This is a genomic window from Vibrio sp. D3, from assembly GCF_043995865.1.
Classification (GTDB): domain Bacteria; phylum Pseudomonadota; class Gammaproteobacteria; order Enterobacterales; family Vibrionaceae; genus Vibrio; species Vibrio diabolicus.
Genome location: NZ_CP171886.1, coordinates 1,784,432 through 1,842,102, shown reverse-complemented (window position 1 = coordinate 1,842,102; position 57,671 = coordinate 1,784,432). Strand labels below are relative to the sequence as shown.

Sequence of the window (57,671 nt, the reverse complement as noted above, 5' to 3'; positions counted from 1 at the left end):
CTCAGATAGGAACTGGCTTGCGACTTCTGAGATCGAACGTCGCTCCACATCAACTTGTTGATTCAAAGTCGACATCGTATCGCCATCGATCGCCGCAGAAAGCGCGTTCATTTGCTCGGCAAGCTCTGGGTTCGCATCTAGCGTTTCTTGGCGAACCACAGGAGTGATCGCGTAATCAGGGAAGAACTGTTTGTCATCCGTTAAAACGGTAAAACCGAATGCTTTGATACGACCATCTGTTGCAAATACAAGCGCAGCATCGACTTCTTTCCCTTTCAGCGCATCATAAGTTAACCCCGTATCCATGCGTTTCACTTGGTCACGTGAAGCTTTGAATTTGTAGGTTTTCTGTAAAGGTCGGAAGCCATCTTTTCGTGCATAGAATTCCGCATTCAAAGCGATGGTCATTGGCGGGTCTTGGCGCATTTGCTCGGCGAAGTCGGATAAGGTTGAAATGCCACGTTGTTTCGCATCGTCACTGCGCATAGCGAGCGCGTAGGTGTTGTTCGCTTTTGAAGGGTTAAGCCAAACTAGGCCTTTCTTCGCATCCAGTTCCTTAACGCGTTGATACACTTGATCTGCTGGGAGCTTGTCTTTGACTTTGTTGTAAATGATCAGTGATGTGCCCGTGTATTCCCAATAAAGATCGATCTGGCCGTTTTCTTGCGCTTTTCGCAAAACCGCGCTGCCCATGCCCGAACGTTTATCAACGTCGTAGCCTTTTTTGGTTAAATATTGAGACGTAATTTCCGTTAAAAGCTGTTGTTCTGTAAAGTTTTTACCACCTACGACGATTTCCGCGGATGCGTGAAAACTTGAAAGCAGTACACCAACGGCCAGCAAGCGGCGAGTAATTTGCTTCAACATGTTTGACTCCTGTCTGTGTTCAATTTTTAGGATTGTTATTGTCTAGCTCTAATAGGGTTACAGCCTTTAGGTACAGTGACATAAGAAACGGCTCCTACCACACTGTCGATAGCGATAGCCAACATCGCTGTAGGAATAGCACCTGCCAGCATCATGATGGGTTCATCCAGATCAATACCGGTAAAAATGAGCTCCCCTAACCCACCGCCACCAATTAAGAAGGCCAGTGGAACGGTGCCCACGTTGACAGCTAACGCCGTGCGGATACCAGCAAAAATGACGAACAGCGCATTAGGAATTTCAACCTGAAACAACATTTGTAACTCGGTCATACCAATGCCTGACGCCGCTTCTTTTAAATGAGCGGGTACTTCTTTCAGTCCAATGTAGGTGTTTCTAACAATCGGCAACAACGAGGCAATCGTCAGCCCAAATACCGCAGGCACGGTGCCAATGCCAAGAAAGCTCATTGCCAGCGCGAGAATGGCTAAAGTAGGAATCGTGGTCCCCACATTCAAAATCTGCATCGCCGATTCTGCGACTTTCTGAAAACGAGGACGGCTGAGCAATACGCCGACGGGAATCGCGATTAGGATCGCCAATCCACCAGACAGCAGCACCAGTTCAATGTGCTGAACCGTCAAATAAACAATGTCTTCTTGGTAGTAAAGAAAATCATCGATCGTACCCGCGCCTTGTAAATAAATACCCAACGCAAAGACACACGCCAATAAAACGAAATAGTAGGTTTGTTTGAGCTGATTGGTCACGATGCCTCCTTAGCCTGATACAATGGCTGCGGCTGACTAGGAGAGGTATCGCGCTGATAAGTTGCGCCTAGATAATGAGTAATACCGCGCTGTGTGACTTCGCCCACTAAGCGGCCATTCTCGTCAACACACGGCATCCAAACAATGTCGTGCGTGAACATCTTCGACGCGACTTTACGCAGATCATCCGTGGTTCGGGCGATTGTTTTCAGGCCGACATAATGTTCGCCGCAGTACCCCTTCATATTGATTGCGGTAGCTTTGGGCACATAACCGATAGGTTGGTGTTGGTCATTCACTAATATCACGGCGTCGCGATACCCATACGCGTCAATTTTGGTTAGAGCATCGGCAAGCGTATCGTTAGGTTTCACGTACGCAAAAGTGGTCTGCATGACGGACTCAGCCGTCACTAAGCGTAGACGTTTAAGTGCGCGATCATCTCCGACAAAGTTTTTCACGAAATCATCTTTCGGGTGTGCGAGTAAATCGTCAGGCGTATCGTACTGAACCAGATGACCATCGCGGAAAATCGCGATTCTATCGGCCATTTTGACCGCTTCATCAATGTCATGACTGACAAACATGATGGTCTTGTTGAGCTCTTGCTGCATTTTAAGGAACTCATCCTGGATTACTTCACGGTTGATCGGGTCAATCGCACCAAAAGGTTCATCCATCAGCATGACGGGAGGATCCGCCGCTAGCGCTCGGGCAACTCCAATTCGTTGCTGCTGTCCGCCAGACAACTCATTTGGATAACGATTAAGGAAGACACTAGGATCAAGAGCCACCATCTCCAATAGCTCTTTTGCACGCGTCATGTACCTTGCCTTATCCCATCCTAATAACTTGGGAACCACCGCGATGTTTTCGCCGATCGTCATGTTGGGAAATAAGCCAATTTGCTGAATAACATAGCCAATGTTGCGGCGCAGAGTAACCGTATCCATCCCAGAAGTATCTTCACCACCAAGGTAGATCTTGCCCGATGTCGCGGGAATAATTCGGTTGACCATTTTCAGCGTGGTGGTTTTGCCACAACCGGATGGGCCAAGTAACACACATATTTCACCACTGGGAACTTCCATCTCAATGTGATCTGCGGCAGTCACCGGGCCATTAGGCGTTTCAAAAATTTTGGTTAGCTTGTCAATTTTGATCATTTGAATGTCCCTATTATTTGTCCTTTATCAAGCAGCGGTTAGGCCCGGTGGCGTTAATCTTTTTTGTAGTCGAATCAATCCGTAATCCGCGATGATAGCCAGAAGGCTGACGGCGATGGCACCAACGATCAGTTGTCGAGGATCACTTTGCGATATGCCACGGCTGATAAACACGCCCAACCCTCCTGCTCCGATATACGCGGCGATCGCCATAACGCCAATATTCATTACTACTGCCGTTCTCACACCCGCCATAATCACCGGAATCGCCAATGGAATTTCCACCATTTTCAAACGCTGAAAAGGCGTCATCCCGATGCCTCGAGCTGCCTCTCGGAGTGACGGTTCTACGTTGTGAATGGCGGTATAAGTGTTGCGAATAATAGGCAGCTGAGAATAAAGCAGTACGGTAATCACGGCGGGCACGTAGCCAATCCCATGACCAATGGTCGATAAGAGAGGAATCATCAAACCAAACAGTGCGATTGAAGGAATGGTGATAATGATGGACGCTACGTAAAGCACCACTTTCGCAACGCGCTCATTTTGTGTGATAAGAATGCCGATAGGTACGCCAGTTAGGATGGCAAGCCCAACAGCCAGAGCGACCAAAGAGATGTGCTCCATGGTAAGCGTACCTAGCAGCGCTAAGTTATCTATGGTGAAATTTAGTAAGTCCAAGTAGGTCTCCCCCAACTGTGATTCGCAACCAAGTTAACAGGAGATTAAATTACGCCACTTTTTATTAACAGTGTTGTAAAATAGCGACACGTTAAGATAGAAATACGAAATATTAAGGAGGGAAATAATTGGCTTTCTCATCACCAAAAAAAGCGCTTTATTGGCGATGAGCAGCAGTAGTAAACAAGTTGATTATATCGGAACTGAAAAAAGCCATTGATAGCATGAAGAACCAACTACAATGAGCGGTTAAATTGCTCCACAGCCTCTACGACACGGCTAGCGCCATCTTGTATTTCGTTCATCACATTCCCCGCTTTTTCTGAAAGTTCTAGCGTATCTAGTGCTTCTTTTTGACATTTGGCGATCAGTTGGACAGCATTATCGGTTCGCTCTAAGTTTTCAGTTACCATTGTGACAATTTCATCAGTGGTCGCATTGGTTCTTGTGGCAAGCTGTCTCACCTCGTCAGCCACCACGGCAAAGCCTCTACCATGCTCACCCGCGCGAGCTGCTTCTATCGCCGCATTTAACGCTAGTAAGTTAGTTTGGTCTGCAATACCACTGATGCTATTAACCAGTTCACTAATGCGTGATGAGTGCGCTTTGAGCTCGTCAATGGCCGTATTCGCTTGCTGCATCTGGTCAGACAGTGTTTGCACCTTTTCTAGCGTCGAACCTATCACTTGCTGACCTTGCAGTGTTTGTGTTCCGGTCTCTTGAGAAACTTCATTAGCCAATTGCGCAGCCTGAGCCATTTGCTGCTCTTGCATCACCTGCTGGGTGATGTCGGTCGCGAACTTGACGACCTTGTAGAGCTCTCCTCTATCGTTATGGATAGGATTATAGGAGGCTTCTAACCATACCTCTTCACCGTAACGGTTAACTCGCTTAAATCGGTCTGAAGCAAACTGTCCTTTTGCCAAACGTTGCCAGAACTCGCGATAAGCTTCAGAACCAGCCTCTTCCTGATCGCAGAACATACGATGATGCTTACCTTTAATTTGATCCAGTGTATAACCCATCGTACTAAGGAAATTATCATTGGCCTTTAATACATTACCATCTAACGTGAACTCAATAACCGCCATAGAACGGCTCAACGCATTCAGCATGTCCTCTTGCTCACGCGATGCTTTGATCGTTCGCGTAAGCTCAGAAGCAAACACAAAAAAGCTTTCGACTTCTTGATGTTCGTTTAAAACAGGCTGGATAACCGTTCGTAACCACGCTTCTTCGCCGTTGCCTTTAAGTACTTGCATCGCGCCATTCCAAAATACTTTGTCTTGAACGGCTCTCTTCATTCGATGAAAGTGCTCTGTATTGCGCGAATTTGACGGTACCAACTCGGTAATCGGTTTCGCTAAAATATCCGCATCAGCGAAAAAGAGTTGTTGGTGAAGTTTTGTATTTACAGAGGTAATGCAACCTTTCTTATCCAGCGTTAAGCGAATCATTTCTTCATCTAAACTGTGTTGGATTTGCTGCAAGCGTTGCAGATCCTGCTTTAATCGTTGGTTTTCTTGCTGAAGCGACTTATTAAAAAACATAACTTTCTCTCATTTGACTAATCTTCGAACTAGTCAACGGTTTATTATTTATATGCCCAATAGCCTGCAAAGATACGATTTCGTTTGATCGTTCTTCAAACGCAATTCCTGTCTCCGAGCTGAGACACCTACATGACATAAGGCTAATTTTCTTTGGTATGGCTTAAGCGCAGTATACTGAAATTTCTTCACCGCCCAAGTTGTTTATATATTTATCAATATTAAGGCAATTGGCAGCTATTAAAGATCCGTATTAATGCGGATAGTTGTATGGAGAAAGGATGTATTTGGATCAAAAAAAGCCCTTTCCATAAAGGAAAGGGCTTTGACTTAGTTCCCAAAATTTTTGCCGTTTTACAGCAGTTCCACCGACTGTTGAGCGATTACCCACTCTTCATTGGTAGGAATAACTAGTGCTTTCGCACCGAGCAACTCAGATGTTGCAATAACACCTGCGTTGCCAAATCTTGCATCTTCGTTGCCTTTCTCATCTTCAACAAAACCTAGCAGTTTTAGGTTTTTCAAGATTTCACGACGAATTGGTAGTGAGTTTTCACCAATACCACCAGTGAAGATGATGCCGTCTAATGAATCCAGAGCAGCTAGATAAGAAGTAATGTATTTCGCAACACGGTAAGTGAAGATTTCAAATGCCAACTTCGCGCGTGTGTTACCCGCTTCCATGGCTTCTAGTACACCACGTGCGTCACTTGTTACACCGGATACACCTAAGAAGCCTGACTTCTTGTTCATCATCTCGAACACTTCGTCTTTTTCCCAACCTTTACGGAAAAGGAACTCGATAACACTTGGGTCGAGGTCACCACAACGAGTACCCATCATTAGGCCAGCTAACGGCGTCAAACCCATACTTGTATCAACACATTCGCCATTTTTAACCGCACTCACTGATGCACCGTTACCTAAGTGCACGGTGATAAAGCTGCTTTCTTCAACCGGTTTATCTAGCATTTTCGCTGCTTCACGGCTTACGTAGTAGTGGCTTGTGCCGTGAGCACCGTAACGACGCACTTTATGCTCTTCGTAAAGCTCGTAAGGAAGCGCGTACATAAACGCTTTTGCAGGCATTGTTTGGTGGAAAGCAGTATCAAACACAGCGAATTGAGGCAGTGAAGGGAATGCTGCCATTGCTGCTCGCATACCTTCTGCATTCGCTTTGTTATGAAGTGGCGCTAGCTCAGCAAGACGCTCAACTTCTTGAATAACTTTTTCATCGACTTTTACTGTGCCTTTAAAGGTTTCGCCACCAGCAACAATGCGGTGACCTACAGCTACAAATTTTGAGCTCAAACCCAAAGTCTCGAGTAGTTTTACCACTCGCTCAACAGCGTACTGATGATGGTTACCGCCAGCAGGAATTGCTTCAACGGTTTTTTCTCCCTGATATTTCCAACTGATTTCAGCTTCAGGTAGGCCAAAACACTCACCAATACCTGATACCAAAGCTTCACCGGTTTCAGAATCAATAACAGCAAATTTTAATGAAGAGCTACCAGAGTTGATCACCAGTACAAACGAATTAGACATGAAATAATTATCCTGTTGTAGAGCAGAGGTTGTAATAGCGCTTGTGCGCTGCGTACTTCTTGTTTGCCCTTCTATTATTCAATAATTTTTTAATCTTTCAACAATCTTTTAGTAAAAGCGATTTGATTGAACAAATTTTGTTGATCTGTAGCAAGTTTTGATTTTATTTGAAGACTAAAAAATATGACTTGTTAAACATAATTTATGAATAGGTCAATTTGTACAAATTCAGAGATATGAGCTACGTTGTTTATTGGGTGAACAAAAATAATAAACCAATCAATAAATCGGGGTAATAATGTGCCCACTATTGCATTTCTATTAGTGATCTTAGGTTTGATTTTGCTCTGCTGGGGATGGCAGATGACAAAAAACATCTGCTCGAGAACTGATGTACCCGGGTGGACTTTCTTATTGTTGTTAATCAGCTGTTTCATTTTTGCGTATGCCGCTTTTTTACACGCTATAATGCAAAAACCTATCGCTTCCCTCTTGGAAACCGGAGTTTCTCTCATTTTATTCGGTGGCAGCATTTTTGTGGTGCTGGTTATCAAATGGAGCAACGACTCCATACTGGAACTTCATACCGTTGCTGAAAAAGAGAAGCGTAATGCCGTTCACGACGCACTTACTGGACTCCCTAACCGTAAATACTGCTTTGAGTTAATCGAAGATAGAATACAGTCTGGAGACCCTTTCTCAGTGATCCTTTTCGATGTCGTTAACTTTAAACAAGTCAACGATGCTATGGGACACTTTTGTGGAGACCAACTGCTGATTCAAATTGGGCAACGTCTCCAAGAGAAACTTAAAGGCAGTGACAAAATTTTCCGCGTTGGTGGCGATGAATTTGTCATCCTCACCTCGTCAGCATGCGAGGAAACAGGCAAAAGTCTCATCGAAGAGTTAGATTCGGCACTGTCTAATCGCTTCCATTTAGATGAGTTTCAAGTCTCTTCCCGCGTTGTTTTCGGTGTCAGTACCTACCCTTATGACGCTCTGTCCAATGATCTATTGATAAAGCATGCGGACATTGCCATGTATCACGCCAAACGAAATGGCAATCTCTTTGCATTTTATAATGAGGACATGAACGTCGGGGCCAAATACCAGCTCGAAATCTCTTCTCGTATTCAATGTGCGCTGGAAAAAGAGGAGTTCCAGCTATACTACCAACCGTTGATTGACGCACATACTAACTTAGCTGTCGGCTTTGAAGCCGTGATCCGTTGGCATGATGAAAATGGTAAAACGATTTCGCCTAACGACTTCATCCCCATCGCGGAGCGAAGTAATCAAGTGCACAACATCACCATGTGGGTCCTCAACCAAGTTGAAAAAGATCTCCAGACCTTTATAGAAAAAGACATCAAGCTTCCTGTCCACGTTAACTTATCTGCAAAAGATCTCTCGTCTAATTTATTGTTCAACCGCTTGGAAACACTGCTCAAGGTAAACCCTCAATTTGCTGACCTTATAAGCTTAGAGATTACTGAAACGATGGCGATTGATAGAGTTGTTGAGCTCAACCCCCTAATTCACCAAATCAAAGGATTGGGTATTAAGATCAGCTTGGACGACTTTGGCACCGGGTATTCATCTCTGTCGCTTTTGAGAGATCTCCCAGTTGATCAAATTAAAATCGACCGATCATTTCTTTGTACCGCAAGCCGGACAGAGGGCACCCGCTCTATCGTTGAGAACACAATAGCGTTAGCGCATGGCCTAGGGTATTCAGTCGTCGCAGAAGGCGTTCAAGACATGGATACACTGCATTTTTTACGCAGTCGTGGCTGCGACATCATTCAGGGCTACTTGTTCTGCCCAGCCCTACCCTTAAACGAAGTCATTAGCTGGGTAAATGAGCACGACGAAAAGCAAAGCCGTATTCGACGCGCATAAAAAAGCCGAGCATTTCGCTCGGCTTTCAATTCTTGCGGCAATTTAATCAATTGCTCTAATCACTGATTCGTGATTATGCTTCTTGAGTGCGACGACCACGGCCGTGACCACGCTCACCACGGTGGTTACCACGGTGATCACCACCACGGTTACGATCGAAGCGACGTTCGCCACCCTCACGGTTACCATCGCGGTTGCCGTCACGGTTACCACGGAAGCCACCTTCGCGACGACCGCCTTCACGACGATCACCACCACGGTTGCCGCCTTCGCGGTTGCCACGGTAACCGCCGCCATCACGACGACCGCCATCACGACGACCACCGTCACGGCGACCACCACGAGACTCTCGGAAGTCATCGAAGTCACATACTACAGCACCAACATCTTGTTGACGGATGCGTAGTTTGCTTAGCTTGCCCGCAGCTTCAGAAGTCATTGCTTTTGGTAGCTGAACGAATGTGTGGCCTTGTGCTAGCTTGATCGCACCGATAGAGCCTTTACCTAGACCTAGTTCGTTCGCTAGAGCACCAACGATGTCTTTAACTTGAACACCTTGCTCGCGACCAACTTGAAGCTGGTAAGTATCCCAATCTTGGTTGTTGAAGTTACGACCGCCGTCACGACCACCTTCACGACCACCTTCACGGCGCTCTTTACGGCGTTGCTTATCACGCTCAATCGCTTCAACCATTGGGTCTTCGCCAATGTAGAACAGAGGACGTTTACCTTGCTGACGCTTAAGAAGCATAGCAGCAAGCGTTGCTGGGTCGATGTCTAGAGAAGTTTGTAGTTTCTCTACTAGCTCAGCAAATTTGTCTAGAGCTTTGTGCTCTTTCTCTGCTTCAAGCTCAGCGCCTAGCTTAGCTAGACGAGCTTCAGCAACTTGGTCACGTAGAGGAAGTTGAATCTCTTCCATAGATGACTTAGTTACGCGCTCGATAGTGCGAAGCATACGGATTTGGTTAGTGCGAACAAGAAGGATCGCTTTACCTTTACGTCCAGCACGGCCAGTACGACCGATACGGTGGATGTAAGACTCAACATCGAATGGGATGTCGTAGTTGAATACGTGCGTAATACGTGGAACATCAAGACCACGTGCAACAACGTCAGTTGCAACTAGGATGTCGATAACACCTTGTTTGATGTGATCAACAGTACGCTCACGTAGAGACTGAGGAATGTCACCGTGCAGAGCTGCCGCTTTAAAGCCACGTGCAGATAGCCAATCAGCTAGACGCTCAGTGTCTTGACGAGTACGTACGAAGACGATTGACGCATCAGTTTCTTCCGTTTCAAGAAGACGAGACATCGCTTCATCTTTCTCTACACCCTTCACTACCCAGAACTGTTGTTGAACTTTGTCTACAGTGTGGTTCTTACCAGCAACGTCAACCATTACAGGCTCACGTAGGAAACGCTCAACGATTTTCTTAAGCATCGGAGGCATTGTTGCAGAGAATAGAACGCGTTGAGCAGACTCTGGTGCGTGTTCCATGATCGCAGTAACGTCATCAACGAAACCCATGTTTAGCATTTCGTCAGCTTCGTCTAGTACAAACGTGTTTACTTCATCTAGGTGTAGACGTTCACGGTTGATAAGGTCTTGAACACGACCTGGAGTACCAACGATAACTTGTGCACCGCTCTTAAGAGCACGCATCTGATCTACGATAGAAGCACCACCGTAAATCTCTAAAACTTTAAGACCCTTGATGTTCTTACCAAGGTTTTTCATTTCAGCCGCAACCTGGATCGCTAACTCACGCGTTGGCGCAAGAACGATAGCTTGTGGTTTACGTTGGTTGAGATCGATCTTATTTAGAAGAGGCAGAGAGAACGCTGCCGTTTTACCTGTACCTGTTTGAGCTTTACCCAGCGCGTCAGCACCTTCCAACAGGTGTGGGATTGCCGCAGCCTGAATTGGAGTTGGTGACACGAAACCCATTCCGTCTAGAGCAGAAAGGATAGAATCATTCAGAGATAAATCGCTGAATTGAATAACAGAATCTTGCATTGGGATCCTACTTAATTAAACAAAAAAACAGTCCCATATGCTCTTCCAATTCGATACTGATTCATCCAGTTACTGATTCCATTCAGACAGGAACACAGCACAGTACACAACCGCGATAAGCCATTAGGGACGACTAAGGGAGGCGGATTATTCCTTAAAAGCATAAAAAAAGCCAGAAAAAATTGAATTACATCACAATTTATTCTCAATAATGGCATTTTTAGCATATTTTTCCACCAGCCCCACCATTCCCCGTAGATTTGCGCAGCTCGCAGATGAGTTTTTCATCAATATTTAAGCCGATTTCCTGCAATTCGATCAGCAAAATTCACGGCGAAATTGCGCTCCACAGGTAGTAATAATAGCTCGCAATGATTATAGTGTGCCCAACTCCATAGGTAATTTAAGAAAAGATGTTTCAAGATAACCCACTACTCGCTCAGCTTAAGCAGCAAATCCAAGAAAACCTGCCGAAAAAAGAAGGCTCAATAAAAGCCACAGATAAAGGCTTTGGCTTTTTGGAAGTGGACAGCAAGACTAGCTTCTTCATCCCACCTGCGTACATGAAAAAGTGCATGCACGGTGACAAAGTCGTCGCCATTATCCGCACAGAAAATGAACGCGAAGTTGCAGAGCCACAAGAGCTGTTAGAACAAGCCGTGACTCGCTTTATTGGTCGAGTCAAAATGTTCAAAGGCAAGCTAAACGTAGCACCTGATCACCCACAGCTTAAAAAGCTTTCTCTTAAAGCGAAACTAAAGAAAGGTCTAAAACCTGACGAGTTCGCTGAGGGAGATTGGGTTGTCGCACATCTTATTCGCCACCCTCTAAAAGGCGATAACTCTTTCTTCGTGGAAATTTCTGAAAAAATCACAGACGCGAACGACAAAATTGCACCTTGGTGGGTAACGCTTGCTCAAAACGATCTACCAAACTCTGAGCCAGCAGGCATCGAGAACTGGGAACTAAAAGACGACGCCGATCTAGAACGCGTAGACATGACACACGTTCCTTTCGTGACTATCGATGGTGAATCAACCAAAGATATGGACGATGCGCTGTACGCGAAGAAAACCGAATCTGGCGATTTCGAACTGACAATCGCTATCGCAGATCCAACTGCCTACATCACACCAGAAGATGAAATGGATAAAGTAGCACGTGAGCGTGGCTATACTATTTATCTTCCGGGCCGCAATATTCCAATGCTGCCTCGCGATCTAGCAGACAACCTATGCTCTCTGATTGAAGGCGAAATCCGCCCTGCTATTTGCTGTACCGTAACCGTAAATAAAGACGGCGTAATTGGCGGCGATATCAAGTTCTTTGCAGCAAACATCAAATCACACGCACGCTTAGCATACGATCACGTGTCTGATTGGCTAGAAAACGGCAGCTCAGAAGCATGGCAACCATCTGAAGAGATCGCGACAATCGTTCGTGACCTTTACGACTTTTCCCTTGCTCGCGCAGAATGGCGTGAGAAAAACGCAGTGGTCTTCCCAGACCGTCCTGACTACCGTTTTGAGCTGAGTGAAGACAACGATGTGGTTGCTATCCATGCAGATATGCGCCGCAGTGCAAATCGCTTGGTTGAAGAGTCAATGATTACCGCAAACATCTGTGCTGGTCGTACACTGCGCGATAAATTTGAAACAGGTGTTTTCAATACTCACGCTGGCATTAAGACTGAGAAGATTGAAGAAGTGGTTCAACTTGTCAATCCAGAAGGTGCACTGGAATTCACAGCGGAGTCAATTACCACTCTAGAAGGCTTTGCTGCATTGCGTCGCTGGTTGGCTGCGCAAGAAACCTCTTACCTTGATAATCGTATTCGTAAGTTCCAAGCCTACAGTGAAGTAGGTAATCAGCCTCTTCCTCATTACGCTATGGGGCTGGATATCTATGCGACTTGGACATCACCAATTCGTAAGTACGGCGATATGATCAACCACCGCATGTTGAAGGCCGTCATCCTAGGCAAAGAGCCAGTGCAAAAACCTGATGATCAAGTCGGTGAAGAACTAGCTCTGCACCGTAAACATCATAAAATTGCTGAGCGAAATGTCTCAGATTGGTTATATGCACGTACGCTTGCTGATGAGCCGAACAAGAAAACTTGTTTCACAGGTGAGATTTTCGATATTAATCGTGCTGGTGCACGTGTCCGACTTCTCGAAAATGGCGCAGCAGCCTTTATTCCTGGTGCACTAATTCTTGATAATAAAGAAAGAATTGAGTGCAATGGCGACAACGGTACCATCTCTATCGATAAAGAGGTCGTATACAAACTTGGTGATACATTGGAAATTGTCCTTGCGGACGTAAACCAAGAGAACCGCAGTTTAGTTGCAAAGCCAACCCAGGTATTTGCTGAACAACCAGCAGCACAAGCAGAACAGACTGTAAGTGAATAATACCGAATGAAGTTAAAAGGCGCTCTATTGAGCGCCTTTTTTATTTGTTATGTAAAAATGATAAGAACGAATATGCCGAACATTGAGATCATTCGCTTTAATCACTTCACTGCGCGCAAAAGTGAGCGTTACACCGCAACACATAATGGCTTATATGTTGTTGAAGAAGGTGCCCTATTAGTCCATCAACCAAATGGTGAACAGTTTGAACTTAAAGCAGGAGATTTTACTCTCTACAACTCCGCTGATTTGAGCAGCGCAGAAGCCATCCCTAGTGAAAAAGGCTTTAAAGCACTGGCTCTAGTCTTCAACCCAAATCTATTCTGTGACTTTAAAAAAGCACACCCAATGCTACGCTCCAAGACGGAAGAAAGGCGCTTCTATCCTTTTTCAGCGCAAGCCAGCAGCGAAGTAGCACAACTAAAAGACACATTGGTCAACTTAGCGAGTCGCAATGCTCCAGACTACACACAAGGTCATATCGCAATGGCACTGCTGTCGTTAATGGTGGAGGCAGAGCCAAATATCCTATCAATCATAGATGATGCAAGCAGCCTAAGCGACTCTCAAAAGGCCATCAAGTATATTGAGAACAATATCGAGAAAGATATCACTCTGGAAGGCTTAGCGGCTCATATGAGTATGTCTATCGCGACGTTAAAACGCCGCCTCGCCGCAGAGGAGCTTTCATTTTCACAGGTATTAAAAGTGAAGCGGATCAACTTCGCCGCTACCCAGCTGCGCATGTCAGAAAAATCTATAACAGAAATAGCGTTTGAATCCGGATTTAAAAGTGCAGCGCATTTCAGTACAGCATTTAAATCGATTTACAACATGACACCGAAAGACTTTAGAAACCAAGTCGTTAAATCCAAAGCATAAATCATGGTGACATTGACAGCTGTTAGAGTTGGAGCGTTCCCTATTCCCAAAAACACGCTTGAGGATCGCTTTCCAACTCGGTGAGTAGGTCTTCGAGCGTTTGACTGTATGGAAGTGGCTTATAAGGTATCCACCTTAATAATTCGTTGCGGTACGTTGGGACGTAGAAATACCAAAGCTGATTGCCCTCATCAAACACGATCTTCGCGACGGGAGAGGTATATTCGCTGTGCTGTGAATCAAGAAGAAAATGCGCTCTATGAAGCTCGACACCATTCTCCACTGGCTCATATAGGCACTTACCCTGCTCGACAGGCAGGTTAGCATTACGCGCAGAGCAGAGCGATTGAACTGATTTGTATAAACGACTTGTCGCCATTTGGGACACTGACATCAACGTTCTCCCGATGGATGATAGTTAGAGCTGTCGATCCTAGTATATAACCTTTACACCACCATCGATGGTGATTATCTGCCTACCTCAAACAAAGGGTGGCTATATTCTCATTTACTCAGATTATCATCTCACTTTGCTTGGAAACGCTACCTACATCACCTCTTGGTTAGAAAGAATTCCCTTGTTTAAACCTGACAGTTCACAAAAGTGTAACCTGAACGCAATATCATAAACGCTGCTTTATACCGTATATGGAGTTTAATATGTTACGTTTTACTGTGGCGACGTTATTGGCCATAGCAGTCTCCCTCCCCGCCATTGCAAAAGAAATTAATATCTCTGGGTCAACCTCGGTTGCTCGCGTGATGGATGTACTTGCAGAGGAATATAACAAAACACACCCGGACGATTACATTGCAGTTCAAGGTATTGGTTCTAGTGCGGGTATCACAATGGTCAATAAAGGCGTAGCTGAGATTGGAATGAGCTCTCGCTATCTGACAGAAAGCGAAAAAGGTGAAGATCTCAACGTATATCCTATCGCTTATGATGGCCTAGCTGTTGTTGTAAACCGTACAAACTCTGTAAAAAACCTTTCTCAACAACAACTGTTTGATATCTACAAAGGTAAAATCAAGAATTGGAAAGAGGTTGGTGGTGCAGATCAACCTATCGCTGTTGTCACTAGAGAGGCATCTTCAGGCTCGCGCTACAGTTTTGAAAGTCTGCTAGGACTAACCAAAATCGTAAATGATCGCCTCGTCTCAGATATCAGCCCGAACAACTTGGTTGTAAATAGCAACAGCATGGTAAAAACCATCGTGAACCATAATACTCGTGCAATTGGGTTTATTTCTGTGGGATCAGTAGATCGCTCAATAAAAGCGATTCAATTAGATGGTATTGACCCAACTTCGGCAAACATTAGCAATCACAAGTATAAATTGGCGCGGCCATTCCTAGTACTCTACAAAGTCAATAAGATTAGCGAACCAGGTAAAGGGTTCGTCACCTTCCTTCGTTCCGAACAAGGACAAAAAGCGATTGCTGATTACGGTTACACTCCAGTAAAAAGCTTTAATCAATAAAACCAAAAAGAGAGCATATTGATGCTCTCTTTTTATATGTTTTCTATCTGGCTCTGGAATTAGAAATGCAGTTGAATAACAGAAACGACAACAGCACCAGGTCGACGAATACCTTCGATTTCCACTTTAATTTCACGCTCGATCTCCAAACCTTTTTTGATCGGCGTTACTTTTGTTAACGTGCTGACAGCACGAACATTGTTTCCTGCTTTAACAGGGTAAGGGAAACGAACTTGGTTTAAGCCTAAGTTAACGACCATTTTGGCTGTTGGGAACATTGGCTTATCAGGGTCCACTGAGTCAGTCAATTTAGGCAACAATGCTAATGTTAAAAAGCCATGAGCGATGGTTGTCTTAAATGGAGATTCAACTGACGCACGTTCTGGATCTGTGTGAATCCACTGCATGTCTTCCGTTACCGCACCAAATTGATTGATACGTTCTTGAGATACATGCACCCAGTCACCAGTGTGAATCACTTCACCAATTTTTTCACTTAACTCGTCATACAGCTTTTGAGCCTCAGGTGCCATTACGATTGGTGCAGGTTGAGGCGCAACCTCTTCGTTAACAGCTGGCTGTTGGTGATCACGAACTTTCGAGAAAAGAAAGCTATTCTGAGCTTTTCCCAAAAAGTCACTCCAATAATCGCGTAACGTTGGAGACATCCAATTCATAAACTCGGATTGATGAGCAGAAATCGCATCAACTTTGTCTTTAAATAGATTTGTGACCTTCATAAACACCCTTAAAAAAATTAAGCACAACTGGCTATACCAGTTAATTTTGAATTAGTTCACAAAGTCTTGCAAATACTTTCGGGCGAACACATGTACCCTAAAAGCAAGTTATTTCTTAAATATCATAAAGATAGCAATAAAACACCATTTTATTGACTTGCGCCAATATAAAGTAAAAACTCTATAAATTGCTACTATTTGTCTCTTTTTTACCCCATTTTCAAACTGTTTAAATTTCACCAGCGGCTATAAAACGAGCAAACAGTACTTCTATTATAATTCAGCACTTTACAAGTCGGACTATGCTCCCTATTATACGTTCCGCAACGGAGAGATGGCTGAGTGGTTGAAAGCACCGGTCTTGAAAACCGGCATACGTTAATAGCGTATCTAGGGTTCAAATCCCTATCTCTCCGCCACTTATTTAGAAAGCTCGCATTTATTGCGAGCTTTCGTCGTTTTAGTGCTTGTAAAATGACGGAGGTTCGAACCCCTAGTCGTATACGGCCCCAGAACTTCACCACATTCCAATAAAGAGCCCGCTAAAAATTAGCGGGCTCTTTATTTCTATTTTCTAGTGTTTAAGCAAACTTCTTAATCATTTCAGATAGGTCATTGGTACAACTTTGCACTTTAGAGTTCATCTGATTCGTTTCTGTCATCAGATCATACGATTCACTGTACTTTAAGTTAAGCGACTGGATGTTTTCGTTAATCTCATCCGTTACGTAAACCTGTTCTTCTATCGCTACCGCAATTTGTTGATTTCGCTCGACTACATCCTGAACGAGAGATTGCAGCTGTTGGATGCTCTCTAAAGCCGTGCCTAATAATGTTACCGTTCCGGTCGACATTTCATTGCCTTTCTCTAGCGCAGAAACCGCTGATTTACTGCCCTTTTGAATCCCCTCAATGGCCGCTTTAATTTCTGTTGTCGATTCCTGTGTTCTTTTAGCAAGGGTTCTCACTTCATCCGCAACGACTGCAAACCCTCTCCCTTGTTCGCCTGCCCTCGCCGCTTCAATTGCTGCATTCAACGCTAATAAGTTGGTTTGTTCAGCAATATCATTGATCACTTCAACAACGGTTCCTATTTGCTCGGTTTGTTGGTTCAAACGCATGACCACTTTAGAGATTTCGCCGAGCTCATCCACCAGCTCTAGTACCGAGTGGTTAACATTATCGATAACGCTACGGCTATCTGTCATCGTGTTCTGCGCTTCTAGCGTAGCATCAGCAGTCGCTTGAGCATTATTTGATATCTCAGATGATGAGGCTTGCATCTCATTGACCGCTGTAGCGACCGAGTCGATCTCTACTTTCTGTGCACTCAAGTTTTCCGTCACTTGCTGGCTATTAGTCGCAGCACTGTTGGCACTTGCACGCGTTTCTTCGCAAGAGTCTTTTACAGACACCCCGACTCGCCCTAATAGCGCATCTGCAAATTGCTTACGCATCTTCATACCCAGCTCAATTTCAGCCAGATCGTTAATTTTTCCGCAATAAATATATTCCATTAGCGGATTGTTGAAGTCTTGCCTAGCCTGTCTAGCAAGCTTTTCAACTGGCCTTGTTAATACATAAATTGAGAAAACGGAAAGTAATGCAGCGATGCCAAAGGCCACCGCTGGTGATTGATTCATTTGTAGAGTTAGCAAGCCAAGAAGGTTGGAAATGAAAAGAAAGAAGGCTGATCTCATCCACAAACGCGTACGGGGAAGATACATTTGCAATGGTTTACCGTTATTCCGAAGTTTTGAATACGCTTTTTCCGCTCGTTGAACGTGTATACGCTCAGGTTTAAATCGAACCGATTGGTACTCAACAACTTCACCATTGGATTTGATAGGAGAAGCAAACGCATCAACCCAATAATACCCTCCGTTTTTACGTCGGTTTTTCACCATTCCCATCCAGTGTTTTCCGGCTTTTAGGTGCGTCCATAAATCTTTAAAAGCCTGTTTCGGCATGTCGGGGTGGCGTACAACATTGTGAGGCTTACCGATAAGTTCACCATCATCAAACCCCGCGACTTCATTAAAGTTTTCACTGGCATATTTGATATAGCTGGACGTATCGGTGATAGAAACTAGGCTGTAACTCGAAGGGTAATCATATTCCGTTTCACTCATAAACATGTGTCCTTACATTGATTAATTAAATAAACGGCAAGTATGAGTGTAGCAGCATAACATTTATGCGCATAATGATAAGCTCATTGTAAAATTCAATGAAATTACTGATAGGTCAATTTATTACCTGCAAGCGTAGTGGCTGTTTCACTCTCAAATAGCACTACCCTTGAGTGCTCACAAGATGCTGCATTGATTAAAATTAATACACAAAAGCGCTTCCTTACTGAGTTCGTAAATTGTTATAAATAAACGATTACAACGAAAACAAGGAAGACAAACATATGACTATTCGTTTTAGTCAACTTGCCGCTCAAGGGAACACGGCTCACCTATTTATTGACGATTGGAAAATAGACACTCAGCAATCTTGGGGAATATTCAGCGCGGATGGGGATATTGGAGCTCTACTTGGAGACCTTATTTGTGGTGAACTTTCACCAATAAGCGGAAAACTTGAGCTTGATGGGCTGTCCGTTGCTCAAGTGTCGTTATCAGAGCAACAGCGATTACTGGAAAGAGAATTAGAAAAGGACGATACAGACTTTCTTGATCGTATCGATCAAGGCAGTACCGTTTACTCACTCATTCAGGAGTGCAGCCAAGACGCTAATTTAATAGATCAGCTGATTACCGACCTCGACCTAACTCACCTTAAACACAGTGGCTTTCGTGTTCTCTCTACAGGGGAAACAAGACGAGTGATGCTAGCTCGCGCTTTAGCAACACAGCCTGATTTATTACTGCTAGATAACCCATTTACTGGTTTAGATATTGCCCATCGAGCAGCTCTCGCTCACTATTTACACTCGCTTTCTCAAACCGTACAGCTGCTGGTCACGTTTTCTCGCGAGTCTGATATACCTGAGTGGATTGATCGAGTTGCGCTTTTCAGTGCAGGAAAGCTGGACAGTACGATGGATAAATCCAGTTGGGATAATCATCCAATCATTGAACAAATTAAATCTCAGTCCGAGCAACAGAGTGAAGAAATGATGAACTTGATACGTCAGCATCAGCACTCGACACACTTCGACAACCCAATATTTAAACTAACAAATGGGTCTGTTGAATACACTGATAAGAAGATCTTTACTGACTTAAACTGGCGAATAGACAAAGGTCAGCATTGGCAGGTCAAAGGCCCAAATGGCTGTGGGAAGAGCACCTTGCTTGGGTTAATCTTTGGTGATCATCCTCAGTGCTACAGCAATGACATTGATATCTTTGGTAAAAAGCGAGGGTCTGGCGAGACAATCTGGGAAATTAAGCAGCACATAGGTATGGTATCTTCAGCGTTACACCTTCAATACCGCGTTAACTGCAGTGCGCTAGACGTGATTTTGTCCGGTTTTTACGACTCCATAGGGTTGTATAACCAACCCACTCGTAAAGAAGTGGACATCGCAAACGAATGGCTCGACATCCTACATATGAGCCAATACCGAAAAACCTCATTCAAGCAATTAGAGTACGGTCAGCAGCGCCTGTTGTTGATTGCAAGAGCCATCGTTAAACAACCAACATTACTGATTTTGGACGAGCCATATCAAGGGTTGGATTTTCTTGGCAGGCGTTTAGTTAAGAATACACTTGAGCTCATCGCCCGAGAGAATTTAAGCCAGCTATTGTATGTATCTCATTACCAAGAAGACCGCTTGGATAGCATCAAGAATGAGTTAGAGTTTGTTTTTGATGACAATGACCAATGTTATCGGGCTAACGTTTACCAATAATAATGACTTCGCTGAGCAAGTTGATCATAAGGTAAAGGCTTGGAGTAAAAATATCCTTGATGATATCGCACTCCCATCTTTTTCAAATGGTCGGCTTGCGCCGTTGTTTCTACACCTTCAGCGATGAGTTGTACTTTTAGCTCTTCCGCAAAGTGAACAATAGCTTTTAAAACGGAAGCACTAAGGCTAGGTATACCAATAGTTTCGACAAAACATTTATCGATTTTTAGGTAATCAATACGCATGTGCTGCAGAAACGCCAGCGAGGTTTGACCGGTACCAAAATCGTCGATCAACACATCAATTCCATGTACTCGCAGCGCTGCGATGCACTTTCTGGCTTCAGCATCAATGAGTTGACGTTCTGTTATCTCTATGCCTAATGAGACGTTATTTCGACATAACTTCCTGTCAATGAGTTGAATCTTTCTAATCGCGTTTGGCCCAACTAAGTAACCGGGCGGCACATTAATACCAAGGTGAACAGACTGATTAAAGTCTAATTTACTGAAGTCTTCTGCCGCTTTATCGAGAACGTAATCCGTGAGCAAAAAGACCAATCCACTTTGCTCCGCCGCTGGTACAAACTCATCAGGAGAAATGAACCCTTTATTCTGATGCTCCCATCGCACTAGGGCTTCAAAACCAAATAGTTGACCAGTATCGACGTTAATCTGGGGCTGGTAATACAGAGTCAACTCGCCTTTCTTTATGGCTTTCTTTAAATCCAGAACCAAGCTTCGATGAGGATCGATAAATTTATTTAACGCATATAAGCAAAGATAGATAACAAAAATGATTGGAATTGAATACAAAAAATAGGAAAGTGTTCTTTGTTTGACAAATAGATCGCTAGCTTCACTCAAAGCTTCATATTCAAACATTTGCGACGATTTGATGCCAATAGGGTTACTTCCCGTTCTCAACGCTTCTTCAGGTGCAACTTGGTCATGGATAAATAAGGCAGAGCGTTTTAAACGTAAATCGTTATTAAATCCTATCTTCGCATTAAAGTAATCATGATCAATAATCGTCACCGCTTGATAACCGTGCTCTCCTTCGGTCACGACGAGCAAAAATTGGTCATATACGCTATCCACGTTTCCCAGTGCTAACGCTTGTCCCTCAGGAAATGTAATGTGCTCGGCTAACGGCTTAGAAATTACGCCCAGTTTAGAAGAACACGTAATGATCCCATCTTTTACAATCAGCATTTCTTCGATATCTCGTTCAAACATCAAGTTTTGCTGAAGCTCTTCACATCGTCTAGGATGCAACAAAGCCGTGCGGTTTTCGGTCTCTATTTGGAATAAAATTTCGTCTGCGATTTGAACGTTTTTTTCTAATAGATGATTGAGGTTGTTTTGCACGCTTTCACGAGCTAAATACAAGACCTCGCCAACAATCAAAGGAATGGGCAACAAAAAAATGATGGCTTTTTTAAAAAGCGCCTTATTCAGCATATAAAAGTAACCTTTTATAAAACCGATTTACTGAGATGGTATCTGGATTCTGATACCCACTAGCAACTCTCGTTTATAATATTATTTATTTAGATTAACTCAGTATGCGAAACACTTAGTAATACCGCAAACTAAACAATGCCTTAATCCCTCCTGTTCCAATTTAGCATCAAACGACTCAAACCTGAGACGTCAATACGACATCATTTTTGAGCCTATCGGTACCGAGGTAAGCCCTCAGTCGTCAAATTCTCACTCTACGAGAATTACCCATTAAAATTATTTTTCTTTTCTCAGTGATTAAGAATTATATTTGTCGTAATTCATATAACACGTTACAACACTCTCATGACGACAAACAAAGCTAATGCGAACCAGGTAAACGAAAAAGCACTGCAGTTGTTAATGCAAGTTGCAGTTAGTCCATTCCCAGTCTCTGCGAAAACGCTAAGCGAGCAATTGAACGTTCCTTTGAGCAGTCTCTACCGACACTTGAAGCTGCTCAAAGAGTGGAACTTGATTGAAGAAAGCGTACACGACAAGACATTTGTCGTTGGCCCGGCAGCATTGCTGCTCATGCATAGCTATGAGACCGCACAGCATGGGTTAGATATGGTCGAAACCATACTGGCTCGGTTGGTACAACAAACAGGGGAAATGGCCGCTTATATGGTACCTGCAGGGTATCGCGCGCTTTGTGTCAGACAAAAAGAAAGTATGCAGGCGCTGCGTTGCAGCTTCGTCCAGGGTCAAAGTCAACCTCTGCTACGTGGTGCCTCATCTAAAGTGATGCTCGCTTTTATGCCTCAAAGTCGATGCGAGAAAATCTTGAGATACTTTAATCAAGATCACCGACGAGACGAATGGGAACAAGAGCTCACAACCATCCGTAAACACGGATATGCCGTCAGTACTTCAGAAATTGACCCGGGTGTTTCTGGCATCAGTGCACCAGTGATGAAAGGAAGCAAACTGATCGGCGCGGTCTCGGTGATGGCTCCGGCCCACCGAGTCGAAAAGGATAAGCAGCGCATTATTTTGCATGTGTTGCAAGCGGCAAGGGCACTACCACCAGAAAGGTAATTCATCATGTTAAGCTTTTTCAAACGCTATAAACTCCACCACACCGTGAAACAGCCGCAGCATTACCCTTTTTCTTTTATGACAGTGTGTGAGTATTTGCCACCCATGTCTAAAGGCGCGTTTGAATTAGCTGATCAAAGTTTGGAAAATGCTAGCGATTGGCTATACCAACAGCATGATCATGAAACCGCTGAAAACTTTGGTCACTTCAACCACGACAAGCTGGAAAATGGCGAGTTTCAGGAAGCATTAAGCCTTTCGCTTTCTCGCCACTCAATTCCTGTTTTAGTAACTAACTGTACCGAGGCAATCTTGTCCATGTTACCTGTGGTCGTGTCCTATCGAGACGAAGTGGGTGTGGTAAATATTGGACATGACATGAACTTGAAGCCAACACTTGAACCACGTTTAGGCTCGGCATTCCATTTTGCTCTTTCTCGCTATCAAAACGTGCGATTATTTTTTGCTGGTGTTAGCGAACAAGATACAAAGCAAGAAACGTGGGAATACGCGGAGGATCAAGGTTGTGACTGGGTAACCGATAAAGAGTTTTCTTTTCGTCATCGCAATAATGTAAAGCAGTTGATCGGCAATTACCTCGACCATTGCGACCAAATAATCCTCAGTATCGACCTTGGCTCCCTAAAAACCAAAAACAGCCTTGATGGTACCTCAGAAATTGATATCCAAATGGTTCTACGCACCATTAGGCAATGCCTGGTTGCAGGTAAAGTCAGAGCCATTCAACTCGTTGGTGATCGCGATCGTCTGGTCTATTCGAGACAAACGAAAGCCATACTAGAAGAGTTATATCAAATGGCCCCACTCATTGTTCACGCAGCCTAGGATTAAGTTCGGTTCAGAATCAGGACGCTCAAGCTACTGATTCTGAATCAACATAGTTAATTATTATCTTTTACCAACAAATAGTTACATGAATAAAGCGACTCATGTCACACTCAGCTATTGAACTAATCTCATACTTACGCTCTAATAACGCCACTAAGCTTTGGTATGACATACGAAATAAAAATAGCCAAAGTTCAATAAGTAAGCGGATTAAAAACCAAAAACACCGCCGACATTTCAACTTCTGTGAGCACTTGCTCACGCTCGCTTGATGCCATCTTGTTCCACTTTTTTAGGACATTTGATGATGCGTCTTTGCAGTATTTTCGCTGCGGTTCTTTTTTTACCGCTAACCTCACACGCCACCACTTATGACGTCAAAGATCTATCTGAGTTAGGTCAACTTTGCTCACACAAGAGCTTTAGTATCGGAAGTGATGGTACGACTTATCACTGTACAGGGAAACTCGTCCTACCCGCAGGTGACAAAATTGTCTCCTCATTACCGGAAAAAGAGATAACGCTAGAAGCAGCTCATGGCATTGTGTTAGAGGGGAACAATACGATTGGTGAACCCAATAAGCGTATCTCTCTACACGCACTCGCAACCGGATTAACGGTTAACAATGAGAAAGCTTCAAGCATTGACGATTATCAAAACAAGCACACGGTTATCTATGGTGATCTTCTATCGGCTTATCCAACAAAGCTGCATAACGTTCTCATAGATGGGGATATAGAGCTAACAGGTGAGGCCCTTCATATTGATGGTGAGTACAACACCATTATTGGTGACATTTTGACTCACAGTACGACCGATATATTCAACGCTAACGTTTGTGGCACCATTGAATCAAAAGGCCATCAATTGCATCTCAAGACGAAGAACCCTTTCCAACGACATTTCGTCGTCGGTGACATTGTGGCGCACAGTTCTCTGCTTATTGATGACATGGAGATCTACGGCACTACTGAGACTAAAGGAGCATCTGCCGCATTGAACGGTTCGTTCTATGGCTCTACTACAGCAATTAAATACTTCCAAACATTGAACTTCAACAACGCTCCAAATCAGCCAAGTCAAGTTTGTGGTGAAATCCAACAAACGCCAGGAAGTGCACAAACGAAAGCACAAGACAACAAATACACGCAATACTGTGGATTAGACGACACTGATTGTCACTACTCCTCTCAGGTCTGTCCGATTACCCCTCAAGATGTTCCGAATTGCAGCATGCAACCTCCATCGGAGAACGACTTCGACCTAAGCGTCACACCATCGGACGATATGGCACTGATGTGCGGCGACGATCTTCCGCAATTTACAGCAACAACAACCAATAATGGAGAAGTTGTAAGCGCAGAAGTCAGTGCAGCCCTATCACACCCTGACTTGTTCACTTTAGAGGTGATCAAAGGTCAGCAGACATTAAAAGCAAACCAATTTATGTCTGACGACAATGGTGAGCTCGTTGTTCGAGTGGTCCCGAACGATATTGATACCATCGCGTTAGGTACTAACTACACGCTGACTTTCACTATGGCAGAAGACACCAGCAAGCATCAAACGGTTAGCTTTATGTTTACGCCATTTATGTTTGAGGCCTACTCAAAGACGAAAAGTGCCACTTTAAATGAAATACGCGTTATTGCAGGTAAACCAGAAAACGTGCATACGCGATTGCTTGCTTGTGCTTCCACCGGCGAACCTGTAGTCGCAAGCAACTACAATGGTACTCCTAAGATTTTTCATCCATTGGTTCAACCATTAGGAGGAAGTGAAGGAAACTTTAGCTATTCAGCGGAATTTAAAGACGGCTTGTCTGAACATGGTCTTATCACGAACGAGTCCGGCATATTTGAAGTGACATTGTCCGATCATTTTGAATGTGAGGGATTTGAAGAGTGCCCAGAAGAAGGCAAAGTGGAAGTGAACGGAACATTTAATGTGTACTCGCGACCATGGACACTGGCTATCTGTGACAACCAACGTGCTTTGCCTTCTGGCACCTCTGAACAAGGAGATGGGTTTATTGCCGCCGGAGAACTTTTCTCTCTAACAGTGAAGCCGATCATTTGGCAAACTGACGGCTCTGTAAGTGGTTCTGTTGAATCAGCACGTTATTGTGATGCCTCTATCACCCGTAATTTTACGCTTGATGACGCTCCAGCAGCATCGGTTGTCTTGTCGAGTGAGCAACATACGCCATCAGAGACAGCGAACCAAACCTCGAAATTGCTACAAAGTAGTGACTCACTGGCTCAGGCGCATAATTCAGCTAAGAATGATCAATTCGTCTTTAATGGATTATATTGGGAAGAAGTCGGGAGCTTGAGAGTAAAAACAAACCTAGAAAGTAAATATCTAGGTATGACTGTTAACGAAGGCTATCGTTACATCGGTCGTTTTTACCCAAAATATTTTCAAGTGCAAGACCAAGAATGGCACTACCCACATGGCCAAACTTTTGCTTACATGAATCAACCTTTTGAGAAAGTCACTTACGATGTTGTCGCACTCAATGCGAATAAGGAAAACGTGAAGAACTACGTCCACTTTTCATCTAACCTTCAACAACATTTCGATTTAGGCGAGCTAAGCTCATACTCCGAACGGTTTTTGCCGCCTAAGCCCAAGAAGGTAGACTGGAAACTACTGGGTAGAGCGAGTGTTGGAACGTTTGTTATCGAGAAGCCCTCGACCAATGCGACTTGTAACAATAGCCCATGTTGGAAAAAGAACACGACAGATAAACAATACCCTGATGGTCCATTTAATAATGGGACTAACAGTGACAGCAGCAAAATAGGTATAGTCACGACTAAAGCCGTTGATGAGGTAAATTTCTTTGATAACAGCGAAATGCTCACTCAACAACCGGACATTCGATTCGGTCGTTTGAACTTTCAAGATGTAGGTGGCAACCAAGGCATGGTGATCAAAGTGCCACTTGATGTGGAAATTTGGCAAAACGGTCGATTTACGACTAACTTCGATGACAGCTCAACAACGGCGAATGGTGAATATTACTTCAGCACGCCAATTTGGTCGCATGCGCCAGCAAACAACGCCCTGCTTTCTGGCGTTGGAACGATGAGTATTGGCAGAATGACCGATATCGTTGCAAGCCAAATTGACTCAGCGCGCGAGCAAATACAATTCCACCTAGATTTAGACAGCTCAGGCAATCGCATCCCTTGGCTGAAATACGACTGGGATAGCTCTACAAGTGAAGAGGAAAACCCACCCGTCATTGTTACGTTTGGTATTCACCGAGGAAACGATCGCATTATTTATCGTGGTGAACCCAATATGCTTGGCCTAAATTAACGCGAAACGGCAAACAAAAAGAGCCCCTCAATTGAGGGGCTCTTTTCATCACAAACTGATGTAATTTACTTTGCGCCACGACGCGCTTTCAGGCGCTTCACCATAGCAAGACGACGCTCTGCCGACCCTTGGTCTGTTGCCGACTGGTTCGGATTATTACGACGACCTTGACGATTCTTGAATGCTGGTTTTGAGTGCAGCTTTTCAATGTAAGATTCACGCTGTTTTGGTTCATAGCCTGCAAGCTCAATACGGCGAATGCGTTGCTGGATTAGATTTTCAACCTGAACCACCGTGAGCTCTTCATCTCGGTTTACAAATGAAACAGCATGACCTTGTTTACCTGCACGACCCGTACGACCAATTCGGTGAACGTAATCTTCCGCTAGGAAAGGCATGTCATAGTTCACAACGTGAGGTAAGTCTTCAATATCTAGACCTCGAGCAGCGACATCGGTAGCCACCATGACACGTGCTTTGCCAGACTTGAACTCTTCTAGCGCACGACGACGAGCGCTTTGAGCACGGTCACCATGACAAACCACCGCTTTGATACCATCAAGTTTCAGCTCTTTTACCACTTCGTTTGCGGTCTCTTTGTAGTTCACAAATACCAACACTTGTTTCCAGTTTTTGCGACCAATTAGCTCTGAAAGCAGTTCCGTTTTTCGCTCTTGATCAACTGGATATAGCACGTGAGCAACTGTTTGTGCCGTAGTATTTGCACGCTCTACTTCGATACGTTTTGGTTTACGCAGAATGTCTTTCGCTAACAGGTTTAGCTGGCTTGAAGTCGTTGCCGAAAACATCATGATTTGTGGGTCTGTATCCACATCCAGCATGATCTTACGAACTGCATGAATAAAGCCCATATCCAAGATACGGTCTGCTTCATCAAACACCAAAAACTCTAAGTGTGCCACCGAGACATTACCTTGTTCGATGTGTTCTTCCAATCGACCAGGTGTAGCCACAAGGATATCAACACCATTTTCCAGTGCCGCAACCTGAGAAGACATTTTACGGCCACCGAAAATCGCCGCCACCGACAGATTGGTGTACTTCGTGTAAGCTTTGATGTTGTCAGCAATTTGTTCAGCAAGCTCGCGAGTTGGAGCCAAGATAAGTGCACGAGCAGTCTTACGAGAAGCGCTACGGTTACTGTCTAACAACTGCTGAATCATAGGCAGAGAAAACGCAGCCGTTTTACCAGTACCTGTTTGTGCTGTAGCGAAAATATCATGGCCTTTGCGAGCCATTGGAATCGCCTTCTGTTGAATTGGCGTTAACTTTTCATAACCGCATTCTGCCAGTGCTTTAACCACTTCTGGCGCAAAACCTTGAGATGAAAATGACATTGAGCGTATTCCTTAAACAAACCACTAAAAATAGCTTTAAAAATTTAGCCGTGCACTATACCCGAATTTGAGTGATTTATCTCACTTTTCTCATTGAAACGCTACAAAAGCAAAAACGGCGAACGCAGACAGATTGCTGGCTCACCGTTTCCGTTTAATATTTGTTCGATTTAACGCTTGATGCCAGACAGCTGAAGGAGAATTTGCTCAAGCTCATCCCATGGCAACAGCTGAGAATCTATCACTTCTAATCGTGATTCAAACCCTTCTAAGCTGATTTCATTCACCGACACGACTCGGTTGGCAACATTAAACGCGTAACACCCCTGATCTGTGTTGACCACCGCTTTAACACGTTCCGCCGTTAATTCCGAAAGCATTGAGAAAAGTTTATCAAAATCAAACGTGTACTCTGCCCCAAACAACCACCCGCAACTAAAATACCCTTGCCCTTTGTTCTCTTTACGCACAAAGGCTTCACCAGGCGGCAACTGGAATTGAGGCTCTTGGTGAGCATGGTCATGATGATGTGACTCGATATGGGAAGAAGCGCTGCCGTAAACCCGTTCGATATCCAAGACTTCTATCGGTAACTCACCATCATGAATAAGCTTACTGAATACTTTTGAGGGAGATTGGTCCGTCACCCAGTCATTAAACACATCAATGTCGTGACTGGTACAAAGGTCAACCTTACTGCCTATAACCACATCTGCGCTGTCTAACTGGTCCACGAAATTTTGGTTAGAAAGGTACTTTTCATCACTTAAATTACGCGGATCAACCAGAGCGATCGTCGCTTTTAGATCAACGTAAGGTTCATACTGTTCTGAGGTAAGCGTCGCGATAACCTGTTTTGGATGACCAAGGCCTGTCGGCTCAATCAATAAACGGTCCGGTTTTTGGCGCAGTAACGCGGTAATACCGACCGACATTGGCACGCCCGCCGTGCAACACATACAGCCACCCGGCACTTCTTTAATCAGCGCACCTTGGTCGGTCATCAATGCACCGTCGATGCCAATCTCACCAAATTCATTGACCAAAACCGCCCAGTTTTCGTTTTCCGGTTTGTTCTTCAGTAGATTTAAAATCGTGGTCGTTTTACCGACACCTAAAAATCCGGTCAGTATGTTGGTTGGTACTCGATTTGACATGCTTATCTCCGACACGTTAGTGCATTAATGCTCCCGCAAAGTATACGGAGAATGTGACTCGCTTCAACGCTTTTTATCGCGCTCATCAAGCTCATTGCGTGATGCGTGGGTACACATTTTTTGAGAATGATCAGAGTGACTTATCAACTCTGAACGCTTCATATCAGAAAGATACATACTGGTGTAAATGACGCAGGTAAAAAACGCGATAATAGCGACTACGATGGGAAGAACTCCGAGCGTGTTTTCGAATTTAAGCGCAGCGATAGCCAATGCGAAAACAACGACAGAGATAAGTGCGATTGACTTACTTTTGTTGCTTTTCATGATAACTCGCCTTTCGTAAGGGTAGCCCCTAACACCTCCTGTATTAGGGGAACGCCAGTTTGAACAACATCCAACCTGACTATTCAATGCTACTCCTTTCGCTACTTGTGAAATTTGACAAAGCTAACATTTATTACAACATCAAACGATGAACTTATTACTAGCTTTCAGACACTTAGTGGACTGTAAAACACTTACTAGCAAATCGACCCGCCGCTGATCAATATGTCGTTTTCATTGGCAATACAAACTTGAGCCACCAGCCTTAGCCCTTCGACTATCATCTCCAGAGACATAAAAGGCTGATGGCCATCTACTGCTTGTTCTGGCAATAATGGGATATGAACAAACCCATGACGGATAGGTTTGTCTTTTAGATAATGTTGGATGCCATAAAAAAGGTGGTTACATACAAATGTTCCGGCACTGTTAGAAATCTGGCTAGGTATCCCCTGCTTTTGCAGCGTTTGAACAACACGCTTTATCGGCAGCGTCGAGAAGTAAGCATCTGGGCCGTCAGCCACTACGGGTTCATCAATCGGCTGATGACCAGCGTTATCTGGAATACGAAAATCATCCACATTAATTGCGACACGCTCTGGGGTGATCACGCCACGTCCAGCCGCTTGCCCAACGGTAATCACACAATCTGGCTGGTGCGCTTCTATTGCATCAATAACGGTATTCACTGACTCATGCCGAATCACAGGAACTGGGCAAGTAACGATCATGGCATCTTCTATTGCCACAGCCTCTAATCGCTTCACCGCTTCTAAAGCGGGGTTAATGGCGTCACCACCAAAAGGCTCAAAACCGGTAATCAGGACTTTCTTCATAACAACCTTTAGGAAAAGAGTTTCACAAATTATTGCACTCCCCTTCACCCTATCCAATAACAAAAGTATTGTTGACATAAGCCAGACAACATTATGTGACTCATGTCTAACCAGCGAGGGTTGTCACCTTTATTGAATCTAGACAAGTTCCGGACTATCGAGACTAACTATCGATGATTAGTGGCAGGGCTTGGCTCTCTCATTACATGACTCACGCAGAAACTTGGTTTCCACGCTTAACTTAGGTAGAGTACGCGACCGCAATGCAATTCGAAGAGATTGAATACAATGAATATTGATAACCATGTAATCGAAACGATTGAAGAGTTAGAGGCATTTCTGCATTTAGTAGAAAGCGGCGCTCTGGGTCTTGAAGGTGTCACTGGCGTTGCGCTAGCCACCTCTAATACCGATGGCCGTCCATTTGTTGCCGTATTAGGAGAAAAGCACCAATTGCTCCTTGGCCGCTGGGTTTCGCAGCACGTATATGACAATGGTAAAGACATCGTTCGTAACGGCCCAACCAGAAAACACTAAGCGCTCAGCACCATCTATAACACCATACCGTCTTATACACCAAGCGTATGCTTTGAATGCAATGCGCTTGGTGTACTTAAAAAATAAAAAAAGAAAAGGCTAGCCTTTATTAATTTTGTCGGTATACTGCACATCAGCTCTTACGGAAAGAGCTATTAATGTAATTAAAGATCAAAGTTTCTCTCAGTTCCACATCGAATTCCTCGTTTACGTTCCTGCGACAAAATAGTTATCTCTAAAATCATATAGTAGCACTTGATATTAGCTAAAAATTCAATATTTAAAACAATCAAATATAGAGGTATCTATGTCTAATAAATTAACTGGTTCAGTAAAATGGTTCAACGAAACTAAAGGTTTTGGTTTTATTTCTCAAGACAATGGCGGTGATGACGTATTCGTTCACTTCCGTTCTATTGTTTCTGAAGGCTTCAAAACTCTTACTGAAGGCCAAAAAGTATCGTTCGTTGTTGAACAAGGTAACAAAGGTTTACAAGCTGCTGAAGTAACTGCACTGTAATTCTTTGTGTGGCATCAACGTTGTTGGTGCCACCATCTCCTTCCACTTATCGCCGCCCTTACTATTCTCTATCTAAGTTTATATACCCAAATCACTTACCTCTCCCACACCGTCATTAATCACTTTCAATAAAGTCACTTTGGTATACATCTTTAGGTAATCACACTACCTATCTTGCAATTCCAGTTTGGAATTAAATTAATCTGATTCATATCTGAATCACTTCGCCTCATGCTTTGCTCATATAAATAAAGTTTATAAAATAAAAGCGATTGGCGAATATAAGAGAAAAAAATGAAATTAAATATATCCGCACAATCAATAAATTCTAATAATTACGAGCACATTATCCCTAGCCGAGACGTTATCCTTAGCCTATTCGATAAAGTTAAAAATCACTTAAGTCACGAGCAAATTTCTCGCTCTACTGGCTTAGATGAGAAACCACAAAAAGACGCTTTAAAAAAACGTTTACGCGCTATGGAGCGCGATGGCCAGTTGATTTTCACGCATCGCCGTGGTTATAAAAAAGTCGATCAAACCGCTTTGGTTTCTGGAAAGGTCAGCATTCACGCAGACGGCTTTGGTTTTGTCACTTACGACAGTAATGAAAAAGACCTTTTCTTACCTAAACACCAACTTACTCATGTGTTTGATGGCGATATCGTACTGGTTCTGAAAGGCAATGCTCAGCATCAAGGACGCTCAAATCATCGTTTCATCAAAATAGTGGAACGAAAAACAACCCACATCGTGGGCTTGTTAAAGAGAAAAGGTTCGAACTTCTATCTAGTGCCAGAAAGCGCGAAACTGACTCAAACCATTCATGTCACACCAAATGATCTTATCACCAAAAGTGCCGGTAAACTCGTTCATTGTAAAGTCACTGCCTATCCAGATCACAGACAATCAACAACAGTTGAAGTGGCGGAAGTATTAGGGCGTCCGGGAGAAGCAGGGATTGAAGTTAAATTGGCGTTACGTCGACATGGCATCAATGATCATTGGGATGATGAAGTTCTTCACGCCGCCTCCGCATTTGGCAATCACGTAGAAGAAAAAGACAAAACGTCCCGAGTGGATTATCGAGATTTACCGTTCGTCACTATCGATGGGGACGACGCGAAAGACTTTGATGATGCCGTTTATGCATACCAAATGGACAATGGGCATTGGAAGTTATTCGTCGCGATTGCAGACGTATCTCACTACGTTCAGCCAAACGACCATTTAGATCTTGAGGCGCAATCTCGTGCAACGTCCGTTTACTTTCCCGGATACGTTGTACCAATGCTACCAGAAACATTATCTAACGGTTTGTGCTCGCTTAACCCGAATGAAGACCGATTGGTTATGGTATGTGAGATGACCTTTGACGACGAAGGTAACATGCTAGATTCAGAGTTTTCTGAAGGGATCATTCACTCGCATGCTCGTTTAACTTATAACGAAGCTTACCGCATTGTTTCCCAATCAACGGAAGCAAAAAAATACCAAGGTAATAACCCACAACAAAACATCAAACAGCATCTGGTGAATCTCCATCGCTTGTATTTGAACCTATCTGGTCAACGTCAAGTCCGTGGTGCCATTGATTTTGACACGCAAGAGCTTTCATTCACGTTAAACAATAAAAAGAAAATAGCGTCCATCGTTCCGGTAGTTCGAAATGATGCCCACCGAATGATCGAAGAATTCATGCTGTGTGCCAACGTTGCCACCGCTCAATTTTTGCAGCTACAAAAAATACCGAGCTTATACCGTGTGCACTCTGGTCCTCAGATGAAAAAACTGTCTTCATTAAGAATGATGCTTGCAGACAAAGGGCTAACGCTTGCGGGTGGTGATAAACCAACTTCTCATGACTACAACGCATTACTGGAACAAGTACGAGATTTAGATGAGTGTGATGTGATTCGTACCCTACTGCTACGTTCTCAGAGTCAAGCCGAGTATTCGCCGAAGAATATGGGTCACTTCGGTTTAGCCTATGACGCATACGCGCACTTTACTTCGCCAATTCGTCGTTACCCAGACTTACTCGTTCACCGCGCCATTCGCGCTAAACTTCGAGAGCAAAAAACAGGCAAGCTACGCAGTCTGCTCATGAAACTAAAACCTATTCGTCAATTGACAGGTGCGGCGAACAACTACCCTTACGATACAAAAGTAATCGAGCAACTGAGCGTGCACTGTTCACATCAATCTCGTCAGGCAGATGAAGTGAGCCGAGAGGTTGAGTCTGCACTGAAATGTCATTACATGAAGCCATTTATTGGGCAACACTTCACGGGGACGGTGTCTGGAGTCACACACTTCGGAGTATTTGTTGAGTTAGAGGAAAACCGAATCGAAGGTCTCATTCCTTTATCAAGTTTTCAAAATGGTGAGTTCGAATTTGATGCAGTCAAACAAAAAATTTCTAGCCAGAGCACCACGTTTACTTTAGGGACTAAAGTGCACGTGTTGGTTAAAGACGTCGATTCGAAACAAAGAAAGATCATGTTCAATTTAAAAGATGCAGAACACACGGTAGGTTAGTCTGTTGTAGTCTATTTTCTAACCCATTGTTCAAAAATAAAAAATAAGCTTTAGATACCGCGATTAACTTGTGACATTTCGCTGACATCAGCTCATTCTAAAACCCTAATATCTGGCAAAGGAAACGAATCTAACTTTTGTTTCCAGACACCATCGCAGAGTGTATTTCCAGCACTCTGTTTGCCTCGAGAGGTTCTTATGACAGCCTAGGATCTCTCGGGGCTTTTTTGCGCCTCTTAAACCCCACCTTATGTTGTATCCAACCCGTTAAAAACCACACAAATTGTACTTTTTAACTAGTTCACTAGATCGCGAATTCTGATTTAAGCAACTGATCACACAACCTCTTCCAAATTTTGGGTATAAAAGTATCAATACTTTCGTTAACTAGGATGTAAATAATGAAAAACTCGTTTGATCTCACCATGCCAAATGAAGAAGGATACTTTGGTGAATACGGTGGTAGCTTCGTGCCGCCGGAGCTTGAACAAATCATGCGTGACATCAACGCAGCTTATGAGGAATGCAGCAAAGATCCTGAATTTAAAGCGGAGCTCGCTCGCCTGTATAAGCACTTTGTTGGACGACCTAGCCCAATCTTCCATGCGGAAAACTTGTCTAAAAAATACGGAGCAGACATCTACCTAAAGCGTGAAGACTTAAATCATACAGGCGCACATAAAATTAACCACTGCTTAGGAGAAGCCATTCTCGCTAAAAAGATGGGTAAGAAGAAACTGATTGCAGAAACTGGCGCAGGACAACACGGTGTTGCGCTTGCTACAGCCGCGGCATTGGTTGGCTTGAAATGCGATATTTACATGGGTGAAGTTGATATCGCCAAAGAGCATCCGAATGTCGTCCGTATGAGAATCTTTGGTGCCAATGTCATCCCTGCTACTCACGGGCGCAAAACTCTCAAAGAAGCGGTTGATTCTGCCTTCGAAGCCTACCTAAAAGATCCTGACACACAACTTTATGCGATAGGCTCTGTCGTTGGCCCTCATCCATTCCCTAAAATGGTACGAGATTTCCAATCAATTATCGGTAACGAAGCACGAGTTCAATTCAAAGAAATGACAGGCAAGTTACCCAATAATCTCGTCGCATGCGTTGGAGGTGGTTCTAACGCGATGGGGCTATTTACTGCTTTCTTAGACGATGAACAAGTCGCCATTCACGGCGTCGAGCCCGCGGGCCGCTCTTTGCAAAAGGTTGGCGAGCATGCTGCAACGCTCACACTCGGTGAGCCAGGTATTATGCACGGATTTAAGTCTTACATGCTTAAAGATGAGCAAGGCGAACCACAGGAAGTCTATTCTGTAGCAAGTGGCTTGGATTACCCATCGGTTGGGCCTCAGCATAGTTACTTAAAAGACATTGGCCGTGTCAATTACGGCTCAATCAGTGATGACGAAGCGATTGATGCATTCTTTGAACTGTCTCGCGAAGAGGGGATTATTCCAGCGATTGAATCCGCACACGCTGTCGCTTACGCGATTAAACTCGCGAAGCAAGGAGAAACTGGCTCAATTCTGATCAACTTATCCGGTCGCGGTGACAAAGACATTGATTTTGTCGTTGAACACTACGGCGAAAAATATGGCATTGAATCAATTATTTAGTCACGACTTCGTAGGCTAAATGTCTATACAAAAAGCTACCTATTACTAGGTAGCTTTTTGTTTGAGCCTTACTTTCCCTACATGCGCTTTGAAGGCTTAACTACACAGTCCAAACCTTTTACTTTTGAGAAATAGGCATAGCTTGAGAAAGCCATCTTACTTACCACTCCAACTAGTCCTTTAGAACATAATTCGATTAACCGACCAGAGCAGGAATACCCGGAAGCTGACCAACGACAGCAAGCGAACCTGCACAAACGATAAATGCAGTGCCAGGAATCAGGTATTTATCTTTTCGCGAGAGTTCGTTAGCACGCTCATGGTCACCGATAAGTCCAAGGTTATCCAGCAGCATAGTGATTGCCCAACCAAAGACTGGATTAACGAATGCACAGGCAAAAATACAGATACCTGCACTGAGTGAGTCTTTATGCTTATGGATCATCTGCATGCCCGCCTCAAGAAGTGGTAAGAATACACCGACAATCAAAGCAACGCGCAGAACAGGTTCCCACATCGCTAGATCCATAGGATAACCAATTACCGCCGCGGCAATACACATGAAACCCGTTAACAGTGCGCCACCTGGAATAGGACGTTTGGCAATTGCGGCTGGAATCATGTACGTTCCCCAAGAAGAAGCTAGGTTTCCGCCACCTAATAGTGAGCCAACTCCCTGACGAACAGACGCTCCGACCATCGTGTCGTCGACATCCATGAGTACGCCTTTCGCTTCTTTTGGGTAGTTAAGTTCTTGAAACACACGATGGCCAAGATAATCAGGGGACCACATAGCGACTGCCAGTAGCGCAAATGGAGTCACGGCAATAAAGTGCTCTAAGGTTGGCCAGCCTAGTTGCCAGCCAGTATTTTCACCCCACCAATAGAATGGACTGAAATTAGGCAGGCCCGGCTCTGTGGTAAAAGCAAACTCAGCGCCCATCAAATAAGCAACAATACCCGCGAGTGCAGAACACAGTGGGATTGCCAACCAACGCTTGTTGATCTTAGCTAGGTAGGCATAAACCATAACCGTTAGACCAATAACCACAAACGAGATGTAACCTTGGTCTGTACTCGCAGCCCACGCCTCAGTCTTATTGATCTGTCCGAGCAACCCAACAGCGCCTAGGTAGATCAATAACCCTCCTCGAACCCCAATGCCAGTCAAGGTCATGAGTTTAGAACCGCCTTTAGTCAAAGCGAGAATTAAGCCAAAAGCACATACCATCAAGCCAAGCGCCAGAGGATGCCCTCCTGCGGCAGCAATCATGGGAATCAGCGGTATCATTGGGCCGTGGGTACCGGCTAAGTTTGCGTTCGGGTTTAGGATGGCAGAAAACAAAATAACGAACAAAGCACCCGCGATAAGCAATTCGTAACGCACGTTTTCTGCAACGAACTCCGGAGATAAGCCGAACTGAGCAGCAAAGGCAGCAACCATAGCGGTGACCATTACCACTTTACCAATGGTTGCGGCTAATGCAGGCACCCAGTCTTCGATTTCAATACTGTAATCACGTGATGGCAAATGAATACCCCAGCGACGAAAGCTCATGATTGTTAAATCATGGTTTAGAAAGTCTTCACGACTTTCAAATTCATGCGGTTTTTTACGCACGTCCCTGTAAAAGGTCTTACTTGAGTCAGACATTGAGCTATCCTTTGTTATATTTCAACGTTGAACTATGCCAACTAGAGTTTCGCTTGGTATACAGACCAATACGAGACAACACCCACATCAAACATCGAGGCCACACCAAGAAAGTGGTATGGCTAATTTTTGATTTGAACCTATTAAGCACGTATTGCTATCGGTAGGAATATTAGACATTAGTAAAAGAACAACAAAAATCTCACTTATTACACAAAGATTTAACATTACATTAGAATACGCTGATCTTTAGTGAGAGTTTTTGAACAGCAATTCAAGAAGAGGAACAGCCGCAACTCCACCTGTGCTTTTCAAGGTAGAAAAAACATATCCGTATTCACACAGGTAATTGGTTAATTTTGCTCATGCAAGTACGCACTAACAACATCAAATCGAGTTGCAATCCAAATCCTCGCAGCCTAACTATAGATATCTCTGTAATGTATACTTTGCTAAACTCCACCCTTTGATGAGTAAGGCCCCTAAAATGATGACTGACGAAGAAAGAATCGAACTGCAACGAAACAACCCACTGCACGGGTTAAAGCTAGAAACTATGTTGCAAGAGTTGGTGGATTTTTATGGCTGGGACATTCTAGATACAGCAATGCGCTTTAATTGCTTTAACACTAAGCCTTCGATTGCAAGTAGTGTGAAGTATTTAAAGAAGACCGAATGGGCGAGAGAAAAATTAGAAAACTTTTACCTTTATCGCTTTAAGCGCATGCCACGCGCAAGTGAAGAAGAATATGATTTACCACCGAGAGCTCGTACGTTCCCTCATGGTCTTGAACCTAAAGAGCCAATGCCGCTAACCGTTGACTCTATCCTCAAGTCACAAGCTAAAGCTGCATCCGCATTTAAAAAACGTTCACCTCGTGGACGTCCGACGCGTCGATAGCACATTACCTTGAAAAGCAATAGAGCCCTACTGGTAGCTCCAGCAAGGCTCTATTGTTCTTTAAAGAAATGGCTAGAAGAAAATACTCAAGCTAGTGCGCCCCCTTCTCCAGCGCCTCCCATAAGTAAACTCACAGGTTGTTTACGTTTTCTATTGATTGCGCTTTTTCTTCTTTTTCCCTGTACCTGCTGGTTTTGCACGCGGCTTCATCGGTAAAAAGTAGGCTTCACTTTGGTCGTCTTCCACTTCAAAGCCCTCTACCTGCTCACGTTCAAGTTGGAACTTATTTTTCTTTTCTATCACTTTGAAATGGTGATAGTCATCGTAATCGATAAGAGATAGCCCTAGACCCACTTCACCAGCACGACCACTACGCCCTATTCGATGCATATAGTCAGCAGGACTACGCGGGAGATCGAAGTTAATCACCACTGGCAGCTTTTCAATATCAAGGCCACGTGCTGCGATATCGGTGGCAATAAGAACTTGAATCTCGCCAGACTTAAAACCGTCAAGTACACGAGTACGAGCGCCCTGCCCTTTATCACCATGGAAAACTTCAGCAGTAATACCGCGTTTTGACAGTTTTTGAGCTAAATGGTTACAGGCATTCTTAGCATTCACAAAAATCAAAGTCTGTCGCCACTGATGCTGTTTGATTAAGTGCGCGAGTACCGCCGTTTTCTCACCTTTATTTACACTAAACACGCGTTGCACCAAAGTGCTGGCTTCTGCGCTCTGCAACTGAACTTCAACAGGGTCGCGGAGCAAGTGCTGAGCCAGCGTCGTGACTTTATCAGGGAAAGTAGCAGAAAATAGCAGCGTCTGCTTCTTCTCTGGCAGTAACGCAAGAATCTTATTGAGTTCTTCGGTAAATCCGAGGCTCAGCATACGGTCAGCTTCATCGAGCACGAGCGTTTTTACTTGGTCCAACTTAATCGCGTTACTGGATACCAGATCAAGTAATCGACCCGGCGTAGCTACGATAATGTCACAGCCACCGCGAAGCGCCAGCATTTGTGGGTTCACCGACACACCACCAAATACGGCAACCGTTTTGATCTTATCTCTAAGATGGTATGAGTAAGATTTGACGTTGTATGCCACCTGTGATGCCAACTCACGAGTTGGTACTAAAATCAGGTGAGAAACGAAGTTACCACGGCGATGATTTGTTTCGTCTTGCTGAACAATTTTTTGCAAGATTGGCAGCGAAAAAGCAGCGGTTTTACCAGACCCCGTATTGGCACCACCAATAATATCTTTCCCTTCAAGGATATCAGGAATAGAACGGGATTGAATGGGCGTCGGTTGACTGTATTCTAACGCTTCTAGTCGCTCGACTAAGGTTGGAATCAGGCCAAGATCGGCAAATGTCGCTTGCTGTGTTTTATCTGTCATTACGATGAGTGGCTCAGTGCTAGTAAAGGCCGTGTATCTTATGCTATTTCGCGTCTGGATGTTAGAGATAATGGCCCAAACAGAAGATTGGTGAGAGAAGCACTTGCACATGTTGGGTGAGTAAATGTATGCAAAACCTCAGTACATAAAAACGAACCTAATTTAGGTAAGCTCTTGGCAACTATATGCCACGACTCGAAAAGTAACGCGTGGGTGAATCGCCATAGACCCGACGAAACATAGCGATAAAGTTACTGGGCGTCGAATAACCCAAAGCATGTGCAACCGCTCCTACAGATTCTCCGCGAGCCATCATTTCTAACGAATGTATTAGCAGTGCTTGTTGCCGCCATTCACTAAAACTCATGTTTAACTCACTTCGAATCAATCGTCTTAACGTCCGAGATGAGACTGCCCCGATCTTTGCCCAATGCTCCACAGAATATTTGCTGTTTGGGTCTATTAAAATTGCTTGAGTAACTTTTTGCAGTCTCGGATCTCTGGGCAGGGGGATATGGAGTGACTCATGAGGGCTATTGACGATTTCATCGGATATTACGGCAAGAATACGTAAAGACTGTATGGATAGCTCGTCTGTTTTGCTCCATATCGATGCCCTAACCGATAGGGCTTTCAAGACATCGCTCATTTGGATCACACAAGGTCTCATTGGAAACCGCTCACAACTCTCTGGAGTAAACAGTAATGAACGACCTTTCAGAGAACCACAAAAATAAACACTGTGCATCGCACCCGGGGGGATCCAACCAGCTCGGTGAGGTGGTAGTATCCACGCTCCTTCATCGGTTTTTACCTGTATTAGCCCTTCATCTATACACAGTAGCTGGCCTCGATGATGACTGTGCCAATTATGTGGCCGTTGCTCCAAATGGTTGAAGTCGCTCCTTTCATGCTGCCACTCCTTAGCGATCAGTGCGGCTCCATTTTTCCATTCGCTGTAGTCAGAGTTTGTCACTTTATTTACTCAATTCCATTTTGGCCATTATTCATTATTTTCTGTCCTCTTAACGTTACCATAGCAAGTTAGCGTTCGAGTAACATTTTAGCAACGACCATTTTATCGAAGGCAGAACCATCATGAACGAACCTATCTTTATTATCTATTACATTACAGCAGGCTTGGGCATTGGCTTTCTCGCTGGACTCGTTGGTGTGGGTGGTGGTGGAATGGCCGTCCCTATTTTTGCGTTTCTGTTTTCACTACAGGGAATAGCTGATACAGAAGTGGTCCATCTTGCGTTAGGGACATCAATGGCTTCGATGATTATTACAACATTGGGCAGCATGCGCGCTCACTACAAAAAAGAGAATGTAGACTCGACAATGGTAGTAAAAATGTTGAGCGGAGTTCTAGTCGGAACATTTTGCGCCACATTCGTAGCATCGTATCTACAGGGAATCTATCTGGCAGGTTTTTTCAGCGTATTCATGTTGTATGTAGCTTATAAGATGTTTCTCAACACTGAAAATGAGTACAACCCTAACCCACATGGGGCTATCGGTAATATCACTGTAGGCTCGGTGATTGGCTCTGTATCAGCACTTGTCTCTATAAGCGGTGCGGGGTTGATCATCCCCTATCTTGTCCAGCAAAATTTTGAGGTAAAACGAGCTATTGGCACCTCTGCTGCGATAGGTTTCCCTATCGCGCTATCAGGAAGCCTCGGTTACATGTTAAACGGATGGGAAAATACAGATTGGAACAACTTAGTATTAGGATACATATACCTTCCTGCAATGATCAGCTTCTCCATTAGCAGCTACTTAACTACTAGCCTCGGAGTGCGTTGCGCAGAGTATTTCCCAAATAAAGTTCTTAAGAAAATCGTTGGTATTTTGTGTGTTCTTCTAAGTTTTAAAATGCTGGTACAAGTACTTAATTAGGGCAAATAATACCGTCATTAGTAGGTCTTGTAATATGGTGTGGGGACAAGCCTGAAAAACTTATTCCTCGCTTTGCTTGTTCAAGCAGACAATGTGTAAGAAAGTACCTCATTGTTGCACTCTTATGACTTTGTTAACCTAGCCAGAATTACATCCAAAATTTGTTGGTGATTATCCTTTCTGGAAACCTCGTCACGCTCCTGGCAAAGTGCTTCCTCCCTTTCTGATGCGAGAATTTTAATGCCACGCTCAGTACATTCTGCGAACGCACTAAACTGACTCGCTCTGGGGATCTCTTGAAATATCACATTAGGAAGAGCAACGAGTGATTCGGCAGGTGTCAGTGCGGGATGTAGCCGTTCAGAAAGCGTCACCACGGTGATGGTATTTTTCATCAAGGCCAGAGTTTCAGGGACAAAAGTTTTCGTTAGCTCAGGGTTGATAACGACGACCGATTTCAGTTTGCTTTCAGACTGAAATCGGGGAAATTTTTGATCCGGGGTGTTGGTAATATCAACGTTATTTTCACGTAACCAATGACAGTCTATATTGGTGGCGTCATGACATGATGTTCGGTATTTTTCCGGGCTTATTTGCGCTCCGGAGAGCATCAGCATAGATGTCCCGCCCAGAAAAAAGCCGACACCCTGCACTGCATCAGTATCTACGCCTCCGGACAGTATCCCGACCGAACTTAATTCGTTCAGCCCAAGCACCAACTCACTGGTTCTGAATGTGATTTCATCAACAGCCATTTCTGCATTGATTTCGTTTGGTGCAGGAGGCTTTGGTACAACAACGATATAACCTTGTTTCGCTAGGCCTGAAGCTATCCAACCACTATGGGAAAATGCTGACCGTGTTCCGCCCTGCGACAAAAGCACAACGGGAAATTTTCCACTTGCTAACGGGGCATCTAACTGCGTTTCGACTGATTTAAAAATGTTACCCCTACCAAACGTGAAGTTGTTTTTTTCATTCGTTGTGGGATACCAGTAGTAGACTTCTACAGGCTTGTCTCTGTCTTCACTGAATACCGTTTTGACTGTTAGCGCAGAATGGTATTTCGGCCCATTCGTACTGGCGCTGACACTGACACACAATGAAGCGAGTAGAAACGACATTATTATTTTGGTTTTCATTTTTACCCCAGCCGGTCAACACATTATTCTGCACGGCATCTGGAAAAAATAACGCGCAGGAGATTCTCCATATATTTTGCGAAACATAGCAATAAAGTTACTTGGAGTCGAGTAACCCAAAGCGAGTGTTTGCTTTGAACTACGCCAACAAGCTTTTGGACAAAAGTGAGTCAGTGGATTTTCTAATTTAGCTATCATTGAATAACTTTTCGTATCCCAAAATGTCAAAGATCGTTGTTGTCAGCGGTGGTAGATTTGCGCGGACGTGGAACTGGACATTTTCTTTCAGAGTGTTGAACTCAATCGAAATACCTAGCTTGCATATAAATGCGCAATAAATAATATTCACCTAGAGCATATACTTAAACACCACTTCTCAATCGTTCTTCAAGAGCCGTGATACATAGCTGTACGGCTAATGGAGTGTTTTTATTGAATGGATTTAACGCATAAACGGGATTCTTAGGTAACATCATATCTGGTAATAGAGATACAACCTCTGGCTCAATCTGAGAGAAATAAAAGTCGGGAATGATACCGATACCTGCTCCTGATCTAATTAAAGCCAAACAACTGTGAAACGAGTTAGCGATACAGTCGGCCTCTTTCTCATAAATCATAGTTTTGCCCGTCTTTGACTTAAACTTGTGCCGAACGAACTTGCCTTGCCAGTGGTTAGCGATGTAGGGTTCCTTATCGATATCATCAAGTTTTATGTCTGGAATGCCACAGAAAACATCCCTGAACTCACCAATCCGTTTTTGCTTGAGATTGCTATCCTGCGAGCTACCGACTCTAATTGCCAGATCCACATCGTGCTTCATAAGATTTAAGGCTTGATCATCACTGATAAGCTCAGGTTTAAGCTTCGGATACCGCCTCATTAATTCTGCTACCACAGGTGTAACTAGTATCTCCATGAGTGCATTTGGAGCAGTTATACGTATGCGCCCCTTTGGTTCAACCTGAGATTCCTGAGCCTGTTCCCACGCTGAATTGGCAATGGAATTGATCTCTTTACAGTTTTGATAGAAGACTTCTCCTGTTGCAGTTAGCGCCTGCCTTCTTGTAGTCCTTTTTATTAGCGTCAAACCTAGCTCTTGTTCAAGGATTTTCAAGTGTTGACTTACCACTGATTTGGAAAGGTCGAGCTTGAGCGCAGCAGCTGAAACTGAACCTTCTTCAACAATGTGGGCAAAGATAGACATCTGCTTTAGTCTATTCATTTATTGTTCTCTTTAATTAAACAGTAATTTCAATTATCTCTGTTTTTCTTGGTAATTGATATGTTTAACCTAAAACTCGAAACGCTACGATATTAATTGAGGAGATTGTGATGTTAGAACGTGATGTATTAGCTGCTTGCAAGAAGGGCATTGAGGATTGGAAAAAGGCATTCAATACACAGGATGCTAAAGGATGTGCAGATCAATATACTCAAGCCTGCACAATGCATGCCCGACCATTTGGTACTTTTGAAGGTAAGGATGCCATTCAAGCATTCTGGCAAGATATTATGGATAAGGGGTTCAGAGACATAATCTATACCGATGTCAAATGGGAGCCGTGTGGTGACGATGGTTATATTCTTTCTTCGAAATGGACAATGAATAATGCCTTTGGTGTTGTGCATCGAGAGCACTGGGTTGTTGAGAGTGACGGACATGCCCGATTGGTTCATGATGATTTTGAAGTCCAAGGTGAGCGTTAATAGTGAGAATTGCGGCACACCGCCTACTGATAAAAAAATCCAGAGATCACTCTGGATTTTTATCAGAACCGATTAGGTATGTAGCGAAACTAAAGGACAATCGCACTACTACCTGTCCTTTGACTCAGAACAAACCATGTTGGAATTGAGTTATCAAGCAGAAACCAATATGACCGAGTCTAGATAGACGGGCGCAATCGAAGGATATTGGAAATGTAACATCGTTGTAGATGGTTTAGATTCTACCCGTAGCAAGATTATCGAACATGGTCTTCTTATCGGGGAGTGCTTTGACGTTAAAGGGCTTGCCTACTTATGTCACCTGACTGACTATTGCATTGAAATTATTCATAAAAACCTCAAAAAATGCTCTCAAAGCTCCTAGGTGGATGGGTTCTGAATCTTTTAACCTTTCAACTCTTAAAATTAAGAATATTGAAAAAGGCATCAAGTTCTATACGTCTATTAGGATGAAGTTGTCCAACACATATCGTTCTGAAGAAAGTAAAATGACTCTGTTCTTTCTAGTCTTTGAAAAGGATAGCGAAAGCATCCGTAAACCTTCAAATATCATTCAGGAAGAAAGTTTATGGTAATTTCCATATACGATATTAGAACTTCAGCGTTTAAGTAGAATGGAGTAAAACCTCAACTTCCATTACTGAATTGGCTCCGAGACAGGATTTTTGGAGTTAGAGTTGTATTGTGAACCAAAAGCGTTCACACATTTAGGCAGCGGATCCCCCACCTACAATGACATTTATGGTGTCAATGAAATGTTCTGCCACTGAGTATTCACACTATCTCGTTAGAAAGTGCCTACTGTGACGGCTCTGGAAAAAGTGAGATATAGCAGTAAAACTCTCTCATTAGTAAAAGATCACAAGTGCATTTGCTAATTCGATTCGAAATAGGAAGTGACTTGAAAATAGGCTCAGTCATTACTGAGCCATGTCTTACGATTTTCATTCCACTTGAAGTAATAGTTTGCCTTGGGTTTGACCTTGTTCAAGCTCTTCATGAGCTAAAAATGCACAATCAAGTGGGTAATGACTATGAATATGGATCTTTAATTCATTGTTTTGTATCAGCTCCTCAACCTCTTTAATTGCTCGAATGTTGTCTTGCCTACAAACCGAGCCACCATTAAATACTTCAAACTTTATCGATTTCATGAATGCATTAGTGATAGCTGATTCGAGCTGAGGCGCTTGACTACTTTGGGCAAAACCGTACCAAATGATGTGGCCGTTTTCAGCCAGTAACTCGATATCTCTTGCAATCGTATCTCCGCCAGTGGCATTAAAGATCAGATCTAACCCTTCAGGAAATTGTTGAAAAATGGTTTTATTAAGCCCAGGATTTTTATAATTGAGTACGATATCCGTGCTCAATTCCTTCACGAAACTATATTTATCATCAGAACCTATTAAGCCAATAACCGTATAACCTTGTTTTTTTAGAAGTTGTACCAATACACTACCGACACTGCCTGCTGCACCATGTACCAACGCAATTTTATTTTGAGCATGATTCACTCTGTATGTTAACAACATTGCTGTTCGAGCGGACATAGCAATACTACTAGCAATATCTTTTTGAAGTGTTACTGGGACAGCCACTTCCCAAGATTGTGTGCTTTGTGTATCGATGATCACATATTCAGCGTATGTTTGGTTTCCAGCAAAGGCAACCAGCTCACCAACTTGAAAGTTTTTAACGTCGTTGCCTACCAACTCTACAATGCCAGAGCCTTCCATTCCTAGAGTAAATGGTGGAGTAGGGAGCCCTGGGAAAGCACCTTTTCGGATGTACGTGTCAGCGTAGTTTATGCCACTAAATGCCACCTTAATTAGAATTTGTGTTGAAGTAATGGTTGGTTTTTCTACTTCACTAGTAACTAGGTTTTCGATGCCACCAAATGCTTTTAATTGCACTGCTTTCATAAGTTGTTACCTATTTTATTTGTTTAAATTCGCCTAATTTCTAAACTAAAATCCGTTGGGGTTATCTATAATGTAAACCCAGCCACCATCCACATAGCGCATAACTTCAAGAGCTGTTCCTGTCATAGTATTTGATATCTCCCACTCCGAGCGAATCATGGCAACGTCATTATTAATGTGGATAGATACACTTTTTGTCACCATTTCCACATCACCTTGCATGAATGTTTTTAATACCTCTTTTATTTCGTCATGACCTTTAGCTTGATTGCCCTCTTTATCGAGGACGAGTACTGCATCTTTATCAAAGAGAGTGCTCAAACCTTCTAAATCGTGCTGGGCAAAATACTGTCCAAAAAGAGCGTGAAGCTCTCCAGGTGTTTGAGGCTTGATATATTCCGCAGCTTGTAGGCCAAATGAGAAAATAGGGAGAAAAAGTAAAATAAATCGCATAATTAGTCCTTGATTATTACTGCGCCAATGTAAACCCAATTGGTGCGTTGTTGATTTGATAACAATAATGAACTTGGTTACTAATTAAAATTAGCTACTAAAAAGTAACTAGTTACACAAAGGTAACTAATGGTTTGTGGTAAACTTGAACATTAGACTGATCACTAATGCATAAGAGCAGTATGGATTATTATGAAAGTGACAAAAAAGGTAGTGAATCATCAAGTACAGCCCGATGACTACTGTAGCGTGGATAAGTATTTAACTTTGATATCCACGAAGTGGACAGCTCATATCGTTTGGCTTTTGGGTCAAAGTGATGAAATGCGTTTTGGACAAATTCGCAAACAGTTAGCGTTGGTTTCAAGTAAAGTGCTCACAGAACGTTTGAAGCTGCTTCAACAGTATGGCTTTGTATGGCGTAGGCAAGAAGATACTATACCAGTGGCCGTAAACTATGGCTTAACACATAAAGGAAAAGAGTTTGCACAAATAGTTAATTTTATTGTGCAAAAAGCGGACGACTGGGATTCGAGGTAATTAGGGTTTGTGTGACAACAAACTCTAAAATCAAAACTAGAGCTATTGATAATAAATAGGTTCTGATGAATCATCTATATAAATTTGCACCTCAAATCTTCCTCCTTATTTTTCTATGAGTTAACAGGTATTGAGTGTTTGTTTTCGTCAGTCGTAGGAGCACAGGCTTCTCTGAAGTATGAAACTAGCAATCCGTTTCAGTGCTATCTAGCTTTAAGTGTCCAAGTAGGATCTGTACCCTTATGTTTTTCATTCTGGCATAGTTCAGAATAGCTCTAATACGAAGCATGGAATGAATACCATAATAGCCCGCATTCAGCCTCAACTTTACAGCCCAGTTCCTGATAATCGTACGATAAAACGAATAACTGATGACTTGGCCTTTACGGCGACAGCTTGGAAATAGAAAACTACTTGCCTGTAGATGTGCTGAGTAAACTCACCGACTAATACTCTGCTGCGTTCTCGGAGTAATCTCATAGTGTACATCGGTACCTGTTTTTTGCAGGATGTATTGAACCCTCTCATAGATCACTCCTGCCGAAGAAACATCATATACGTGCATCTTTCGTAGATCACTCGCCCTCAACTCGCTATCAATGGCTAAGTTCAATAGTGCAAGCTGTATTAGGTTACTTTCAAGCTCTAGCCTAGTTCTGATTCGCCAAATCTCTTCCAACTTGAGTGGTCTTTTTATCCCGCTACATTTTCCTGAAGATAACTTTCTCATGTTGACCTCCTCTTAGGTGTTATTGGTAAACATAAAGTCTGGCTATCGACTACAACTGTTGCAGCAGCTTGGTATGGGAACTTACGGGCATGACGACAAATACATCAGCTTTAAGCATGTAATCAATGCGGTTGTGTGGCCACTACACCTTAACAGATGCGTGGGATAGTGATCGTCTGGCGGCTAACTATCGATTTACCCCACAGAGGTGGCGGACATCGATGTCCTCTACTTAGAGGACTATGACAGCTGGACGTTTCAGATTAATACCCGTGCACTATCAACAATACTCCAAGATCCACTGCTTGAATAGCGTTTGCGCTTTGGTCTCAGTTTGACTTTGTCGTTTTGTCAGCCAGTAGGAGCCGCTGTCGAGAAAGATATCGAAGGGCTGGATAAGCTTTTCTTCCATTAGTGTCTTTTCAAACATAACGGGAGGCGCTAATGCAATTCCGAATCCCTGAACTGCGGCTTCAATCATCGAAATGGATGAGTCAAAGGTGATACTGTTGAGCCTGGACTTAGGTAGCGGTATATGGGCTTTTTGAAACCACAACGCCCACTCCTCAGGGTTGTATGAACGCAGCAAAGTGTACCCCAGAATATCCTGCGGTTTCTCTAAGTGGTGGCCGACCGTTTTATTGCAAAGTACGGTTAAGGGGGCTTGAAACAAATGTTCTGCTTCGGTCGCATGCCATCTGCCTTTGCCATAACGAATAAAGAAGTCCAGCCCTTCGGACACAGGAGCCGCCACATTGTTGTTGGTCGAGATTCTGACATCGATATAGGGAAAACGTTCATTGAAGTCTTTGATTCTTGGGAGCAACCAGTTCAGAGCAAAAGTGCCCACAGCACCAACACAGACCACTTCTCGGTGAATTCCTTGTTCAAGCATCTCTAACGTATCGATCATACTGTCAAACGCATTTCTAACCACCGGCAATAACATCATTCCTTCATCGGTCAGCGCTAACCCTCGCGGAAGACGATAAAACAGCGCTCCCCCCAGTTGCTGCTCCAACATCTTAACCTGTTGACTGATCGCCGCCTGCGTGACACAGAGCTCGATAGCGGCTTTAGTGAAGTTCAAATGCTTAGCAGAGATAAGAAATGCCCTTAGTGCATTCAACGGAAGATGTGTGATATTCATAATTAGATCTTAGTTAAACTTATGGCTGAGTTCAGTTTTAACATATTGTTCTCTGATACGTCTATCCTTACGATTGTTGTGTTTTTAGAGTGATACGTAATAAAAACCAATAAGTAATAGTTATAAATGAACAGGTTCACTTCAATGTGTGTGAGAATATTAACCATCAATGCAGTAACTCTAGCTATGTTGTTTGCGCCTACCATTAACGCGACTAGCGTGGGAGATGTACCCTCATCCCTGAAAACTTAAAGCTCTTGTGGAAGGCAATTCGACGGGAAACCCACCCAAATAAACACGCCGCCGACACCACCGGCGAACGAGGTATGGGTCAGCAGTACAGGCTCGACCGCTGGATTTGGTGCTTCTGTGGTTTACATTCCAAGCCAAGATGCGGGTATCGTGATTCGTGCCAATTAAAACTAACCAAGTCAGGAATGCGTGAAAGCGGCTTACCATATTCTTTAGGCAGGACTAGAACAATAAGCGTATCAGGGTAGATAAAGTTTGAACAAACAATCAGGAATATAACTAGCGTACTTAAAGTGAAACAGCTGCTCTCAGTACCATCACTGATAACGTTGCAAGACCAATTAAGGCAAGGAGGTCGGAATTAGCAAGATCTAATTAAATCAATTGAAAGCCCGTTTTTATCTCAATTCAAGAGAAACTGATAAACCTATAGGTATTTTTAAGTTCCTATACTCATAAACAAACATTATATCCTTAGTGATCTACAAAAAAGTTGTTAACAAATACTTTGGTAATCAAGTATTTCAGAGTGGATCATAAAACCACCAAACTTTATAGAAATTCAACCACCATATTAATTTTTAAGGGTTAGAAATGAAAAAACATATCGTATCTAAAAATAAATCGTTATCTTCAAAATTATTTATTTCTACTAGTTTTTTGCTCTCATTCGGTGCCTATGCTTCAGATTTAGAGCAAAGAGTTCAATATTTTGAAGATAAAGGTTGGAGTATTGGAGTAACTGTTTTAGATACGGAATCAGGTAACATTAATTCTGTAAATGGTGATAAACGTTTTCATTTTAATAGCACTATAAAAGCATTAGCATGTGCAAATATCTTATCTAAAGTCGATAAAAATAAGATCTCATTAGATGACTCCATCTATCTCAAGAAAAGCGATATTGTAACGTACTCTCCTGTAACAGAAGATTACGTAGGTAAAAAACTAACCTTACGAAAAGCATGTAAAGCTTCTTTAACATATAGCGACAATACTGCAGCTAACTATACAATATCTGCGGGTGGCGGTCCCGAAGGGCTGACGAAGTTTATGCGCTCAATAGGAGACGATGTACTTAGATCAGACCGATACGAGCCCGAGTTGACTAAAAATATCGAATACGATATTCGAGATACGACGACAACGAATGCAATGGCATCCAGTCTTAACAAGCTTCTATTAGAGAATGTATTATCCGAAGAGTCTAAGCTTCAACTTAAACAATGGATGAAAGGCAATAAAGTGGCAAACGACTTGTTAAGAGCCTCTCTGCCACAAGGTTGGGCCATCGCAGACCGTTCTGGGGCAAGTGACTACGGCGTAAGAGGAATTATATCAATGGCTTGGTCTAAGGATCATGAACCGTTGATTATTACCATGTATGTTCGAAAAAGTAACACTACGATGAAAGAACGTGATCAGGTAATCGCAGAGATCGGCAAAGTAATTTTTGAACAATACCCGTAACAATTTTTAACCACCACCGTTAAATCGGTGGTGGTACGATAAATTGCCGTCCAAAGAGCATATTTTTAATTGTATTTAGGGCTATCTATGTCAATCAGTTGTTCTCGTGTATTTATAAGCAGTTCATTCTTAGAAAAATAGATTTTGTATAATTAATAAGGTAAAGCTTTGAATTTATTCTATCTAATTACTCTAATATGGACACTATTGATTATTTCTTGTGTTTGGGTTGAATATACTAAAGAAATCAAAAACCTGATCACTTTACTTCTCTTTTTAATATGGACCACAGCATTAATTACCTTAACATTTGGTACACCTTCTGGTGGTGGTAGCGCTATTAACTTTACGTTATTAGATGTTACAAATCGTGCAGACGTCATTGACGCTTGCCTGAACACATTATTGTTCTTGCCCTGTGGAATGCTTCTAAGACTTGCCGGCATAAGGTGCTTTCCGTCGATTATAGTATCGGGCATATTAAGTACACTAATAGAGGTTATGCAATTTGCAGTAGGTTCTGGAAGAACTTCTGACCTAAATGATGTACTTTTTAATACTTTAGGAGCAATTCTAGGTTTTTCTCTTTTTTGTGCTCTTTTTAGATATAAAAAGTTTTTAGCATCGAGGTAGCGTTATTGAACCGAGTACCCCACGTTTAATAGACATCTTACTAAGTTTAGCTCTAGAGTTTCATTGAGCGGTGATTTATGACTAAACGTCGTAACCCAGCGTATACTGAAAGTTTCGCAAAGAAGCGGTTAAGCTTAACCAGTCCTTCAGGTCAAAAAGCAGTCTCCATTGCCAAGGAGCTGGTACTGGGTCAGCTCAAGACAGGGGAAAGGTTAACTTTGAAAATTAATATGTCGTATAATGCATATCCATCTTAACTGGATCAGAACAGTATGCGTACTGATAGATCGAATTTACCCTCCTCCTTCGTTATATATCGTGATGATTAATAGCATGTTGTATTAGAAAGTGGATAACTTTTGCTAGGGTAAACTCATATTAATAGAGTATGAATGAGTAAAAGGTCTAACGCATAAAGGGGCAGTTCTGCGTTACGATGATCTACCCCGTCAGCAAGCCGTTGGACATTAATGAGCTACGCTAACCTCCCTAATAATCGGAATTGACATGAGGAAATGTATGGCAAACCTTAGTTGGAACGCTGAATATTTGTCTAAGGCTGTTGGTGGAACGTTTTCCTCCATCGGTTAGGGGTTACCTCATAACGCTCTTTAAATTTATCTCTGAAAATGAGAACTGAGCTAAACCCTGTTTTTGCAACAATCTGTTCAATAGACAAATCTGTAGATTCAAGTAGATCCTGAGCCAAGTTTAGTCGCTCAGCTGTCAGCCATTCTCCAAATGACATACCTGTAGCTCTATTAAATTTTCTCGTAAAAGTTCGGCGGGACATCATCACTGAATCTGCTAGCTCATCCAGTGAATATTTTTGATTGATATCACGCCTGATATTGTCCATTAATGCATTGATACGTGAATCAGATGTCGTCACAGGTATAGGTTGATCGATAAACTGAGCTTGCCCACCATCTCTGTATGGAGGCACAACCATTCTTCTTGCTACTCGGTTCGCAATCGTACTGCTGTAGTATTTTCGGAAAACATACAGACAGCAATCGATACCTGCGGCAGTACCTGCTGAGGTTATCACCCCGCTATCTTCAACATATAAGGCATTCGTATCGAGCGAAACTTCTGGAAAGCGTTGACTAAAATCCTGTTCTAATTCCCAATGTGTCGCAGCTCGTTTCCCCGCTAATAAGCCAGCATAAGCGAGAACATAACCACCAAGACATAAACCGACAACCAATGCGCCTCGGGCATGAGCACGACAGAGAGCATTGAGCAACTTTTCATTAGGGCGCTCGTCAATTGTTCTCCAATAAGGTACAACGATGATGTCGCAATACTCTAGGAAATCAAGCTGCGCCTCGGTATGAATTTCCATACCGATATCAGATAAAATCGGTCCTTCCTCTCCAGCGACAAATTTAAGCTCGAAAAAAGCTTCATTAAGGGTATCTCTTCCAAACACAATGCTAGGGACAGAAATATGAAACGGGCTAAAGCGATTGAAAACAACAACAGCAACGGAAGGAATTTTATGGTTTTCATTGAGATACATAGTTCGTTTCCAAAGTAAAATGCACAGAGCAATGTTAGTACACTACTCTGTGCGGTTCATAAACGCAGGCCATAGGTTTGCTTTATGACATCAAAACTAGATTATCACTGTTTCACCATCTTCTGGAACAAACACAAAATCGCTAATCATATTTGCAGCTGCGTATTCGCGCATTTCTTGAGTAGTCACCAATACATGGTTAACCGCCCCCATATGAGTCGCAACGATTTTCGCTTTAGGTAGCACTTGGTGTGTTTTTAGTACATCTTCTTTACCCATAATAATAGGACCAAAGCCCAGTACATGCGCCCAACCTGTATTGAGAATAACGACACCTGGTTGTTCTTTTTTCATGGTTTCTTCTACACTTGGAATCCAAATCGTATCACCAACCACATATAACTTTTCTTCATCGGCATGGGAAAAAATCACGCCTGTCACTTCACCCAAAATTTCAGCCATTTGATCATGTTGGAATGCTGCATCAGAGCCATGCTGGCAGACTGTACGTGTAAATGAAATACCGTGATATTCAGTCTCTTCAGAGAAGATTTTAACGTTGGTAAAACCTTGTGATAGAAGAATAGTTTCATCACCTTCGTGCTGTACAAAAATCAATTTATCTTTAGGTATCGCATTCACCGCTGTTTCATCCCAGTGGTCTGGGTGAGTATGAGTTAGAAGAACAGCGTCCACATTGATGATGCTTTCAAGAGGCAGAGGCAATTCAACTGTTGGATTGCGTAAGTGTGAACTTGCTGTTCCTTCAAATCCAGGGTAAGTGCCTTTTGGCGCTAACATTGGGTCAATAAGGAATGTTTTACCTGCATAATCGATGACTTGTGTTGCATTGCGAATTTGTGTGATTTTCATAATTGTGCTCCAGTATTGCTGTGTTTTGCTGTAATGGAGTCATTTTATGCAATAGGATAGACGCTCAAAAGTGGCTTAAAGGACACATAAGGATACTATTGGGACAAAAATTTGTTCTTGGAATTAGTTGTTATTAGATAAATTGAGGGAAACTAATAGAAACCATTTTAGTGTTCAACAACTGACGTAACACTGTTTGGGGCATTTTTGATTTTGACTAATTTGTCCAACAGGCTGTTGGACAATTGGTGTCAGTCGGGGTTTGTTTCTTATTCAGCAACAAATCAGCATCTTTGATTACCTTTTCAACAGTTGCAAATTTTGCAACTGTTCAAGCCCCAAAAACTAAGCGGTTGACACCCTAGGAATGAAGCTGTTGAGGCAATTAAAAAACAATACACTAGCTCAGTGGAAAAGTAACTCTGGCTATCACGACCGTTCACTCTCTGAGACGGCAATGAACAAAATCTTAGGGCTAGGTATACCTGCTAGAAACTGACAGGTAAGTTAGGTAGGAGGACTATATCCCTTACCTGATTTGATCAATAACGCCCATTTTAACCAATATTGAACTGGTTAGAAGCTTTTTCGATAATCGCTGGGACTTCACAGTCACCGTCTCAAACGAAGAAAAGTTCTAGGCACTTTTGAGCTAGTCACTTAACCGTATACCGCCCTCTATTTTCAGTTGATGAGAGGGCTTTTTACAACAGTTTCACTTCACCAGATTTAATACGCTCGCGTAGTACGGACAAATGGCACGCCGTGTTCATCTTTAATCACTTGAGCCTGAACGTCATAAATGCTCTGTACAAGATCGGACGTTAAGATCGCTTTCGGGTGGCCACTTGCCACCAGGTGTCCGTTTTTCAGTACCAACAAGTTATCTGCATATTGCGCAGCCAAATTAAGGTCGTGTAACACCATGATCGTGACATACTCTCGTTCTCGAGTCTGGCTTACCAAATGTTCAAGCAGTACGTGTTGATAGTGAAGATCTAGCGCACTGACTGGCTCATCCAACATCATGATTTTAGGCTCACGCATTAACGCCTGTGCGAAGAGAATCATTTGCCGTTGACCACCACTGAGTTTGCTCACATCGTTGTTTGCCAAATGCGAAAGTCCAATCTGGTCTAATATTCCCAGAGCTCTATGCAGCGTGTCATTGCCCACTCTCAAGCTCAGCGCGTCTAACTGTCCAAGCAACACAACTTCAATCGCTGTTAGATTCACGTCTAAATTGATGTCTTGTGGCATATAACCAAACTGGCTTCGCCACTGTGAGAGCGAATTATGCGTTAGCGATTCATCACCATAATTGACCTCACCGGACTCTAACTTGATGTCACCAAACAACGCTTTAAGCAGCGTACTTTTGCCTGTTCCGTTTGGCCCTAGAATTGCAGTTACTTGACCCGGATTGAGTTCAAAGTCGATATTTTTAGCCAGACTTAATGATCCAATTTGAATGTTAATTTGCTTAGCTGTCAGCATCGTTACCCTCGCTTCGCGATAATCAGCCAAAAGAAGAACGGTACGCCAATAATCGCAGTCACTATTCCGATTGGGAACAACGCACCGGGCACGATCACTTTTGAAAGAACAGACGCAGTCGAAAGAAGAAACGCGCCTATTAGGAATGAAAGAGGTAAAAAGAATCGCTGGTCTTCGCCAACCAACATTTTGGCAATGTTAGGCGCGACAATACCAACAAATCCAATGATGCCAACAAAACTGGTCACCGTTGCTGTCATCAAGGCAACGATAAACAGTGTTTTCAAGCGCAGCTTAGCGACATTAACACCGACACTTTTTGCTCGCTCTTCACCTAAACGCAGGGCAGTTAATTTCCAAGAATCTTTGAGTAACAAAGCAACACCAGCCACCACAACCAAGGAGGTGATCAACAAGTTCCCCCACGTGGCTTTCGACAAGCTACCAAACAGCCAAAATAGGATTTGCTGACTTAATTCTGGGGACGAGACAAACTGTACCAACGACAATAGCGACTGAAAAAGAAATAATAATGCAATACCCGCTAGTATTAACTGACCTGAGCTGATATGGCGCATTGAGGCCAACGCGAAAAGAAAACATGCAGAAAGCATGCAGCAGATGAACGCACCGAGCGGGACAGCGTAATTACTATCTAAGCCCAATGAACCGAAATAAAGCGTAATTGCAGCACCAAACCCCGCAGCCGCAGCCATACCTAGCGTGTAAGGACTTGCCATCGAGTTGTTTAACAACGTCTGCATCTCAGCGCCACCAACTCCGAGCGAACCACCGACAACAATCGCCATAAGTGCAATCGGCAAACGCAAGTTGGTCACAATGACTTGTGTGGAGGCATCAACCTGAAATGGTAAGCCGATAAATTCTAAAATCGCATACAGAACCCGACTTGCATCCAACATTGATGGCCCTGTCATGATATCGAGCACAAAAGAGATGACCAAAATAAGACAAAAAACACTCAGTACAACAAAGCGTTTCCGCTCATACTTTCTCTGGTTTTCAATGGCTTGTAACACTGCTTCGGACTGCATCTAACGCTACCTGATTTCCTAAAAGATGGATTTTCTTTTTCTACTGCGTCGCCGCTTGTTCAACACAAACCGCGCCGAGCATTAAATTGAGAATGTATACTAACAAAAATGATAATAATTTGCATAAAGATTAATAAAAAGCTTATTATCGGCAACCAAGATAAGGGATCCAGTGGACACTGGCATATAGAAAAGAGTCTAAGTTACCATGTATAAATCACTACTCAGTTTTGCTGCACTTACTGTCAGTGCCTCGGCATTTGCAGACATCACCACCGTTACCGATGTACTGGGTCGAGAAGTTACCTTCGACGCACCAGCCAAGCGCGCGGTTGTCGGTTTCTATCCAGAAGACTATATGGCCATTGGTACAGAAGCCGCGTATGACAACGTGGTTGGGATGTCTAAGTACATTTGGCAAGCACGCTCTGCAAACTGGGAGCTCTACGTTAAACACCGTCCTTCTCTCGACAAAATTCCTGAAATTGGTCGCGTCGATACCAATACGTTTTCTGCGGAAAAAGTCATTAGTCTAAACCCAGACGTCCTGATGCTCGCTGACTGGCAATACAAAGGCCTTGGCTCAGAAATCGAACGTATCGAAGACGCGGGAATTTCTGTGGTTGTCGTCGATTACAACGCACAAACTTTGGAGCGCCACCTGAAAAGTACACAGTTGATTGGCGTGATCACTGGTCAAGAAGAGCGTGCAGAAAAAATCGCCAATGAATACAAACAAAACCTAGAAATGATCACTCAGCGACTTGAGTCTGCCAACCTGGAAAAACCCAAAGTATATACAGAGTATGGTGCTGCTGGCGTGAATGAAGTCGGGTATACCTTCGGCAAAAATATGTGGGGTGCGATTGCTACCATGGCGGGTGGAGACAATATTTCAGCGCCGTTTGTTGAATGGTGGGGAAAACTCAACCCAGAACAAATTATCGTTGCTAACCCTGATGTAATTGTCATGACAGGTTATGAATCAGGCAGCTCTGATGATGCAATGGTGATGGGTCAAGGCGTCGATGAAGAACTTGCAAAACAGCGTTTAGCTGGATTTAAACAGCGCATTGGCTGGTCATCTATTGCCGCGGTTAAGAACAACCGCATGTATGCGGCTTACCACGGCGCTTGTCGTACTATTCTCGATGGCGCGATGCTGCAGTTCTACGCTAAAGCAATGTACCCAGAACAGTTTAAAGACCTCGATCCAAAGCAAGCCTACTTAGACTTCTACGCTAAATACTTGCCAGTCACGCCAAGTGGTTCGTTTGTCACGCAGTTGTAGCCTGTTTTGAGATATGTCA

General features: G+C 43.4%; 46 protein-coding genes, 1 tRNA gene and 3 pseudogenes (1 of these 50 cut by a window edge). 21 read left to right on the top strand and 29 right to left on the bottom strand.

Annotation, left to right across the window (positions count from 1 at the left end; all coding sequences use genetic code 11):
* The 7 genes and pseudogenes from ACHFJ9_RS08020 to ACHFJ9_RS07990 form a co-directional block, all read right to left on the bottom strand.
* Positions 1-867 carry the 5' portion of a glycine betaine ABC transporter substrate-binding protein gene (locus ACHFJ9_RS08020; RefSeq protein ID WP_104972730.1) on the bottom strand. 15 nt of this gene lie to the left of the window's left edge, so only the first 867 of its 882 coding nucleotides appear in the window; the start codon lies at positions 865-867; the stop codon falls past the left edge of the window.
* 35 nt (positions 868-902) lie between these two features.
* Positions 903-1,637 carry an ABC transporter permease gene (locus tag ACHFJ9_RS08015; protein ID WP_046873660.1) on the bottom strand — a complete coding sequence of 245 codons (735 nt, stop codon included), beginning with the start codon at positions 1,635-1,637 and terminating at the stop codon, positions 903-905.
* Positions 1,634-2,803, bottom strand: a complete 1,170-nt coding sequence (locus ACHFJ9_RS08010) for an ABC transporter ATP-binding protein (protein ID WP_395354623.1) — start codon at positions 2,801-2,803, stop codon at positions 1,634-1,636. The genes ACHFJ9_RS08015 and ACHFJ9_RS08010 overlap by 4 nt, the downstream gene beginning before the upstream one ends.
* A 27-nt stretch (positions 2,804-2,830) precedes the next feature.
* Positions 2,831-3,430: an ABC transporter permease gene (locus ACHFJ9_RS08005; RefSeq protein WP_012842483.1), complete on the bottom strand. Its 600-nt coding sequence runs from the start codon at positions 3,428-3,430 to the stop codon at positions 2,831-2,833.
* 290 nt (positions 3,431-3,720) lie between these two features.
* Entirely contained in the window at positions 3,721-4,125 is a 405-nt protein-coding gene (locus ACHFJ9_RS08000) for a methyl-accepting chemotaxis protein (protein WP_374044860.1), read from the bottom strand.
* A gap of 129 nt (positions 4,126-4,254) precedes the next feature.
* A pseudogene (locus tag ACHFJ9_RS07995) lies at positions 4,255-5,034 on the bottom strand (PAS domain-containing protein); the annotation flags it as partial.
* Positions 5,035-5,388: 354 nt separating this feature from the next.
* Positions 5,389-6,582: an acetate/propionate family kinase gene (locus tag ACHFJ9_RS07990; protein WP_104970111.1), complete on the bottom strand. Its 1,194-nt coding sequence runs from the start codon at positions 6,580-6,582 to the stop codon at positions 5,389-5,391.
* A gap of 363 nt (positions 6,583-6,945) precedes the next feature.
* Here ACHFJ9_RS07990 and ACHFJ9_RS07985 point away from each other — a divergent pair, with 363 nt between their 5' ends.
* The gene (locus ACHFJ9_RS07985) at positions 6,946-8,484 is read left to right on the top strand and encodes a bifunctional diguanylate cyclase/phosphodiesterase (RefSeq protein WP_074189973.1); all 1,539 of its coding nucleotides are present in this window, start codon (positions 6,946-6,948) and stop codon (positions 8,482-8,484) included.
* Between the two features lie 73 nt (positions 8,485-8,557).
* Here ACHFJ9_RS07985 and ACHFJ9_RS07980 read toward each other — a convergent pair whose 3' ends face one another.
* A complete protein-coding gene (locus ACHFJ9_RS07980) occupies positions 8,558-10,504 on the bottom strand; it encodes a DEAD/DEAH box helicase (RefSeq protein WP_317421598.1) in 1,947 nt (648 codons plus the stop codon).
* A 413-nt stretch (positions 10,505-10,917) separates the two neighbouring features.
* On the opposite strand from ACHFJ9_RS07980, the gene rnb reads away from it, so the two are divergent.
* Both rnb and ACHFJ9_RS07970 read left to right on the top strand, forming a co-directional pair.
* Entirely contained in the window at positions 10,918-12,921 is a 2,004-nt protein-coding gene (gene rnb / locus ACHFJ9_RS07975; protein WP_395354620.1) for an exoribonuclease II, read from the top strand.
* A gap of 72 nt (positions 12,922-12,993) precedes the next feature.
* Positions 12,994-13,803, top strand: a complete 810-nt coding sequence (locus ACHFJ9_RS07970) for a helix-turn-helix transcriptional regulator (protein ID WP_395354618.1) — start codon at positions 12,994-12,996, stop codon at positions 13,801-13,803.
* A 40-nt stretch (positions 13,804-13,843) separates the two neighbouring features.
* Here ACHFJ9_RS07970 and ACHFJ9_RS07965 read toward each other — a convergent pair whose 3' ends face one another.
* The gene (locus ACHFJ9_RS07965) at positions 13,844-14,197 is read right to left on the bottom strand and encodes a DUF3024 domain-containing protein (protein ID WP_104970115.1); all 354 of its coding nucleotides are present in this window, start codon (positions 14,195-14,197) and stop codon (positions 13,844-13,846) included.
* Between the two features lie 266 nt (positions 14,198-14,463).
* Between ACHFJ9_RS07965 and ACHFJ9_RS07960 the strand changes: the two genes are divergently transcribed.
* Positions 14,464-15,288, top strand: a complete 825-nt coding sequence (locus ACHFJ9_RS07960) for a phosphate ABC transporter substrate-binding protein (protein WP_005391035.1) — start codon at positions 14,464-14,466, stop codon at positions 15,286-15,288.
* A gap of 59 nt (positions 15,289-15,347) precedes the next feature.
* On the opposite strand, the gene ACHFJ9_RS07955 is transcribed toward ACHFJ9_RS07960, so the two are convergent.
* Entirely contained in the window at positions 15,348-16,028 is a 681-nt protein-coding gene (locus ACHFJ9_RS07955; RefSeq protein ID WP_005391037.1) for a MaoC family dehydratase, read from the bottom strand.
* 328 nt (positions 16,029-16,356) lie between these two features.
* Here ACHFJ9_RS07955 and ACHFJ9_RS07950 point away from each other — a divergent pair.
* A tRNA-Ser gene (locus ACHFJ9_RS07950) sits at positions 16,357-16,447 on the top strand.
* Between the two features lie 162 nt (positions 16,448-16,609).
* On the opposite strand, the gene ACHFJ9_RS07945 is transcribed toward ACHFJ9_RS07950, so the two are convergent.
* Positions 16,610-18,160, bottom strand: coding sequence for a PAS domain-containing methyl-accepting chemotaxis protein (locus ACHFJ9_RS07945; protein WP_182018427.1), 1,551 nt, complete (start codon positions 18,158-18,160; stop codon positions 16,610-16,612).
* A gap of 284 nt (positions 18,161-18,444) precedes the next feature.
* On the opposite strand from ACHFJ9_RS07945, the gene modF reads away from it, so the two are divergent.
* Positions 18,445-19,896, top strand: coding sequence for a molybdate ABC transporter ATP-binding protein ModF (gene modF, locus ACHFJ9_RS07940; RefSeq protein ID WP_395354614.1), 1,452 nt, complete (start codon positions 18,445-18,447; stop codon positions 19,894-19,896).
* On the opposite strand, the gene ACHFJ9_RS07935 is transcribed toward modF, so the two are convergent.
* A complete protein-coding gene (locus ACHFJ9_RS07935; protein ID WP_395354612.1) occupies positions 19,887-21,359 on the bottom strand; it encodes an EAL domain-containing protein in 1,473 nt (490 codons plus the stop codon). The genes modF and ACHFJ9_RS07935 overlap by 10 nt on opposite strands.
* A 348-nt stretch (positions 21,360-21,707) precedes the next feature.
* On the opposite strand from ACHFJ9_RS07935, the gene ACHFJ9_RS07930 reads away from it, so the two are divergent.
* From ACHFJ9_RS07930 to ACHFJ9_RS07920, 3 genes are all read left to right on the top strand, one after another.
* A complete protein-coding gene (locus ACHFJ9_RS07930; RefSeq protein WP_005391048.1) occupies positions 21,708-22,442 on the top strand; it encodes an IclR family transcriptional regulator in 735 nt (244 codons plus the stop codon).
* A 6-nt stretch (positions 22,443-22,448) separates the two neighbouring features.
* Positions 22,449-23,288: an arginase family protein gene (locus ACHFJ9_RS07925; protein ID WP_005391051.1), complete on the top strand. Its 840-nt coding sequence runs from the start codon at positions 22,449-22,451 to the stop codon at positions 23,286-23,288.
* Positions 23,289-23,595: 307 nt separating this feature from the next.
* The gene (locus tag ACHFJ9_RS07920) at positions 23,596-26,622 is read left to right on the top strand and encodes a DUF6701 domain-containing protein (protein WP_256955723.1); all 3,027 of its coding nucleotides are present in this window, start codon (positions 23,596-23,598) and stop codon (positions 26,620-26,622) included.
* Positions 26,623-26,687: 65 nt separating this feature from the next.
* Here the strand turns inward: ACHFJ9_RS07920 and ACHFJ9_RS07915 are convergent, their stop codons facing one another.
* The 4 genes from ACHFJ9_RS07915 to pcp form a co-directional block, all read right to left on the bottom strand.
* Positions 26,688-27,980 (bottom strand): DEAD/DEAH box helicase, encoded by a 1,293-nt coding sequence (locus tag ACHFJ9_RS07915; RefSeq protein WP_005386186.1) that lies wholly within the window; start codon positions 27,978-27,980, stop codon positions 26,688-26,690.
* Between the two features lie 170 nt (positions 27,981-28,150).
* Positions 28,151-29,137: a GTP-binding protein gene (locus ACHFJ9_RS07910; protein WP_182033608.1), complete on the bottom strand. Its 987-nt coding sequence runs from the start codon at positions 29,135-29,137 to the stop codon at positions 28,151-28,153.
* Positions 29,138-29,200: 63 nt separating this feature from the next.
* Positions 29,201-29,464, bottom strand: a complete 264-nt coding sequence (locus tag ACHFJ9_RS07905; protein ID WP_005391057.1) for a hypothetical protein — start codon at positions 29,462-29,464, stop codon at positions 29,201-29,203.
* Positions 29,465-29,661: 197 nt separating this feature from the next.
* Positions 29,662-30,300 (bottom strand): pyroglutamyl-peptidase I, encoded by a 639-nt coding sequence (pcp, locus tag ACHFJ9_RS07900; RefSeq protein WP_395354607.1) that lies wholly within the window; start codon positions 30,298-30,300, stop codon positions 29,662-29,664.
* 288 nt (positions 30,301-30,588) lie between these two features.
* Between pcp and ACHFJ9_RS07895 the strand changes: the two genes are divergently transcribed.
* The 4 genes from ACHFJ9_RS07895 (at position 30,589) to trpB (ending at position 35,523) form a co-directional block, all read left to right on the top strand.
* Entirely contained in the window at positions 30,589-30,837 is a 249-nt protein-coding gene (locus ACHFJ9_RS07895; RefSeq protein WP_005375646.1) for a hypothetical protein, read from the top strand.
* A gap of 307 nt (positions 30,838-31,144) precedes the next feature.
* On the top strand, positions 31,145-31,357 hold the full coding sequence (locus tag ACHFJ9_RS07890; RefSeq protein WP_005375644.1) for a cold-shock protein: 213 nt from the start codon (positions 31,145-31,147) through the stop codon (positions 31,355-31,357).
* A 294-nt stretch (positions 31,358-31,651) separates the two neighbouring features.
* Entirely contained in the window at positions 31,652-33,898 is a 2,247-nt protein-coding gene (gene rnr, locus ACHFJ9_RS07885) for a ribonuclease R (protein WP_395354604.1), read from the top strand.
* A 401-nt stretch (positions 33,899-34,299) separates the two neighbouring features.
* Entirely contained in the window at positions 34,300-35,523 is a 1,224-nt protein-coding gene (gene trpB / locus ACHFJ9_RS07880; RefSeq protein ID WP_395354602.1) for a tryptophan synthase subunit beta, read from the top strand.
* Positions 35,524-35,719: 196 nt separating this feature from the next.
* Here trpB and ACHFJ9_RS07875 read toward each other — a convergent pair whose 3' ends face one another.
* Entirely contained in the window at positions 35,720-37,177 is a 1,458-nt protein-coding gene (locus ACHFJ9_RS07875) for a DUF3360 domain-containing protein (RefSeq protein WP_395354600.1), read from the bottom strand.
* 487 nt (positions 37,178-37,664) lie between these two features.
* On the opposite strand from ACHFJ9_RS07875, the gene ACHFJ9_RS07870 reads away from it, so the two are divergent.
* Positions 37,665-38,078: a VF530 family DNA-binding protein gene (locus tag ACHFJ9_RS07870; protein ID WP_005391068.1), complete on the top strand. Its 414-nt coding sequence runs from the start codon at positions 37,665-37,667 to the stop codon at positions 38,076-38,078.
* A 150-nt stretch (positions 38,079-38,228) separates the two neighbouring features.
* Here the strand turns inward: ACHFJ9_RS07870 and ACHFJ9_RS07865 are convergent, their stop codons facing one another.
* Positions 38,229-39,479 carry a DEAD/DEAH box helicase gene (locus tag ACHFJ9_RS07865; RefSeq protein WP_395354597.1) on the bottom strand — a complete coding sequence of 417 codons (1,251 nt, stop codon included), beginning with the start codon at positions 39,477-39,479 and terminating at the stop codon, positions 38,229-38,231.
* A 181-nt stretch (positions 39,480-39,660) separates the two neighbouring features.
* Positions 39,661-40,455 carry an AraC family transcriptional regulator gene (locus tag ACHFJ9_RS07860; protein ID WP_395354595.1) on the bottom strand — a complete coding sequence of 265 codons (795 nt, stop codon included), beginning with the start codon at positions 40,453-40,455 and terminating at the stop codon, positions 39,661-39,663.
* Between the two features lie 122 nt (positions 40,456-40,577).
* Here ACHFJ9_RS07860 and ACHFJ9_RS07855 point away from each other — a divergent pair, with 122 nt between their 5' ends.
* Positions 40,578-41,384, top strand: a complete 807-nt coding sequence (locus ACHFJ9_RS07855; RefSeq protein WP_006742023.1) for a sulfite exporter TauE/SafE family protein — start codon at positions 40,578-40,580, stop codon at positions 41,382-41,384.
* 122 nt (positions 41,385-41,506) lie between these two features.
* On the opposite strand, the gene ACHFJ9_RS07850 is transcribed toward ACHFJ9_RS07855, so the two are convergent.
* On the bottom strand, positions 41,507-42,526 hold the full coding sequence (locus ACHFJ9_RS07850) for a hypothetical protein (protein WP_145535397.1): 1,020 nt from the start codon (positions 42,524-42,526) through the stop codon (positions 41,507-41,509).
* Between the two features lie 362 nt (positions 42,527-42,888).
* Positions 42,889-43,752, bottom strand: a complete 864-nt coding sequence (locus tag ACHFJ9_RS07845) for a LysR family transcriptional regulator (protein ID WP_124007624.1) — start codon at positions 43,750-43,752, stop codon at positions 42,889-42,891.
* Between the two features lie 110 nt (positions 43,753-43,862).
* Here ACHFJ9_RS07845 and ACHFJ9_RS07840 point away from each other — a divergent pair, with 110 nt between their 5' ends.
* Entirely contained in the window at positions 43,863-44,237 is a 375-nt protein-coding gene (locus ACHFJ9_RS07840; RefSeq protein WP_053809835.1) for a nuclear transport factor 2 family protein, read from the top strand.
* Positions 44,238-45,202: 965 nt separating this feature from the next.
* On the opposite strand, the gene ACHFJ9_RS07835 is transcribed toward ACHFJ9_RS07840, so the two are convergent.
* Together ACHFJ9_RS07835 and ACHFJ9_RS07830 are read right to left on the bottom strand one after the other, a co-directional pair.
* Complete coding sequence (locus ACHFJ9_RS07835) at positions 45,203-46,183, bottom strand: zinc-binding alcohol dehydrogenase family protein (RefSeq protein WP_395354592.1); 981 nt, start codon at positions 46,181-46,183, stop codon at positions 45,203-45,205.
* A 45-nt stretch (positions 46,184-46,228) separates the two neighbouring features.
* Positions 46,229-46,636, bottom strand: coding sequence for a YybH family protein (locus tag ACHFJ9_RS07830; protein ID WP_074189953.1), 408 nt, complete (start codon positions 46,634-46,636; stop codon positions 46,229-46,231).
* Between the two features lie 192 nt (positions 46,637-46,828).
* Between ACHFJ9_RS07830 and ACHFJ9_RS07825 the strand changes: the two genes are divergently transcribed.
* The gene (locus ACHFJ9_RS07825; protein ID WP_395354588.1) at positions 46,829-47,176 is read left to right on the top strand and encodes a winged helix-turn-helix transcriptional regulator; all 348 of its coding nucleotides are present in this window, start codon (positions 46,829-46,831) and stop codon (positions 47,174-47,176) included.
* Between the two features lie 184 nt (positions 47,177-47,360).
* On the opposite strand, the pseudogene ACHFJ9_RS07820 reads toward ACHFJ9_RS07825, so the two are convergent.
* Together ACHFJ9_RS07820 and ACHFJ9_RS07815 are read right to left on the bottom strand one after the other, a co-directional pair.
* Positions 47,361-47,906 (bottom strand): annotated as a pseudogene (locus ACHFJ9_RS07820) (integrase).
* A gap of 280 nt (positions 47,907-48,186) precedes the next feature.
* Positions 48,187-49,056 carry a LysR family transcriptional regulator gene (locus tag ACHFJ9_RS07815; protein WP_074189951.1) on the bottom strand — a complete coding sequence of 290 codons (870 nt, stop codon included), beginning with the start codon at positions 49,054-49,056 and terminating at the stop codon, positions 48,187-48,189.
* A gap of 846 nt (positions 49,057-49,902) precedes the next feature.
* On the opposite strand from ACHFJ9_RS07815, the gene bla reads away from it, so the two are divergent.
* Both bla and ACHFJ9_RS07805 read left to right on the top strand, forming a co-directional pair.
* Positions 49,903-50,778, top strand: coding sequence for a class A beta-lactamase (bla, locus tag ACHFJ9_RS07810; protein WP_124007622.1), 876 nt, complete (start codon positions 49,903-49,905; stop codon positions 50,776-50,778).
* Positions 50,779-50,946: 168 nt separating this feature from the next.
* Positions 50,947-51,411 (top strand): VanZ family protein, encoded by a 465-nt coding sequence (locus tag ACHFJ9_RS07805; protein WP_074189949.1) that lies wholly within the window; start codon positions 50,947-50,949, stop codon positions 51,409-51,411.
* Positions 51,412-51,964: 553 nt separating this feature from the next.
* On the opposite strand, the gene ACHFJ9_RS07800 is transcribed toward ACHFJ9_RS07805, so the two are convergent.
* Positions 51,965-52,936: a GlxA family transcriptional regulator gene (locus ACHFJ9_RS07800; protein ID WP_047009328.1), complete on the bottom strand. Its 972-nt coding sequence runs from the start codon at positions 52,934-52,936 to the stop codon at positions 51,965-51,967.
* 96 nt (positions 52,937-53,032) lie between these two features.
* Positions 53,033-53,809: an MBL fold metallo-hydrolase gene (locus ACHFJ9_RS07795; protein ID WP_074189948.1), complete on the bottom strand. Its 777-nt coding sequence runs from the start codon at positions 53,807-53,809 to the stop codon at positions 53,033-53,035.
* A 357-nt stretch (positions 53,810-54,166) separates the two neighbouring features.
* On the opposite strand from ACHFJ9_RS07795, the pseudogene ACHFJ9_RS07790 reads away from it, so the two are divergent.
* Positions 54,167-54,308: pseudogene (locus ACHFJ9_RS07790) on the top strand (IS5/IS1182 family transposase); the annotation flags it as partial.
* A gap of 230 nt (positions 54,309-54,538) precedes the next feature.
* On the opposite strand, the gene ACHFJ9_RS07785 reads toward ACHFJ9_RS07790, so the two are convergent.
* Together ACHFJ9_RS07785 and ACHFJ9_RS07780 are read right to left on the bottom strand one after the other, a co-directional pair.
* A complete protein-coding gene (locus tag ACHFJ9_RS07785; RefSeq protein ID WP_145535406.1) occupies positions 54,539-55,306 on the bottom strand; it encodes an ABC transporter ATP-binding protein in 768 nt (255 codons plus the stop codon).
* 2 nt (positions 55,307-55,308) lie between these two features.
* The gene (locus ACHFJ9_RS07780) at positions 55,309-56,361 is read right to left on the bottom strand and encodes an iron ABC transporter permease (protein WP_145535409.1); all 1,053 of its coding nucleotides are present in this window, start codon (positions 56,359-56,361) and stop codon (positions 55,309-55,311) included.
* 208 nt (positions 56,362-56,569) lie between these two features.
* Between ACHFJ9_RS07780 and ACHFJ9_RS07775 the strand changes: the two genes are divergently transcribed.
* A complete protein-coding gene (locus ACHFJ9_RS07775) occupies positions 56,570-57,652 on the top strand; it encodes an ABC transporter substrate-binding protein (RefSeq protein ID WP_145535412.1) in 1,083 nt (360 codons plus the stop codon).
* Positions 57,653-57,671 lie beyond the last annotated feature (19 nt).

Excerpts from the sequence above, each read along its gene's own strand:
- ACHFJ9_RS07905 (WP_005391057.1), bottom strand. The coding sequence starts at position 29,464 with ATGAAAAGCAACAAAAGTAAGTCAATCGCACTTATCTCTGTCGTTGTT.
- ACHFJ9_RS07870 (WP_005391068.1), top strand. The coding sequence starts at position 37,665 with ATGATGACTGACGAAGAAAGAATCGAACTGCAACGAAACAACCCACTG.
- ACHFJ9_RS07895 (WP_005375646.1), top strand. The coding sequence starts at position 30,589 with ATGAATATTGATAACCATGTAATCGAAACGATTGAAGAGTTAGAGGCA.
- ACHFJ9_RS07910 (WP_182033608.1), bottom strand. The coding sequence starts at position 29,137 with ATGTCAAATCGAGTACCAACCAACATACTGACCGGATTTTTAGGTGTC.
- ACHFJ9_RS07985 (WP_074189973.1), top strand. The coding sequence starts at position 6,946 with ATGACAAAAAACATCTGCTCGAGAACTGATGTACCCGGGTGGACTTTC.
- ACHFJ9_RS07875 (WP_395354600.1), bottom strand. The coding sequence starts at position 37,177 with ATGTCTGACTCAAGTAAGACCTTTTACAGGGACGTGCGTAAAAAACCG.
- ACHFJ9_RS07890 (WP_005375644.1), top strand. The coding sequence starts at position 31,145 with ATGTCTAATAAATTAACTGGTTCAGTAAAATGGTTCAACGAAACTAAA.
- ACHFJ9_RS07845 (WP_124007624.1), bottom strand. The coding sequence starts at position 43,752 with ATGAATAGACTAAAGCAGATGTCTATCTTTGCCCACATTGTTGAAGAA.
- ACHFJ9_RS08000 (WP_374044860.1), bottom strand. The coding sequence starts at position 4,125 with ATGCAGCAAGCGAATACGGCCATTGACGAGCTCAAAGCGCACTCATCA.
- ACHFJ9_RS07925 (WP_005391051.1), top strand. The coding sequence starts at position 22,449 with ATGTTAAGCTTTTTCAAACGCTATAAACTCCACCACACCGTGAAACAG.
- ACHFJ9_RS07990 (WP_104970111.1), bottom strand. The coding sequence starts at position 6,582 with ATGTCTAATTCGTTTGTACTGGTGATCAACTCTGGTAGCTCTTCATTA.
- ACHFJ9_RS07970 (WP_395354618.1), top strand. The coding sequence starts at position 12,994 with ATGCCGAACATTGAGATCATTCGCTTTAATCACTTCACTGCGCGCAAA.
- ACHFJ9_RS07965 (WP_104970115.1), bottom strand. The coding sequence starts at position 14,197 with ATGTCAGTGTCCCAAATGGCGACAAGTCGTTTATACAAATCAGTTCAA.
- ACHFJ9_RS07815 (WP_074189951.1), bottom strand. The coding sequence starts at position 49,056 with ATGAATATCACACATCTTCCGTTGAATGCACTAAGGGCATTTCTTATC.
- trpB (WP_395354602.1), top strand. The coding sequence starts at position 34,300 with ATGAAAAACTCGTTTGATCTCACCATGCCAAATGAAGAAGGATACTTT.
- rnb (WP_395354620.1), top strand. The coding sequence starts at position 10,918 with ATGTTTCAAGATAACCCACTACTCGCTCAGCTTAAGCAGCAAATCCAA.
- pcp (WP_395354607.1), bottom strand. The coding sequence starts at position 30,300 with ATGAAGAAAGTCCTGATTACCGGTTTTGAGCCTTTTGGTGGTGACGCC.
- ACHFJ9_RS08010 (WP_395354623.1), bottom strand. The coding sequence starts at position 2,803 with ATGATCAAAATTGACAAGCTAACCAAAATTTTTGAAACGCCTAATGGC.
- ACHFJ9_RS07865 (WP_395354597.1), bottom strand. The coding sequence starts at position 39,479 with ATGACAGATAAAACACAGCAAGCGACATTTGCCGATCTTGGCCTGATT.
- ACHFJ9_RS08005 (WP_012842483.1), bottom strand. The coding sequence starts at position 3,430 with ATGGAGCACATCTCTTTGGTCGCTCTGGCTGTTGGGCTTGCCATCCTA.
- ACHFJ9_RS07835 (WP_395354592.1), bottom strand. The coding sequence starts at position 46,183 with ATGAAAGCAGTGCAATTAAAAGCATTTGGTGGCATCGAAAACCTAGTT.
- ACHFJ9_RS07960 (WP_005391035.1), top strand. The coding sequence starts at position 14,464 with ATGTTACGTTTTACTGTGGCGACGTTATTGGCCATAGCAGTCTCCCTC.
- ACHFJ9_RS07795 (WP_074189948.1), bottom strand. The coding sequence starts at position 53,809 with ATGAAAATCACACAAATTCGCAATGCAACACAAGTCATCGATTATGCA.
- ACHFJ9_RS07980 (WP_317421598.1), bottom strand. The coding sequence starts at position 10,504 with ATGCAAGATTCTGTTATTCAATTCAGCGATTTATCTCTGAATGATTCT.
- ACHFJ9_RS07930 (WP_005391048.1), top strand. The coding sequence starts at position 21,708 with ATGACGACAAACAAAGCTAATGCGAACCAGGTAAACGAAAAAGCACTG.
- ACHFJ9_RS07850 (WP_145535397.1), bottom strand. The coding sequence starts at position 42,526 with ATGAAAACCAAAATAATAATGTCGTTTCTACTCGCTTCATTGTGTGTC.
- ACHFJ9_RS07825 (WP_395354588.1), top strand. The coding sequence starts at position 46,829 with ATGAAAGTGACAAAAAAGGTAGTGAATCATCAAGTACAGCCCGATGAC.
- ACHFJ9_RS07920 (WP_256955723.1), top strand. The coding sequence starts at position 23,596 with ATGATGCGTCTTTGCAGTATTTTCGCTGCGGTTCTTTTTTTACCGCTA.
- ACHFJ9_RS07855 (WP_006742023.1), top strand. The coding sequence starts at position 40,578 with ATGAACGAACCTATCTTTATTATCTATTACATTACAGCAGGCTTGGGC.
- ACHFJ9_RS07915 (WP_005386186.1), bottom strand. The coding sequence starts at position 27,980 with ATGTCATTTTCATCTCAAGGTTTTGCGCCAGAAGTGGTTAAAGCACTG.
- ACHFJ9_RS07935 (WP_395354612.1), bottom strand. The coding sequence starts at position 21,359 with ATGCTGAATAAGGCGCTTTTTAAAAAAGCCATCATTTTTTTGTTGCCC.
- ACHFJ9_RS07830 (WP_074189953.1), bottom strand. The coding sequence starts at position 46,636 with ATGCGATTTATTTTACTTTTTCTCCCTATTTTCTCATTTGGCCTACAA.
- ACHFJ9_RS07840 (WP_053809835.1), top strand. The coding sequence starts at position 43,863 with ATGTTAGAACGTGATGTATTAGCTGCTTGCAAGAAGGGCATTGAGGAT.
- ACHFJ9_RS07785 (WP_145535406.1), bottom strand. The coding sequence starts at position 55,306 with ATGCTGACAGCTAAGCAAATTAACATTCAAATTGGATCATTAAGTCTG.
- ACHFJ9_RS07955 (WP_005391037.1), bottom strand. The coding sequence starts at position 16,028 with ATGAAGGTCACAAATCTATTTAAAGACAAAGTTGATGCGATTTCTGCT.
- ACHFJ9_RS07775 (WP_145535412.1), top strand. The coding sequence starts at position 56,570 with ATGTATAAATCACTACTCAGTTTTGCTGCACTTACTGTCAGTGCCTCG.
- bla (WP_124007622.1), top strand. The coding sequence starts at position 49,903 with ATGAAAAAACATATCGTATCTAAAAATAAATCGTTATCTTCAAAATTA.
- ACHFJ9_RS07780 (WP_145535409.1), bottom strand. The coding sequence starts at position 56,361 with ATGCAGTCCGAAGCAGTGTTACAAGCCATTGAAAACCAGAGAAAGTAT.
- ACHFJ9_RS07945 (WP_182018427.1), bottom strand. The coding sequence starts at position 18,160 with ATGAGTGAAACGGAATATGATTACCCTTCGAGTTACAGCCTAGTTTCT.
- rnr (WP_395354604.1), top strand. The coding sequence starts at position 31,652 with ATGAAATTAAATATATCCGCACAATCAATAAATTCTAATAATTACGAG.
- modF (WP_395354614.1), top strand. The coding sequence starts at position 18,445 with ATGACTATTCGTTTTAGTCAACTTGCCGCTCAAGGGAACACGGCTCAC.
- ACHFJ9_RS07800 (WP_047009328.1), bottom strand. The coding sequence starts at position 52,936 with ATGTATCTCAATGAAAACCATAAAATTCCTTCCGTTGCTGTTGTTGTT.